We start from the raw sequence: 56417 nt of genomic DNA, 5'->3' as shown, positions 1-56417 counted from the left end.
CGCCACCTGCACGAACTTGGCCGAAGCGCGGGCATGGAGCCCACGCTGGTTGACGATTGTCATTTCACGGCTGACGGCGCCGGCATCGGGAGGCAGGTCGGTCATTTGGTGCTCAACAGCTGGCTGGCCACATTGATGTATTTGCGACCGGCGGCCTGCGCCTCGTCAAGCGCCAGCATCATGTTGTCGCTCTTGCGCACGCTGGTGAGCTTGATCAGCATCGGCAGGTTGACGCCCGCGATCACCTCCACCCGGCCCGCTTCCATCACCGAAATGGCCAGGTTGGACGGGGTGCCGCCGAACATGTCGGTCAGCACCACCACGCCGGAGCCGGTATCGGTGCGGGCCACGGCGGCGATGATGTCGCGGCGACGCTGTTCCATGTCGTCGTCCGCGCCGATGGCGATGGTGGCGAAGTTTTCCTGGGGTCCGACGACGTGCTCCACGGCGTTGCGGAACTCCTCGGCCAGCCGACCGTGCGTAACGAGCACGAGTCCGATCATTCTGCTTTGGCTCCCGTCATGACTTGTTCACGAGCGCAATGAATTTTGGCCACATCAATCGCCTTGGCCGGGCAGCGAAGCGCTATCTTGTCGAGGCGGGTGGCGTTTACAAGCCCTAAAACACTTTGGCGAGGACCATTTTGCCGCACAGTGTCACGTGTTTTCGACACTTCTCATGCCAAGGGCGATGGCAGGATCCGGGCGGCGATTGCCAGCAGCGCGGGTCCGGCATCGCGCTCGCGAACCGCCATAAGCGGCAGCCGGCAGCCGGAGATCTCTTCGAATGCCTCGTCGGGAAGCCGCTCCAGGCGATCCGCCGGCACCAGCCGCACCGCAAGGTCGATCACGGCGGCCGGTTCGACCTCCAACGGTGTCGGGCCGACGCCGTAGACCTCGACCAGCCCGCGGATGGTGGCGGGCGCCCGGCACAGCAGCCGGCCGCCATGCGCCGACGCCAGAACCTGGTCGTCGGCGACCAGCCGCGCCAGCCGGCCGCTTTCGCGAAAACGCGAGATGAGCGCCAGCGCCAGCGTGCTCTTGCCCGAGCCGGAGGGCCCGAGGATCAGTATCCCGCGCTCGCCCAGCACCAGCGCGGTGCCGTGCAGGTTCGTTGCGGCCGCCACGGGCTCAGGCCTCGGCCGGCAGGGTCAGGGTGAAGCGCGCGCCCCTGATGTCGCCCGGCTTGGCGCCGGGGATGTTTTCCGCCGTCAGGGTTCCGCCATGTGCCTCCACGATCTGGCGGCTGATGGACAGGCCCAGCCCCGAATTCTGGCCGAAGGCCTCGCCGGAGGGGCGGTCGGTGTAGAAACGCTCGAAGATGCGGTCGATGTTGTCGGCGCGGATGCCGGGCCCGTTGTCGTCGACGGTGACGATGTTGAACTTGCCGGCGCGCTCGAGCGTGATGGTGATGCGTCCTGTGCCCTCCGGCACGAAGGAGCGGGCGTTCTCGATCAGATTGGTGATCACCTGGCCGATGCGCAGGTCATGGCCGAGGGTGAAATAGCCCTTCGCGCCCTGGGGCAGTTTTTCGGCCTTGAAATCGATATCGACCTTGCGCTTGTGTCGCCCAACATCCTGCGACACCGCCACCAGGTCGCCGATCAGCTTCTTCAGGTCGACCTTGCCGGAATCCTCGCGCACCAGCTCGGCATCGAGCCGGGACGCGTCGGAGATGTCGGTGATCAGCCGGTCGAGCCGCCTCACATCGTGCTGGATGATTTCCATGAGGCGGTTGCGCGAGGCCTCGTTGCGGGCGAGCGGCAGGGTCTCCACGGCACTGCGCAGCGAGGTGAGCGGGTTCTTCAGCTCGTGCGACACGTCGGCGGCGAAGCTTTCGATGGCCTCGATGCGGGCGTAGAGCGCATTGGTCATGTCGCGCACCGCAATGGAAAGGTTGCCGATCTCGTCCTGGCGGTCGGAGAAGTCCGGTATCTCCTCGCGGCTCTTGACGCCGCGCCGCACGCGCACCGCCGCCGCCGACAGCCGGCGCAGCGGATTGGCGATCGTGGACGCCATCAGGATCGACAGTATGGCATTGACCAGCGCCGCCACGCCGAAGACGCGCAGGATGGCCTTGCGCTCGGCAGCGACGATCTTGTCTATGTCGCCGCCTTCCGTCGACAGCATCAGCACGCCGAGCACGGCGCGGAAGCGCTGGATCGGAACCGCGACGGAAACGATCTGCTCGCCCTGCTCGCTGACCCGCACCACCGTGGACGGGCTGCCGGTCAGCGCGCTCATGACCTCGGGAAAGGCCGCGCCATTGCCGCCGGGCTGTTCCTTGTAGACGGGCAGGTCGGCATTGCGGAACAGGTCGAATACAAACTTCTCGATCCGCTCGGTCAGGCCGGGGGCCTCTTCCTGAACCGAGGGCAGATCGTAGCGCAGGATCTGGCCGCGCGAGTAGAGATGGCGCGAATCCAGAAGCAGGTTCGCGTCGCGGTCATAGATGCGGGCGCGCGTGCGCGTGGGCGAGATCAGGCGGCGCAGGACCGGCGCGACGCGCTCGGGATTGATCGGAAAGTCGAGGCTGTCGAGCTGGTCGGAGCTGGGGCCGAGGGCCTCGCCGGCCTGGAGCTCCAGAAGCTTCTCCGGATCGATGCTGATGGAGTCCGTCTCGACCGTGGCGGAAGAGGCGATGGCGCCGGCGATGATCTCACCCTGCGTCATCAGGCTTTCCACGCGCGCATCGATCAGCCCGTCGCGAAACGTGTTCAGATAGAGGATGCCTACCACCAGCACCCCGAGCGCCACCAGGTTGAGGAACAGGATGCGGCGGGTGAGGCTGGAGAAGATGTGGTGGCCGAGGAAGCGCCGCATGGGCACGGTGATCCGCGACAGCAGGCGCGGCAAGGGGCCGCGCGACCTTCGCGGGGCCGTCACCGGTTTCTGCAGCTCGATCTCCATGGCCATTCAGGCATTACCTCAGGCGCGCGGCTCCGCCAACCCGGGCCCGTTCAATTGCCGCTTCCCTACACCTCGCGGAAGCGGTAGCCGACGCCGTACAGGGTTTCGATCATCTCGAAATCCTCGTCAACGGCCTTGAACTTCTTGCGCAAGCGCTTGATGTGGCTATCGATGGTGCGGTCGTCAACATAGACCTGCTCATCATAGGCCGAATCCATCAGCGCATCACGGCTTTTCACGACGCCGGGGCGCTGGGCCAGCGCATGCAGGATGAGGAACTCGGTGACCGTCAGGGTCACCGGCTCGCCCTTCCAGGTACAGGTGTGCCGCTCCTGGTCCATCACCAGCTGGCCGCGTTCGAGCGAGCGGGCCTGCTGGTTGGGCGCCTTGGCCGCGGCATCTCGCGCGCTCGCCCTTCGCAGCACCGCCTTGACGCGCTCGACCAGCAGGCGCTGCGAGAACGGTTTGCGGATGAAGTCGTCGGCGCCCATCTTCAGGCCGAACAGCTCGTCGATCTCGTCGTCCTTGGAGGTCAGGAAGATCACCGGAAGGTCGGTCTTCTGGCGCAGGCGGCGCAGCAGCTCCATGCCGTCCATGCGTGGCATCTTAATGTCGAGGATGGCCAGGTTTGGCGGACGGGCCGACAGCCCCTCCAGGGCCGAGGCGCCGTCAGTGTAGGTTTCGACACGATAGCCTTCCGATTCCAGCGCGATCGAGACCGAAGTCAGAATGTTGCGGTCGTCGTCGACAAGCGCGATTGTTGCCATTTCAAGCGGCTCCCTCATGGGCTTGTGTCCCTAGTCCTGTAGCGGAGAGCGCTTTTGCAGGACAAATTAGGTACAAAATGTGGCACAGAAACCGGCGCTTGTCACAGAAAGCCTGCGCTTTTCCATATCTAACAACGGTTTGGCGGCCGCATCTGTCGATGCGATGGGCATCCCTCTGCCAAGATAGGAAGCCGCAACCCCGCTGTGCAACCCTTCCGGACAAAAGAGTTTTAAACGATTTAAAATATTTTCAAAATCTTTAAATCGATTAATTGTTTGATATCAATAATCTTTTCTGGTTCAGGCAGGGTTCGTCCTGCATAATGCGGGCGATTGAGGTTCGGCGAACTGTCCGGCCATTGGCAGCAACGCGTATTTAGAGGATCGCCGAATGACCGAAATCGGCAAACGTAACCCGTCGCACGGCATCGACAAGCACGGCCTGAAAACCTCGGGCAAGGTGCACTACAATTTCGGCGCCGCCGCGCTTTACGAAGAGGCATTGCGCCGCGGCGAGGCCAAGCTGACCGCGCATGGCGCGCTGGTGGCCGAGACCGGCCAGCACACCGGCCGCTCCGCCAAGGACAAGTTCGTGGTGCGCGATGCGGCCACCGAGCCGCATGTCTGGTGGGACAACAACAAGCCGCTATCGGTCGAGAATTTCGACGTGCTGCTGGCCGATTTCATCGCGCATGCGGCCGACAAGGACCTGTTCGTGCAGGATCTGGTCGGAGGCGCCGACGCGGCGCAGCAACTGCCGGCGCGCGTCATCACCGAATACGCCTGGCACTCGCTGTTCATCCGCAACCTGCTGATCCGCCCGGAAGCGAACGAGCTGGCCGATTTCGTGCCGAAGATGACGATCATCGACCTGCCGTCCTTCCGCGCCGACCCGGTGCGCCACGGCTGCCGCACGGAAACCGTCATCGCCGTCGACCTGACGCGCATGATCGTGCTGATCGGCGGCACCTCCTATGCCGGCGAGATGAAGAAGTCGGTGTTCACAGCCCTCAACTACCTGCTGCCGGCAAGGGGCGTGATGCCGATGCACTGCTCGGCCAATGAAGGGCCCAATGGCGACGCCGCCGTCTTCTTCGGCCTTTCGGGCACCGGCAAGACCACTCTCTCGGCCGACCCGTCACGCACGCTGATCGGCGACGACGAACACGGCTGGGGCCCTGAGGGCATCTTCAACTTCGAGGGCGGCTGCTACGCCAAGACCATCCGTCTTTCGGCCGAAGCCGAGCCGGAAATCTTTGCCACCACGCAGCGCTTCGGCACCGTGCTGGAGAACGTGATCCTCGACGAACACCGCGTGCCGGATTTCGATGACGGAAGGCTGACCGAGAACACGCGCTGCGCCTATCCGCTGCACTACATCCCAAATGCCAGCGCCAGCGGCCGCGCCAGCCACCCCAAGAACATCATCATGCTGACGGCCGATGCCTTCGGCGTGCTGCCGCCCATCGCCAAGCTGACCCCGGCGCAGGCCATGTACCACTTCCTTTCGGGCTACACCGCCAAGGTGGCCGGCACCGAAAAGGGCGTGACCGAGCCGGAGGCCACCTTCTCGACCTGCTTCGGCGCGCCCTTCATGCCGCGGCATCCGTCGGAATACGGCAACCTGCTGCGCGAGTTGATCGCCGAGCACGGCGTGGACTGCTGGCTGGTCAACACCGGCTGGACCGGCGGCGCCTACGGCATCGGCAAGCGCATGCCCATCAAGGCCACCCGCGCCCTGCTTTCGGCCGCGCTCGACGGCTCGCTGAACAATGCCGAGTTCCGCACGGACGCCAATTTCGGCTTTGCCGTTCCGGTCACCGTGCCGGGCGTCGACAGCGCGATCCTCGACCCGCGCTCGACCTGGGCCGACCGCGCAGCCTATGACCGCCAGGCGGAAAAGTTGGTCGGCATGTTCGTCGACAATTTCGGCAAGTTCGAATCCCATGTCGATTCCACCGTGCTGGGCGCTGCCCCGCGCGTGCAGGAAGCGGCCGAATAAGCGTTTCGCACCGCCTTCGAACGGGCCCGGCCAGCGCCGGGCCTTTTCTTTTTGCGCGTGCCGCGCCATCACTGATCCATGAACGCCGACGAAAACATCATCATCGCGCAAGGCGTCGTCATCCGGCCCGACGACATCGAGGAGAGTTTCATCCGCTCCTCCGGCCCTGGCGGCCAGAACGTCAACAAGGTTGCGACGGCGGTGCAATTGCGCTTCGACGCGCGCAACGCGCCCGGCCTGCCCGAGCGCGTGCGCGAACGCACCATAGCGCTTGCCGGCCAGCGTGCCACCAAGGACGGCGTGATCGTTATCGAGGCCGGCCGCTTCCGCACCCAGGAGCAAAACCGCGCCGACGCCCGCGCCCGGCTGGCGGCGCTGGTGGCCAAGGCCGCCGAGCCGCCACCCAAGCCGCGCAAGAAGACAAAGCCGACCAAAGGCTCGGTCGAGCGCCGGCTGAAGAGCAAGGCCGGCCGCTCGACGGTGAAGAAGCTGCGCGGCAAGGTGGAAAGCGACTGATCGCCGCCGGGCGTCAACCTGTTTCGGGTGGCGGTGACGGCCCTTTCTTGTCACGCCGGCCATTCGATTGATCGGAAAGGCGCGGGAAGGCCGCCGAATTCGTTTCAGTGCGCAGGATCGCGGCCTATCATCCTCGGAAAGCGGATCGGAAAGACCATGCAGGTTCTGCCGAAAGGCGTCAGGCACATTCCGGGCTATCTCGACCGCGCCGCGCAAGGCGCGCTGGTGGAAGACATTCGCGCCGTGGTGCAGGCCGCCCCGCTCTATGTGCCGACCATGCCCGGCACCGGCAAGGAAATGAGCGTGCGCATGACCAATTGCGGCGCGCTTGGTTGGGTGACGGACCGCGAGCGCGGCTACCGCTACCAGCCGACACACCCGCAAACCGGTCTCCCTTGGCCGCCGATCCCCGAGGCGCTGCTAACAATCTGGCGCGAGCTTTCGGGCTATCCGCATCCGCCGGAAGCCTGCCTGGTCAATTTCTATGCCGAGACCGCGAAGATGGGCCTGCACCAGGATCGCGACGAGGCCGCGCTCGACGCGCCCGTGGTTTCGGTCTCGCTCGGCGACAGCTGCCTCTTCCGCGTCGGCGAAACGGCGCGCAGCGGCCCCACCGTCTCGATAAGGCTGGATAGCGGCGATGTCGTCATCCTCGGCGGTGAAGGCCGGCTGTGCTTCCACGGCGTCGACCGCATCTATCCCACCACTTCGACGCTGTTGAAGAACGGCGGCCGGATCAATCTGACGCTGCGGCGGGTGACGAAGCCGTGTTGACGATCAAGTCTCGCTCGACCGATGCCCCGGAAGTCCAGGCCAGACCTGCGCGACGCAGTGCGAGGACAAAAATCCCCAGAATGACGATCGGAGCGATCGACAGACCGAGGTGGCCTAGCGGTATCATGACAACCGGAAGCAGCATCGCAACCGCCAAAAGTACTGGCTCGCCTCTTGAGGTTGCTTCACCATCCCTTTTGCCTCCTGCGAGAAGGGCAAGCGCGGCTGCAAACAGACCCAGATCGTAGCTGAGCGCATAAGGTGGGATCAGGAACGTGGCGACTAGCAGGAGAATGGCCCGGTCCTGCGCTTCCCTGGCCTTGAAGAAAGCCCATATCGTCAGGACAGCGACGGGGACTGCGACCACCAGATGGGACAAGAGCGCCATGTCTGCTCCGACCGCCCAGTTCCTGAACATTCCATAGACCGACGGCAGCATGGCCGTGAACGTGCCCTCCAGCTCCCGCATCACGAACGTCTGGTAGGGCATGACCTCGCCCAGATAGCCCTTCCACGTATCGATCCCGAAAAGGCCGGCTGACAGTCCGACCAGCGCCACGGCGGTCATGCCGGCGCTTGCGATCATCGACCACCGGCGCTCCGCCAGGAGCAGGAACGGGAACAACAATCCAAGCTGCGGTTTGATGGTGAGGAAGCCGAGCAGGATTCCCGCAACCACAGGCTTCCTCTCGCGCAGCGCCAGTGCTCCCAGCCCCAGGCCGGCGCACAGATAGCCGTTCTGGGCGACCCAGAAATTGTGGGCAACGAAGGGGCCGACGGCCACCCAGGCCATGACGTTGCCGCGCCCGACAAAGGCGCGCAGCGCCCACACAAAGAAGGCTGCGGTCGAGCCAAGAAACAGCATCATGGCGGCTTCGTAGCCAAAGAAGCCGAGCGGCCACACAAGCAGCAGGTAGTGCGGCGGATAGCTCCAGTTGTGCCAGGGATAGCCTGTCCCGAAAGCAGCCTGGAGGTGCTGGAAATAGTCGGGCTGGGGGCCAAACAAGTCCATCACCTGACCGTTCAGGATCAGTTTGCCCGCCGTCCAGTAATTGGCGAAATCCTTGTCCGCAAATCCCGAAAGAGTTTCCGGCGAAAGAAAAGCTTTGATGACGAACGCCGCGTGTATGGAAACCAATACGGCTGCAGAAATTGCAACGAGGCGATAGATCGGGTCGAGTTTTCGTAGGTCATGCATTGGCATAGCGTCTCCAAGGCATGAGCACGCTTGCCGAAATTCTTTAAGGAAGCGCAAACAGAAGTGGTTTCGACCCGGTCACAGCTTCCTCAGCGCCACTTCCACCACCCGATGGTCCGCTCCCTTGCGCAGGATCAGGTCGGCGCGCGGGCGCGTGGGCAGGATGTTCTCGCGCAAGTTCTTCAGGTTGATGTTGCCCCACAGCCCCTCGGCGATGGCGCGGGCGGCGTCTTCCGAGAGCTGCGAGTAGCGGTGGAAGAAGGACTCCGGATTTCGGAAGGCGGTCTGCCGCAGCTTCATGAAGCGCTTGATGTACCAGGCGTGGATCAGCTCTTCCTCGGCGTCGATATAGATCGAGAAGTCGAAGAAATCTGACAGGAAGGGCACGAACTTGCCGTCCCTCGGCAGGTCGCGCGGCTGCAGCACGTTGAGCCCCTCGAAGATCAGGATGTCGGGCCGGTCGACGGTGATGTATTTCCCCGGCATCACATCGTAGGTCAGGTGCGAATAGAGCGGCGCGCGCACATTGGGCTCGCCCGACTTGATCGCCGACAGGAAGCGCAACAGCGCGCCGACGTCGTAGCTGTCGGGAAAGCCCTTGCGCTCCATCAGGTTCTCGCGCCGCAGCACCTCATTGGGGAGCAAAAATCCGTCGGTGGTGACCAGATCGACCTTGGGGGTGGAGGGCCAGCGCGCCAGCAGTTCCTTCAGCACGCGCGCGGTGGTCGACTTGCCCACCGCAACCGAGCCCGCCATGCCGATGATATAGGGGGTCTTGGCGACTTCATCGGAGCCGAAGAAGGCCTTGCGCTGGCGATAGAGAAGCTGGCTCGCCTCGACATGGGCCGACAGCAGTCGCGACAGCGACAGATAGATGCGGCGCACCTCGTCGAGGTCGATCGGGTCGTAAAGCGAACTCAGCCGCTGGACTTCGTCTTCCGTCAGCGTCAGCGGCGTGTCGGCGCGGAATTCCGCCCATCGCTCCGCCGTGAAGAACCGATAGGGCGAGTATTTTACGGTCGGAGCGAGCTGATCCATCGCTTGGCCCTAATCCTGGCTGCGGGATGCCTTCTCGGCGACGCCGGATTGGGTCGTCCGCCGCTGCAATTCCTCCAGCACGTCCGACAGCGGCACGCCCGCGATCGTCAGCACGACGAGCCAATGATAGAGGAGATCGGCGCTTTCAGAAACGAGCTCGCCGGTATCGCCCTTGACCGCGGCGATGACGGTTTCGACAGCTTCCTCGCCAAGCTTCTGGGCGGCTTTCTCCATGCCGCGCGCAAAAAGCTTCGCGGTCCAGGAATTGGCATCGCCGGAGCGGGCCCGCTCGGCAACGATGCGTTCGAGATCGTCGAGGGAAAAACCGGCCATTCGCGCATCCGCGTCTCGGTTGGAAGGATCAGGCGGCATTGTCGAGCCGCACGGGCAGCCCCGCTTTTGCCATGTGCGCCTTGGCCTGCGCAATGGTGTAGGTGCCGAAATGGAAGATCGACGCGGCAAGCACGGCGGTTGCGTGCCCGTCGCGAATGCCCTCGACCAGATGGTCAAGCGTGCCGACGCCGCCCGAGGCGATGACGGGCGCACGCACGGCATCGGCAACCGCGCGGGTCAGCGCAATGTCGTAGCCGGCCTTGGTGCCGTCGCGGTCCATCGAGGTGAGCAGGATCTCGCCGGCGCCGAGGTCGACCACCTTGCGGGCGAACTCGATCGCGTCGATGCCTGTCTTCTCGCGGCCGCCATGGGTGAAAATCTCCCAGCGGTCGGCCTCGCCCGGCGCGGACACCTTTTTCGCGTCGATGGCAACCACGATACACTGATTGCCGAACTTGTCGGCGGCCTCGGCGATGAAATCGGGGTTCTTCACCGCCGCCGTGTTGATCGACACCTTGTCGGCCCCGGCCAGCAGAAGCTTGCGGATGTCGGAAACCTGGCGCACGCCGCCGCCCACAGTCAGCGGCATGAAGCACTGCTCGGCCGTGCGCGCGACGACGTCGAAAATGGTCTCGCGATTGTCGGACGAGGCGGTGATGTCGAGGAAGCACAGCTCGTCGGCGCCGGCGGCGTCATAGGCCTTGGCCGCTTCGACCGGGTCGCCGGCATCGATCAGGTCGACGAAGTTGACGCCCTTGACGACGCGGCCGTCCTTCACATCCAGACAGGGAATTACGCGGGCTTTGAGGGTCATGGACGTTCCTCGAACAATGCGGGTTCGGGCTTCAGTTCGCCGCGCAAAATGGCCAGCGCCTCGGCGGGGTCGATACGCCCATCATATAGTGCACGGCCGGAGATCGCGCCTTCGAGCTTTTGCGCATCGGGCATGGTCATGCGCACGATGTCGGCTATGGAGGCCAGGCCGCCCGAGGCGATGACCGGAATGGACACTGCCTCGGCAAGATCGATGGTGGAGTTCCAGTTGATGCCGGCCAGCACGCCGTCGCGGTCGATGTCGGTGTAGATGATGGCGGCGACGCCGGCGCCCTCGAATTTCTTCGCCAGCTCGATGACGCCCAGGCTCGACGCTTCCGCCCAGCCCTCGACCGCAACCTTGCCGCCCTTGGCATCGATGCCGACGGCGACCTTGCCGGGGAAGAGCCGGCAGGCTTCCTTCACCAGTTCGGGATCGCGCACCGCGACCGTGCCGAGGATGACGCGGGCCAGCCCTTTTTCCAGCCAGCTTTCGATATGGGCGAGCGTGCGGATGCCGCCGCCGAGCTGCACCGGATTCTTCGTCGCCTTCAGGATCGCCTCGACCGCCGCGCCGTTGACGCTCTCGCCGGCGAAGGCGCCGTTGAGGTCGACCACGTGCAGCCATTCAAAGCCCTGCTCCTCGAAGGCGCGCGCTTGGTCGGCGGGATCGGTGTTGTAGACGGTGGCCTGCTGCATGTCGCCGAGCTTGAGGCGCACGCATTCGCCGTCCTTGAGGTCGATGGCCGGGAAAAGAATCATGGGCTCAAACCCCTTCGACGATGGAAAAATGCGCGGTCGAGGCGGCAAGCCGGTGCTTCAGCGCTTCCTGGTATTCGGGTGAATTGTAGCAGGCCAGCGCCTGCTCGTAGCTTTCGAACTCGATGATGACGTGGCGCTGGCCGGTCGGCCCTTCGGGATCGTCATGCCGGCCGCCGCGAACGAGGAAGCGCGCGCCATATTTTTCGAAGGCTGCCGCGTTGGCCGCGACATAGCGCGAATAGACCTCCGGGTCGGTGATATCGACCATCGCGATCCAGTAGCCCTTCCTGCTCATGGCTTCCACCTCAGGAAGTTGGCGATAAGAGCGAGGCCGAGAGCCTGGCTCTTTTCGGGGTGGAACTGCGTGCCGGCAAGATTGCCCTTGGCCACGGCCGCGGTGATGGGGCCGCCATAGTCGGCCTCGGCCAGGACGTCCTGCGGATTGGTCGCAGCAAGATGATAGGAGTGCACGAAATAGGCGTGCAGACCGCCCTCGCCCGTGTGGATTCCTTCGAACAGCGGGTGCGAATGTTTCACGTGAATCGTGTTCCAGCCGATCTGCGGGATTTTCAGCGCGGGGTCGGCCGGCTGCATCTCCTTCACGTCGCCGGCAATCCAGCCGAGGCCTCGCGTGACCGTTTTTTCCAGCCCGCGTTCGGACATCAGCTGCATGCCGACGCAGATGCCGAGGAACGGACGGCCGCGCCCGATTGCAACCTCCTCGATCGCCTCGACCATGCCCGGCACCGCGTCGAGCCCGGCGCGGCAATCGGCATAGGCGCCCACGCCCGGCAGCACGATGCGGTCGGCGCTGCGCACTCGCTCGGCATCGGCGGTCAGCTCGATCTCGGCGCCCGCGCCGCTTTCGCGCGAGGCACGTTCGAACGCCTTGGTGGCCGAGCGCAGATTGCCCGAGCCGTAGTCGATGATGGCAACCCGCATATCAGGCCCTTCCCGGATAGTTCAGCAGACCGAGCGCAGGGCCCGTCGGCCCGGGCCGCGCCGGAGCCCGCGGCGGCGTGTCGGCCAAGGGCGCAGCCGCTTCGCCATTGCCGTTTCCGACCTCGCCCAGATAACGCATTTCCGCGTCCTGGGCACTGTTGGCTTCCACGACACCCCACTCGCGCCAGCCGCGCCGGCGCAGCGCGGCGATGCGCAGTGCCGCGCCTTCGAGGCCGAAATAGATGGAGACGAGCAGCGACAGAAGCGAGCCGGCCACCTCATGGCCGGTGAACTTGCCCAGCGCCGCCAGCGCCAGCGCAACGGCGAAGTAGAGCAGCGTTTCCACCCAGAGGCGGTGCCACAGCAGCCAGAGCGGCGCCACGAGGAACGCGAGCAGCGAAAAGCCGTCGCGCACCAGCACGGCGCGCTCCGAAGCGGCGGAGGCGCTTCGCGTCGGCGGTTCAAGCACGACAAAGGCGGCCATAGCGTCAGCCTTTCAGCGAACCCTTGGTGGAAGGCACGGCGTTTGGCTGGCGCGGGTCGGTTTCCAGCGCCATGCGCAGCGCCCGCGCCACCGCCTTGAAGCAGGTCTCGGCAATGTGGTGGTTGTTGGCACCGTAATGGTTGGTCACATGCAGCGTTATGCCGGCATTCTGCGCGAAAGCCTGGAAGAACTCGCGCACCAACTCGGTGTCGAACGTGCCGATCTTGGGCGCGGAGAAGGCCACGTTCCAGACCAGGAACGGCCGGCCGGACACGTCGATCGCCGCGCGGGTCAGCGTCTCGTCCATGGCCAGGTCGATCGAGGCATAGCGCACGATGCCGCGCCGCTCGCCCAGCGCCTTGGCCAAGGCCTGGCCCAGCACAATGCCGGTGTCTTCCACCGTGTGGTGGTCGTCGATGTGCAGGTCGCCCTTGGTGCGCACGGTCATGTCGATCAGCGAATGGCGCGACAGCTGGTCGAGCATATGGTCGAAGAAGCCCACACCGGTCGAAATGTCGGACCGGCCGGTGCCATCGACGTCGATGGACACGGTGATCTCGGTTTCCTTGGTCTTGCGGCTGACTTCGGCGGCACGAGCGCTCATGGAGCTGTTCCCTTGCGGTTCCTTACGTAAATCGCGAGCCTTCTAACAGCATGGCGGTGCGATTGCCAGTTGCATCGGCGCCTTAGGTCGGCCGCTTTTGCAGACCCTTTGCAATCGCCCGACCGGCGCATACATATGTTGCCAATATTCCTCGTACCGCGCCAATCGCCTTTCAGGGATAGTGCGAAATCGGAGCCATTTATGTCCAATGAATTGACCATGCACGCCACCACAATCGTGACCGTGCGCAAGGGCGGCAAGGTGGTGATCGCCGGCGACGGCCAGGTGAGCCTCGGCCAGACCATCATGAAGGGCAATGCCAAGAAAGTGCGCCGCCTGGGCAAGGGCAATGTGATCGCAGGCTTTGCCGGCGCCACGGCCGACGCCTTCACCCTGCTCGAACGCCTGGAAACCAAGCTCGAGCAATATCCCGACCAGTTGACGCGCGCCTGCGTCGAGCTCGCCAAGGACTGGCGCACCGACCGCTACCTGCGCCGGCTGGAAGCGATGATGCTGGTGGCCGACAAGAACGTGTCTCTGGCGCTGACCGGGACCGGCGACGTGGTGGAGCCCGAACACGGCGTCATGGCCATCGGCTCCGGCGGCAACTATGCGCTGGCCGCGGCGCGCGCGCTGATGGACACAGACAAGGATGCCGAGGAAATCGCCCGCAAGGCGATGGAGATCGCCGCCGACATCTGCGTCTACACCAACCACAACTTCGTCGTCGAAACGCTGGACGCGGTCTGAGGTGCCGGCCGAATACAGCTTCCGCCCGCTGACGGGCAAGGATATGCCTCTCCTTGCCCGCTGGCTCGCCGAGCCGCATATGGCGGCGTGGTGGGGCGATGCGGCCGCCGCACTGGAAGAGATCCGCGAGCATATGGACAGCATTTCGGTGGAGCCGTTCATCGTCGAGCTCGACGGAAAGCCGATCGGCTACATCCAGAGCTACGACCCGCATCTGGAGGACGACCACCCCTATGCAGACCAGCCTTTCGGCACGCTGGGCATCGATGTTTCCATCGGCGTGCCCGAATTTTTGGGCAAGGGGCACGGCGCGGCGATCGTCAGGCAGTTTGCGGAGATGCTTTTCGAGGAGGGCGCGCCGCGCGTCATCATCGATCCGCACCCGGACAATCTTCGCGCCATCCGCGCCTATGAGAAGGCAGGCTTCCGCCAGCTTGGCCGCCGCACCTCCGTCTATGGCGAAGCCATGCTAATGGTGCTGGACGACGAAGGGGGCGATTGATGAGCACGACGGCCGCCGGCAAGGCCTCGCATCGGCGGATTTCCTGGCCGGCAGGTATGGCTATCGTGGCCGTGCTGATCGCCGCGCAGGCGCTGATCCTCTACCTGATGGGCCGTCTGCCAGTCTGCGAATGCGGCTATGTGAAGCTCTGGCACGGCGTCGTCCAGAGCTCGGAGAACTCGCAGCACATCGCCGACTGGTACACCTTCTCGCACATCATCCACGGCTTCCTGTTTTACATGCTTGCCTGGCTGGTGCTGCCCGGCCGGTCGATCTGGCTCAGGCTGGGGCTGGCGCTTTTTGTCGAAGGTGCCTGGGAGATCATCGAGAACAGCGACTTCATCATCAACCGCTATCGCGAAGAGACGATCTCGCTCGACTATTTCGGCGACAGCATCGTCAATTCGGTGTCCGACACGCTGGCCATGGTGCTGGGCTTTGTGATGGCCGCACGGCTACCTATATGGATCGTCGTGACCCTCGCCCTCGTCTTCGAAATTGGCGTCGGCTACCTTATCCGGGACAATCTGACACTCAACGTGATCATGCTGCTGCATCCGTTCGAGTTCATCAAGCAGTGGCAAAACGGGTTGTAGTAAGATCATGAGCACTTTTTCCCCGCGCGAAATCGTTTCGGAACTCGACCGCTACATCATCGGCCAGAAGGAGGCGAAGCGCGCCGTTGCGATTGCGCTGCGCAACCGTTGGCGCCGCCAGCAGCTCGACGGGCAGATGCGCGAAGAGGTGATGCCCAAGAACATTCTCATGATCGGGCCCACCGGCGTCGGCAAGACCGAAATCTCGCGGCGGCTGGCCAGGCTTGCCGGCGCGCCCTTCATCAAGGTCGAGGCCACCAAATTTACCGAGGTCGGCTATGTCGGCCGCGACGTGGAGCAGATCGTGCGCGATCTGGTCGAGGCGGCTATCGGGCTGGTGCGCGAGAAGATGCGCGAAGACGTCAAGGCCCGCGCCCATCTGAACGCCGAGGAGCGTGTGCTGGAAGCGCTGGTGGGCAAGACCGCCAGCCCGGCCACGCGCGATTCCTTCCGCAAGAAGCTGCGCGATGGTGAACTGGACGACAAGGAGATCGAGATCGAGGTGGCCGACACGAGCACCCCGATCGGCGGCTTCGAGATCCCCGGCATGCCCGGCGCCAGCGTGATGAACATCGGCGACATGCTGTCGAAGGCGATGGGCGGCGCCCGCACCAAGACGCGCAAGACCACGGTGAAGGACTCCTACGCCCTGCTGATCAACGACGAATCCGACAAGCTGCTCGACCAGGAAGAGGTGGTGCAGCGGGCGCTGACTGCGACCCAGGACGACGGCATCGTCTTCCTTGACGAGATCGACAAGATCGCGGCGCGCGAGGGCGGCGTGGGCGCCGGCGTCTCGCGCGAGGGCGTGCAGCGCGACCTGCTGCCGCTGGTCGAGGGGACGACGGTGGCGACCAAATACGGGCCGGTGAAGACGGACCACATCCTGTTCATCGCTTCCGGCGCGTTCCACGTGGCCAAGCCGTCCGACCTGCTGCCCGAGCTGCAGGGCCGCCTGCCGATCCGCGTCGAGCTGCGGGCCCTGGACAAGGACGATTTCAAGCGCATCCTGACCGAGACGGAAGCCAGCCTCATCAAGCAATATATCGCCCTGATGCAGACCGAGGGCGTGACGCTCGAATTCAGCGACGACGCCATCGACGCGCTGGCCGGCATTGCAGTGGAACTGAACGCCAGCGTGGAAAACATCGGCGCGCGCCGGCTGCAGACAGTGATGGAACGGGTGCTCGACGAGATCTCCTATGACGCGCCGGACCGCTTCGGCACCACGATCAAGATCGACGCGGCCTATGTCGAAAAGCAGGTCGGCGACCTTTCGCGCAACACCGACCTGTCGCGCTTCATCCTCTGAGGCCCGCCCCGCCGCCTGTCACGGGCGGCGCGGCCAACCGCCAAGAAAAGCGCTCGACACCCTCGGGCGCTTTTCCTAATTTGCGCGCCTCGTGCCTTTCAGAAACGTCCCGGCGACTGATGAATAAATCTCCCTTCGTGGCCTTGGTGCTTGCTCTGGCATGCGGTGTCCCGCCCGCATCCGCCCAGATCGTCGTGCCGACTGGAAACCGCAATGTCGAACAGCCGCCGGTGCCGGGGGCTTCGTCAAAGCGCACCCAGGCCGGCAAGACCAGCTTCGACGCCAAATATCGCAAAATCTACGCGCTTCTGAAGAACGACGCCGGCTTGCGGGGCAAGATCCGTGAGGTCGCGGCGGAGTACCGGCTTGATCCCATTCACATCGTCGGCGCCCTGGTGGGCGAGCATACCTACAATGTCGATGCCTATGACCGGCTGCAGACTTATTATGTGAAGGCGGCGTCCTATCTGCTGAGCGGCCTCAGCTTCCGCCACAATGGCGAGGACATTTCCGATTTCGTGCAGCGGCCCGAGTTTTCGACCTGCGCCGACAAGTCCGACAGCAATGACCTGTGGACCTGCCGCGAAACCGTGTGGGACCGGCAGTTCCGCGGCAAGACCGTCGGCGGCACCAGCTTTCCCGACAATCGCTTCAGCGCCACCTTCTTCCAGCCGCTCTATGCCGGCCAGACCTTCGGCATCGGCCAGCTCAACCCGCTGACCGCGCTCAAGGCGAGCGACCTGGTGCATCGCGTGTCCGGCCTGCCCAAGCTCGATGCCAGCCGGCCCAACCAGGTTTATGAGACGATCATGGATCCGGACCTGACCGTCCCCTATGTCGCGGCGACCATCAGGATGTCGATCGATGCCTATCGCGACATCGCCGGCTTCGACATTTCCAAAAATCCCGGCCTGACGGCGACGCTCTACAATGTCGGCAACCCCGAGGCCCGCGCCCATGCGCTGAAGGCCGAGAACCAGCAGCGGCAAAGCGAGGGCCTCGAGGAAAAGCTGCCGCAGGAAAACTATTACGGCTGGCTGGTCAACGACAGGCTGGCCGAACTGCAGGCGCTGTTTTAGCGCCCTTGCCCTGCCTCTGATGGAGAGTTCGGCCTCAGGATACCCAGGAGACCAAGAGAAGTCGCTTGATTAAGTCAAACGGGTGGCTTGGTTATGGTGCCTTGATGAAACACCATCTGCCATCGAGCTCCTGTGTGCTTCCAAATGGAACTCCGCAAAGCATGCCACTCTCGCCCCTGACGTTCTGTCCGCCTGGTGCGGTAGGTGAGAAGAACCGCGCCGTCTGAGATAAAGGTCAAGGAATAGTCGAACGCGTTCAGTTCGCTATCATCATTGCTGTCCTGCTCTTGCGCCAGCAGATCGATGACTTCATCTCGTTCATACACCGCACCTGAACTTCCGAACTCCACAAACCCTTCGGCAAGAAGCTCCTGGACCGCCTGTCTTGAGCGACGCACCTCTGGGCGGTGCAGCGCCTCTTCGAGCGAGCGAATTTCGTCAATCTCAACGGTGAAGCGGGTCATTGCTACGGTCCTACCTAAGCCTGGACTACGACGCCCAACAAAGCGTACGGCGCGACTTGTCAGAATGCAAACTAACCTCGCCACACTCCGCCGGTGGTATAGTTCGGCAGGACAAAACCGCCCAGCTCAGCGCCGGCGCGCCTTTTCCACCAGCGAGATCAGGCTGCCGAGATCGTCCTCGTCGAGCCTGCCGATGTTCTCGGCCAGCAGGTTGGCGAGCTGCGTGGCCGCCGGCGACAGCTCGGAAGTGTCGATCACCACGCGCGGATGCGAGCTTTCGGCCAGCCGCTGCAGTTCCTCCGCATCGTCCCAGATCACGTTGAAATAGCCGATGATCTTCTGCAGCAATGCCCATGTCGGCGCCCCGCGCTTGCCGTGCTCCAGCGCCGACAGATAGGCCGGGCTGACGCCGATCGCGGCGGCCATTTCCTTCTGGCTGACGCGCCTTTCGCGCCGCAACTGCTGCAGCTTCTGGCCGAACGGGGTCATGGCCTGGCCACCGGATGGCGGCGCAGCCTGATATAGAGCGCGCCGGCGCCGCCGTGCTTGCGGGCGGCATGGTCGTGGCTGCTGACCAGGACGCGGAACGGCGGCGTGGCCAACCACCCAGGCACCGCGCGCCGCAGCACCCCCTCGCCGCCCGAGGACGAGCCCTTGCCGGTGATGACCAGCACATAACGCACGCCGCCGGCATAGGCGCGGCCGAGGAAGGACAAGAGCAGCGAATAGGCCTCTTCCTGCGTCATGCCGTGCAGGTCGACGCGGCCCTCGATGGGCAGCCGGCCCTTGGCGAGCTTGCCATGCGTCTGGCTGTCGAAGGAATGGGTGACCGTCAGGCGCGGCTTGGCGGGGGCAGCAGGCGCCGGTTTTGCGACGGGTTTTTCGGCCGCCATGGCCTGTTCCATGGTCATTGCCGGCTCAGGCGGCAGCTCCACCGCCATGCGGCCCTTCAGTGGCGTGGTCGACCGCGCAACCAGGCTCCACAGCACGCGGTCCTCGTCGCTCAGCGGATTGCCGCGCCCGCCGCTCACGACACGGCTCCACTGGCCAGCCCGCGCGGCAGCAGCGCGAAGAAGTCGGCCGCGTTGCGAACCACCCCGGCAATCTCGCCCGCGGCAAAGCCGGAGCCGGCAAACAGGTCGCCTCGCGCCGGTCCGGTGATGGCCGAGCCGGTGTCCTGCGCGATCATCAGGCGCCGGAACGGCGCGCCGTCGAAGGCCGTAAGGGTCGGCGCATCGATGAAGAAGGGCGTGCCGAAAGTGTGCAGCAGCCGGTCGACGGCAATGGAGCGGCCGGGCGTCAGCGGCACCTTGGCGGCGGCAATCGGCCCGAGTTCCGCTTCCTCGACGGCCGCCTCGCGGAAGAAGATGTAGGACCTGTTGCGCCACAGGATCTCGTTCACCCGGTGCGCGTTGGCCTTGAACCAGGCGCGGATCGACTGCATCGTGACCTTTTCCAGCGGGATTTCGCCCAGTTCGGCCAGAACCCCGCCCGGGCCAGTGAAACGCTGGCCGGTTTTCGCGGCATAGGTGACGCGCCGCAGCGATCCGTCGGTCATGAGTAGGCGGGCAGCCCCCTGCACATGGACGAAAAACGCGTCGACCGGATCTGCCAGCCAAGCAATCTCCAGCCCCTGCCCCGCCAGCGCCCCCTGCTCTATCGCCCGCCGGTCGAAATATTCGACCAGGCCTTGCGGCGCCTGCCGCGCGAAGGCGAGATAGGGGTCCATGCCGGCCGGGCGGTTGGCGTCGTCCACGTCTACCAAGTCGGCGGGGCGCGCCAGCAGCGGCACGGAAAAGCGGTCCGTTCTTACGGGGGACGCTTCCACCTCCGGCTCATAGAAGCCGGTGACGAAACCGGAGGGCCTGTCGTCGGGAATTATGCGCGCCGGGACAAAATGCCGTTGGAAGAACGCCTTGGCATCCCCGCCTTCGCAGGCGCGTGCATCGGCATAGGCATCGGCAAAGGCTGAAAATTCAACGCCAAGCGCGCCGGTGCGATAAGGCTTGCTCAGGACATGAAAGGCCGAGCGCCGGAAGGCCGCATAGGCGGCGGCATGGTGGTCCCGGCTCCAGCCGGGCACCTCATCGAACGAAACAATTTGGAAAACAGGCGATAGCGCCACCGGCCCGGCCCCCGCCCGGCGATCATTCTTCTTCTTCGGTCGCCACGAGCTTCCAATTGGGATCGCGCGACCGGGTGTCGCGGGCGAAAGTCCACACATCCTTCACCTCGGCCACGGTCTCGGGATCGCCATCGATCACCTCGCCGGCCTTGTCGCGCGTGGCCGAGATCAGTTCGCTGACGATCCGCAGCGTCAGGTGCGCCTCGCTGCCCTTCATCTCCGCGCTGACGATGTCGGCCTTGTCGATGCCGACGAAGGAAGACTGGATCCGTTCGGAACGGGCCTCGCGATCCGAGATCGCCGCGACGAAGCCATCATAGACCTCGCGCGAAAGCAGGTTCTTGAGCGTCTTGCGGTCGCCGTCGGCATAGGCCATCACGATCATCTCGTAGGCCATCTTGGCGCCTTCGACGAAGCCTCTCGGGTCGAATGAAGGGTCGGCGTCCTTGATGGCGCGCAGGCCCTTGTTGAGATCGGTGTCGGGCTGGGCCACGGCATCGATCGCTGCATAGGCCTCGTCATTATCGGCCGACACGCGCTTGCGCGGCAGCGAAACGACGTTTTCCGATTTCGCCGCGGCATCCTTGTCGCCGGTGCGGCCGGCCGTGTAGGGATCGAAGGGCGGGCGTTCGTTTCCAGTGCGGCGCCCTAGCACGTTGCGCAGCTGGAAGAAGATCACGACGGCCGCGATCAGAAAGAACAGTGTGCCGAAGTCGAAAAATTCCATATCTTCCGCCATACAATCCCGTGTCTTGCGCCCGACTTTTAGGCCGCCGGGAGCCGACATCGTGCCCGCCCGCCGTAATATTGCGCCTTAGCCATGCATATAGAACGCGGGCAGCCCGCATTCAAATTAAAGGCATGCATACCTATCTATCGTATAATGTGCCAGCATGAGTGCAGGCATTTTGCGGGCAATCTAACACAGGCTGGTCAGTGCGCGTCTCCTCCCTCCCCTTCTTCCTGCTTTTGCTTCCGTTGATCGAGATCGCCGGTTTCGTCATCGTAGGCCGTCAAATCGGCGTGTTTCCCACCCTCGCACTCACCGTTGCCACCAGCGTGGCCGGCGGAATGCTGCTGCGCCATCAAGGCTTCGGCGTCATGGCGCGCATCCGCAACGAGGTGGCGGCGGGCCGGGACCCCAGCCGCGAGCTGGCGCATGGCGTGATGATCATGCTGGCCGGCTTGCTGCTGCTTATCCCGGGTTTTTTCACCGACATCATCGGCATCCTGCTTTTCCTGCCGCCGGTGCGCGACCTGGGCTGGAATTTCCTGCGCCGGCGCATCGATTTCACCGTGGACTATGGCTTCATGGGCGGTTTTTCGCGCCGGCCGGGCGACGGCAAGACCATCGATCTCGACGAGGACGACTATTCCCGCGGGACCGATCCGCGCTCGCCCTGGCGGCAGATCCGCGACGAGTGAGGCTGTTTGCGCGCTTCTGCGCAAAACCTTGTCTTGACATAAAGGCCATGCTAGCCAACGCTCGATTTCAATCCGGGCCGCCGGGCGGCTGAATGGAAGAGGAAATGGCTGATGGCCAACAATGAGAACCAGCCGGTGGGCAACGGAAACGGCACCAGCGTGCAGCCCACACTCAACGTACTCGCGCAGTATGTGAAAGACCTGTCCTTCGAGAGCCCGGGCGCGCCCAACTCGCTGCGCGGCCGCGACAAGGCCCCAGGCATCAACATCAATGTGAACGTCAACGCCAATCCGCTGTCGGAAACGGAATTCGACGTCAACCTGACGCTCTCGGCCAAGGCTGCCTTCGACAGTGACGTGCTGTTCAACGTCGAGCTGGTCTATGGCGGCGTGTTCAAGATCGAGGGCTTCCCGCAGGAGCACATGCTGCCGCTGCTCTTCATTGAGTGCCCGCGCCTGCTGTTCCCGTTTGCGCGCCACATCATCGCCGACGCCACCCGCAATGGCGGCTTCCCGCCGCTGATGCTCGACCCGATCGACTTCGCGCAGATGTTCCAGCAGAAGATCGCCGAAGACCAGGCTGCCGCCAAGGTGCAGGTCAGCTAAAGCATGATCCCGAAAAGTTGCAGACTTTTCGGACAAGATCATGCTTCAAAACCGGTCTAAGACACGGTCTCATCGCTTTCGTAAAAAAAACCCGGCCTCGCGCCGGGTTTCTTTTGGCGGTCTGTTTAAGCCGGCCTTCGGCTCGAAACCTATGCCAGCGCTGCTTCCTGGCCTTCGGCCGGATTGTCGAGCTTGCGCCAGATCGCCTTTTCGCCAAGCCCTTCCACCAGCCGTGCATGGGCGGCAAGTTCGGCCTCGCTCAGGCGCGAGGGCAGCGGCTCCGGGCGCGGCGCGATCACGAAGTCTATCTGCGCGCCGCCGCTATCGACCGGCCCCAGATCGGTACTCGCCTCGAGTACCAGCGCGGCCTGCTTGCCGCCGATCAGCTCGATATAGACCTCGGCCAGTAGCTGGGAGTCCAGCAGCGCGCCGTGGAATGTGCGGTGGCTGTTGTTGATGCCATAGCGCCGGCACAGCGCGTCGAGCGAGTTCGGCCCCATCGGGTGCTTGCGCCGGGCGAGCACCAGCGAGTCGATCACCCTTTCGTCGTCGATCGCCGGATGGCCGAGCCGCGCCAGCTCAGCATTGATGAAACCCATGTCGAAGCTGGCATTGTGAGCGATCAGCTTGGCGCCTTCGAAGAAGGCCAGGAATTGTTCGACGATCTCCGGAAAGGTTGGCTCGTTGGCCAGGCGCTCGTTGCTGATGCCGTGCACGGCCAGCGCGTCGGGATGCACCTGCTTGCCCTGCGGATTGATGTAGACATGAAAAGTCTGGCCGGTCGGGAAGCGGTTGACCAGTTCGATCGCGCCGATCTCGATGATGCGGTCCTCGCGGGAATCCAGGCCTGTCGTTTCCGTATCGAAAATGATTTCGCGCAACGAATCACTCCATGCAGCGGCAGTGTGGCGGATCATATCCACATCCCGCCGCGTTTTTCTCATTTCGCAGCCGCTACCGTCGAAAAGAGCACGGCCTCATCGAGCCGTGCGGCGGCAGCGGCGGCGCCGGTATTACGATTTTTCGTCCGCGAGCGCAGCGGCGACGACCTGCCGCACGACATCTCTCGTGTGATCCAGCTCGTGTCCGGTGTCGATCACGAAATCCGCGCGGGCGCGTTTCTCGGCGTCGGGAACCTGCCGCGCGAGGATGCTGGCGAATTTCTCTTCGGTCATGCCCGGACGGCGCAGAACCCGTACGCGCTGCACGTCGGCCGGCGCGCTCACCACCACCACCTTGTCGACGCGGTCGCGGCCGCCGGTTTCGAACAGCAACGGAATGTCGAGCACCGCCAGCGGCGCCCCGGCAGCGCGATGCCGCGCCAGGAAGGCGTCGGCATCGGCGCGCACCAGCGGATGGATGATGGATTCCAGTTTCTTCATCGCCTCGGAATTGCCGAGCACCTTGCCGGCAAGCGCCGTGCGGTCGACCACGCCATCGCGCACCGTGCCGGGGAACGCAGCCTCCACCAGGGGGGCGGCCGCCCCGGCATAGAGGCGATGCACCGCTTCGTCGGAATCGTGCACGGGAATGCCGGCTTCGGCGAACATCTTCGCCGCGGTCGATTTGCCCATGCCGATCGATCCGGTCAGGCCGAGCACGATCATCTGGCGGCACCCAGGTCGGCCACGACCAGATCGCGCAGTTCGGCCGTCACCGCCGGGCGGATGCCGAACCAGTGCTCGAAGCCGGGAGCCGCCTGGTGAAGCAGCATGCCGAGGCCATCCACCGTCTTCAGCCCCCGCGCTTTGGCCGCGGCCAGAAGCGGCGTTTCCAGCGGCACATAGACGATGTCGGTGACCACGGCGCTGTCGGGCAAGGCCGACGGATCGACCGGCAGCTCTTCGTTGCCATGCATGCCGAGCGAGGTGGTGTTGATGAGAAGCCCCGTCTCGGGCAGGAACTCGCTTGCCGCCGCCAGCGGATGCGCCGAAACGCCAGCGGCGAAGCTGTCGGCCAGTTCCTGGGCCCGCGCGACCGTGCGGTTGACGATGCGGATGTTGCGGATGCCGCGAAGCTTCAGCGCATGAACGATGGCGCGCGCGGCGCCGCCCGCGCCCAGCACCAGTGCCGCATCGGTCTGGTCCCAACTGGGTGCATTTTCGTCGAGATTTTCGGCAAAGCCATAGGCGTCGGTGTTCCCGCCCCAAAGCTGACCATCTTCGAACCAGACCGTGTTCACCGCGCCGATGGCTTCGGCGGCCTCGTCGCGGCGGTCGACCAGGCGAAAGGCGGCCTCCTTGTGCGGAATGGTAACATTGCCGCCGGCAAAGCCTTGCGCCGCCAGCCCCGTCAGGAAGTCGCCGAACTTCTCGGGCGCGACGTCAATGGCGGTGTAGGTGCCGGCGAGGCCGTTGGCCTTCAGCCAGAAGCCGTGGATCTTGGGCGAACGCGAATGAGCGATGGGGTGGCCGCAGACGAAAGCCTTCGTTTCAGTCTCAGCCATCTATCGCTCCAAGCTTGCGCAGTTCCTCGAGCAGCGGCAGCAGCGGCAGCCCGACAATGGTGAAATAATCGCCCTCGATCTTCTCGAAAAGCTGGATGCCCTGGCCCTCGATCTGATAGGCGCCGACGCTCGACAGCGCCTTGGCGCCCACCTTGGCGAGGTGCCGGCCGATGAAGGCGGGTTCGAGCTTGCGCATGGTCAGCCGCGCCACCGGCACCGCGCTCCACAACAGCTTGCCGTCGCGCACCAGAACAACAGCGCTGTTGAGCTGATGCGTCTGGCCGGAAAGGTCCAAAAGATGCCGCCGCGCAGCTTCCATGTCGGCGGGCTTGTGGAAGATGCGGTCTTCCAGCGACAGCGTCTGGTCGCAGCCGATGACCAGCGCGCCGGGATGCTTTTCGCTGACATGCAGCGCCTTGGCCTCGGCCAATATCAGCGCCACCTCTTCCGGCGTCACGCCACTTTTTTCCAGCGGCGCCTCCAGCGCCCGCTCGTCCAAATCGGCCGGAACGGCCGAAAACTCCACGCCAGCATTTGCCAGGAGCGCCTTCCTGAAGGGGCTGCCCGACGCCAAGATGATCTTTTCCGCCATGCGGCTTCTCCTGTTGGCCGACCGATCGCCCCGCCCGAAGCACGATCCTTGGCAGCGTTTCACCCGCCGAAAAGATCATGCAGCAAAACAAAAGTTTAGGGCACGAGGCCGGTTCAAGCGAGAGGCGCCCCGCTCTAACGCGTCCTGCTGCGCAGGGCAACGATCGCGGCGGCCGTTTCCTCGATGGAGCGACGGCTGACATCGATCATCGGCCAGTTGTGGCGAGTGCAGATCTGCCTGGCATAGGCGAGTTCTTCGGCAATGGTGGCCCGATCGATATAAGTCTGCGAGTCGAAGCCTGCGCTGGTGCCCAGAAGCCGGTTCTGGCGCACCTGCGATATGCGCTCGGCGGTGGCGATCAGGCCGACGATGAGCGGCTTCCTGGCATGGATGAGGCTTGGCGGCAGCGGCACGCCCAGCACGATCGGCACATTGGCGGTCTTGATGCCGCGATTTGCCAGATAGATGCTGGTCGGCGTCTTGGAGGTGCGCGATATGCCGATCAGCACGATATCGGCTTCCTCGATGTCACTCGGAAGCTGGCCGTCGTCATGCTCCATGGTGAAGTTCAGCGCATCGATGCGCCTAAAATATTCGGCGTCCAGCACATGCTGCGCGCCCACGCGCCGCCCGGCCGGCGTGCCGAGATAGGACTGGAACACCGACAGCACCGGCTCCAGCACCGAAACATAGGGCAGGCCCATGGCCGCGCAGCGGCTGTCGATCATGCGGGCAAGCTTCTGGTCCACCACCGTGTAGAGCACGATGCCCGGCTCTTCCTCGATATCGTCGAACACCTTCATCAACTGCTTCTCGGTGCGGATCAGCGGATAGATGTGCTCGATGGCCCTGGCATCCTTGTATTGCGCGGAAGCCGCGCGCCCCGCGGCCAGCAGCGTCTCGCCGGTGGCGTCCGAGATCAGGTGGAGATGGAAGAAGCTCTGGGGTTTGTTCACAAGAGTCGCCCGGGTCTGTGGTCAAATGTGGATAAAGGGGGACCTTTGGGCCCCCCTGTGGGTTGAGACTGTATCAGATAGCCACTTGTCCACAATTCGCCCCGCTGTCAGTTCGGAATCCGCGCCGGGGATGAGAATGGGGATAAGTCTGACCACCATCGCCCGATCACCAATCGGCCCCAAATCGTCGACTCCGCAAGCCCTTGTAATCTTGGGCTCAATTCGGATAATCCCCAGACTTGTCCAATCCACACCGCCGAAAGCGCGACATTATGCTTTCTGGCGCTCGGGCCGCTCGGGTGGATAAGTGGCAATTCTCGATTCCAACAGAGTCTAATAATCAGAAGACTCTTCTCTCTTAGAAATTATATTTTTTAGAAGAACCGGGAGAACGAAGCTTCATGACGACAAGACGCGCCATGCTGGATGTCCTGAAAGGCGAACCGGTTTTCCCGCCGCCGCTCTGGATGATGCGCCAGGCGGGCCGCTATCTGCCGGAATACCGCGAGGCCAGGAAGAAGGCCGGCGGCTTCCTCGACCTGTGCTACAACCCCGACTTCGCGGTCGAAGTGACCTTGCAGCCGATCCGGCGCTTCGGCTTCGACGCATCGATCCTGTTCTCCGACATTCTGGTTGTTCCGCATGCGCTCGGGCGCGACCTCCGCTTCGAAGAGGGGCGCGGCCCGCTGATGACGCCGATGAGCGCTGCCGACGTCGACAGGCTCGACGGCTCGAGCTTCCACCAGCGGCTGGCGCCGGTCTACGAGACGGTAAGGCGGCTGCGCGCGGAACTGCCCCAGGAAACCACCCTGATCGGCTTCTGCGGCGCCCCCTGGACGCTGGCGACCTATATGATCGCCGGCCACGGCACGCCCGACCAGGCGCCCGCGCGGCTGTTCGCCTTCCGCCATCCGGAAGCGATGGAACGCCTGCTAGCGGTGCTGGTGGATTATTCCGCGCAATATCTGATCCGCCAGATCGAGGCGGGCGCCGACGTGGTCCAGATCTTTGACTCCTGGGCGGGCATTCTCGACGAGGCCACCTTCGAGGCGTTGTGCGTGAAGCCGGTGGCCGAGATCGTGCGCAGGGTTCATGCGGTTCACCCCGACGTGCCCGTAATCGCCTTCCCGCGGGGCGCCGGCACCCGCTATGACAGCTACAGGCAGAAGACGCAGGTTGCGGGGCTTGGCCTCGACTGGACCGTGCCGCTGTCGCAGGCGCGCCAGCTGCAGGCGGGCGGCGCCGTGCAGGGCAATCTCGATCCGCTGCGCCTGGTTGCCGGCGGCCGGGCACTGTCCGAGGGCGTCAGCGCCATTCTCGACGCGCTGGGCAAGGGCCCGCTTATCTTCAACCTCGGCCACGGCATCACGCCGGATACGCCGATCGAGCATGTCGAGGCGATGGTCCGCCAGGTGAGGAGCTTTTCCGGACGATGAGCGCGACGAACACGCCCGAGACCAGCGGAGCCAAGGCGATGCAGCGGGCGGCCGCGGCAATTGCGATCTTCGTGGTTCTGACCGCGCTGCTGTTCTACTTTGCGCCCGATAATCTCTATCTCTGGGCCAAGGCCATTCACGTGATCGCGGTGATCTCCTGGATGGCGGGCATGCTCTATCTGCCGCGGCTGTTCGTCTATCACGCCGACGCCGAGCCGGGCTCGGTGCAGTCGGAAACCTTCAAGGTGATGGAGCGCCGCCTGCTGCGGGCCATCATCAATCCGGCCATGATCGTCACCTGGGTTTTCGGCCTCTGGCTTGCCTGGAAGGGTTTTGCTTTCCACGGCGGCTGGCTGCACGCCAAGATCGCGCTGGTTGTGCTGATGTCGGGCGTGCACGGCTACCTCTCCGCCTCGGTGCGCCGTTTTGCCCAGGACAGGAACACCAGGGCTGCCCGGCACTGGCGGATGATCAACGAGATTCCCACCGTGCTGATGATCCTCATCGTCATTCTGGTGGTTGTAAAACCGTTCTGACGCCTTAAATCCTTATCAAAAGGTGCCTTGCCCTTTGTCACGGGGGCAGATAAAAGACGATTCTTCCTTCCCGCCTGCGCCTTCCTTGCTGACATAACGGTCGCGCCCGGCACTCCATCGCATTCGTCGATATCTTTCTCCCCGATCCCCCTTTCAGAGTCCGTCCATGCAGGAAATGAAACTCCAGGAGTTCAAGAACAAGAAACCGACCGATCTCGTTGCCTTCGCCGAGTCGCTGGAGGTCGAGAACGCCAGCGTCATGCGCAAGCAGGAGCTGATGTTCGCCATCCTCAAGAAGCTGGCGGCCCAGGATGTCGAGATCATCGGTGACGGCGTGGTCGAAGTGCTGCAGGACGGTTTCGGCTTCCTGCGCTCGGCCAATGCCAACTATCTGCCGGGCCCGGACGACATCTACATCTCGCCCTCGCAGATCCGTCGCTTTTCGCTGAAGACCGGCGACACCGTCGAAGGCCCGATCCGCAGCCCGAAGGAGGGCGAGCGCTATTTCGCCCTTCTCAAGGTCAACACCATCAATTTCGACGATCCGGAGAAGATCCGGCACAAGATCCACTTCGACAACCTGACCCCGCTCTATCCGAATGAGCGGATCAAGATGGAAGTCGACAACCCGACCACCAAGGACATCTCGCCGCGCGTCATCGACCTGGTGGCGCCGCTCGGCAAGGGCCAGCGCGGCCTGATCGTGGCGCCGCCGCGCACCGGTAAGACCGTTCTGCTGCAGAACATCGCGCATTCGATCACCACCAACCATCCGGAATGCTACCTGATCGTTCTCCTGATCGACGAGCGTCCGGAAGAAGTGACCGACATGCAGCGCTCGGTGAAGGGCGAGGTCGTGTCCTCGACCTTCGACGAGCCGGCCGCCCGCCACGTGCAGGTGGCCGAAATGGTCATCGAGAAAGCCAAGCGCCTGGTAGAGCACGGCCGCGACGTGGTCATCCTGCTGGATTCCATCACGCGCCTCGGCCGCGCCTACAACACTGTCGTGCCGTCCTCCGGCAAGGTGCTGACCGGCGGTGTCGATGCCAACGCGCTGCAGCGCCCCAAGCGCTTCTTCGGCGCGGCGCGCAACATCGAGGAAGGCGGTTCGCTGACCATCATCGCCACCGCGCTGATCGACACCGGCAGCCGCATGGACGAAGTGATCTTCGAAGAGTTCAAGGGTACCGGCAACTCGGAAATCGTGCTCGACCGCAAGGTGGCCGACAAGCGCATCTTCCCGGCCATCGATATCCTCAAGTCCGGAACGCGCAAGGAAGACCTGCTGGTGCCGCGTCAGGACCTGCAAAAGATCTTCGTTCTGCGCCGCATCCTGGCGCCGATGGGAACCACCGACGCGATCGAGTTCCTCATCGACAAGCTCAAGCAGACCAAAACCAACGGCGATTTCTTCGATTCGATGAACACCTGACCGGGTGCTCGCCAGGCGCGGTTCCAGCATGGCCGAGGCAGCGACGCTTCGGCCCCACTGGGATGGGCATCGGCGGAAGCCTTCGGGTTTATACTTCCCCGCGCAGACGGCGTTCGAGTTCCGCAGGATCGGAAATGACAGGTAGACAGAGCGGGCCGGTGCAAATATATGCGCCGGCCTGTTTCGTTGACGGATAGGTGCCGCCGGGCAGGTTGGGCAGGTCGTCGGCCTCGCCCACCGGGATTGAGATATCCACTCGCCTTGGGTCCGGGTATCGATTCGCTTCCGGAACGAATCTCGGCGCGGCTGGATCGTCCACCATGACCAGCTTCATTGGTGCCAGCACCAGCGCGCAGGCATTGACGATCCCAGCCTGTCCGAATTGCTGGCGGCTCGCCCTGCCGGCGGCATGCTCGGCGACACGCCAAAGCTTGTCCTGAAGTTCGACCGAACCGGTTACGCTTGCCAGCCTCGTCATTGCCTCGATGATCTGGCTGGTTGCGGAAGGGATGGCTTCGTCCACGTCGCCGCGAATGCGGATCGGCACGTCGGTGGCATCGGAGGCGGTGAGAAAATGGCCGTTGCCCTCGCCATCCAGATACCAGCGGTCGAGTTCCGCCACGAAGCGTTTTGCCTGCGCGACATAGGCCAGCTTGCCCGTCGCCTCGTAAAGGGCGATCGCGGCATTGGCCATCGCGGCATAATCGCTGGAGAGTGCCGGATAGAGTGCGCGGCTGCCAAGGATGGAATGCGGCAGGCGCCCGTCTGCATCCGCATGGGAGATCACGAGATCGAAGGCAGCCTCCCCCGCCGCGATCCATTCCTGGCGCGACAGCGCGCGACCGCATTCGGCAAGTGCAGTGATGAGCAGCCCGTTCCAGTCGGCCAGAACCTTGTCGTCGCGGCCGGGTCTCACGCGTTTCTCGCGAGCGGCAAGCAGCTGCTGTTTCAGGTGGGCGACTTCCTGCCGATGCTGCAGCTCATGCCGGTTCTGGTCCGGCGTCTGGTGGATGATCGGCTTGCCTTCCCAATTTGGTGGCTGGGCGAGGCTGAAGCTTTCGAAGAAGGCGGGCGCGTCACTGCCGAGAGTGGCTTCGATCTCGGCCTTGTTCCAGGTGTAAAACAGACCTTCTTCGCCCTCGCTGTCCGCATCGAGGCTTGAAGCAAAGCCCCCGCCTTCCACGCGCATTTCGCGCAAAAGCCAATTCGCCGTCTGTTCGATTCGTACCCGGAACAATTCATTTCCGGTTGCGGCGAAGACCCAGTTGGCCTGCCGCAGCAGCTGCGCATTGTCGTAGAGCATCTTTTCGAAATGGGGCACCAGCCATTCGGCGTCCGTGGAGTAGCGCGCGAGCCCGCCGCCGACATGGTCGTAGATGCCGCCGCGCAGCATGTGCTCGAAACTTCCGGCCACGGCATCGCGATGCTCGGTTGCGCCGTTCTTCAGCCAGCTCAGCCACAGCGTTTGCATAAATGGCGCGTTGGGGAATTTCGGTGCGCCGCGCAATCCGCCGGCCTCGCGGTCGATCATCCCGTTGATGCCGTCTGCAAGCGCGGCAAGTTGGGTATCGGAGAGTTGCGCCGGCGCATGGCTGGCTGCCAGACGCCCCGCGATGTGCGATTTCAACTGCTCGCCGCTTGCGGTCAGGCTTTCCTTCTTCTCCTGCCACGCCTTGTTCACTGCCTCGAGCACCTGGATGAAACCAGGGCGGCCGTAGCGCGTCTCTTTCGGAAAATAGGTGCCGCCCCAGAACGGCTTGGCATCGGGGGTCAGGAACATGGTCAGTGGCCAGCCGCCCTGCTCACCCATCGCGGTCAGGGCGGCCATGTAGATCTGGTCGATGTCGGGCCGTTCCTCGCGATCGACCTTGATATTGACGAACAGACGGTTCATGACGGCGGCGATATCTTCGCTCTCGAAGCTCTCATGCGCCATTACGTGGCACCAGTGGCAGGCTGCATAGCCGACCGACAGCAGGATCGGCTTCTGGGTTTCAATGGCCTCAGCCAGCGACTCTGGCGACCAGGCTCGCCAGTGCACGGGATTGTGGCTGTGCTGGCGCAGATAGGGGCTGGTTTCTTCGGACAGAAGATTTTCGGCCGGCAGCGGCAAGATGTGCACCTCACGCAAACAGTTGCAATTGGAAGATTAGGGCGCAAGGGAAACGCGAGCAAATGATATTCCAGGATACCATCGTAGCCCTGTCCAGCGGTCGACTGCCTTCCGGCATCGCGGTCATCCGTATTTCTGGTCCGCAGACTCGATTCGCTCTCGAAACGATGCTTGGGAAAGTACCCTCCCCGCGCAGCGCCCGCTTCACTGCTTTCCACGCCCCCGACGGCAGACTTTTGGATCAAGGTATTGCGCTGTTCTTCCCCGGCCCGGCCAGTTTTACCGGAGAGGATTCCGCGGAGTTTCATGCCCATGGCGGACGCGCCGTTGTCCAGGCCGTGACCGAAGCCCTCACATCGCTGGAGGGGCTTCGCCTGGCCGAGCCCGGCGAATTCACGCGGCGAGCGTTTCTCAACGGCAAGGTCGATCTATTGGAGGCCGAGTCCCTCGCTGATCTGGTTTCCGCTGAGACCGAGGCACAGCGGCGCTTTGCGGTGCTGAACGCCGAAGGCCGGCAAAGCGGGGTCTATCTCGATTGGCGCCATCGGCTGATTCATGCTCGGGCCATGATCGAGGCCGAAATGGATTTTGCCGACGAGGCCGACATTCCCGGTTCGGTCTCCTCGACCGTGTGGGCAGATGTGCGGGCCATGATCGACGAGATTCGCCGCCATGTGCAGGGCTTTCATCGCGCCGAGATTATCCGCGACGGCTTTGATGTCGTCATCATCGGCGCGCCCAACGCTGGTAAGTCGAGTCTTTTGAACATGCTTGCGCGTCGTGACGTGGCGATCGTCACCGACGAGCCGGGCACCACGCGCGACCTGGTGGAAGTGGTCCTCGATCTCGACGGCGTGAAAGTGCGGCTCACCGACACTGCCGGCATTCGCGAGGCCCCGGGCAAGGTGGAAGCGATCGGCATCGGCAGGGCATTGGAGCGGGCGCGAACTGCCGACCTCATCCTCCACCTGGAAGATGTCACCACTCCCGACCGGATACCCGATACGGAAAGCACCGCCCCAACCCTGCGGATTGGCACCAAGACTGATCTTCTGCCAGCGGCGGCTAAGCCGGATGGTTTCGACTGCCTGGTTTCCAGCACTTCCGGTGCCGGCGTCGATTCGCTGCTGGACATGATCACCGCGCGCGCCGTGACGGCAGTGGGCGACGTGGCCGACGTGCTGCCGTCACGCCAGCGCCATATCGACCTGCTCACGAAGACAACAGACTACCTCGAAGCAGCCCTCGCCCTGCCCGTGGACCAGCTCGAGCTCCGTTCGGAAAACTTGCGCCTTGCCTCCGATCGCCTCGGCCGTATCTCCGGTGCGGTCGACACCGAAGACCTTCTGGACGTCATCTTTTCGCAATTCTGCATCGGCAAATGACTCACGTGAAACACAACCGGCCGGGGTGACTCACGTGAAACATTTCTCCACATGAAATGACTCACGTGAAACACCGGCTTCGCTTCACTCTGTGTTTCACGTGAAACAAAATTACGCCCAGTTGCCTTGACTCCTGAGGCGAACACCAACATTGAGAGGTCGTGTTCCGGAGAGATATATGAACGGCAGCTACGATGTGATTGTTGTCGGCGGTGGCCATGCGGGCTGCGAAGCAGCCAGCGCAGCCGCCCGCGCGGGCGCCCGCACGGCGCTGGTCACGCTGAGCGCGGACACCATCGGCGTGATGTCCTGCAACCCGGCCATTGGCGGCTTGGGCAAGGGGCACCTCGTGCGGGAGATCGACGCGCTGGATGGCCTGATGGGCCGCGTGGCCGACGCCGCAGGCATCCAGTTCCGCCTCCTCAACCGCAAGAAGGGCCCTGCCGTGCGCGGTCCGCGTACCCAGGCCGACCGCAAGCTCTACCGCCTCGCCATGCAGGCGGCGATGGCCAAACAAGAAAATCTGGAGGTCGTCGAGGGCGAGGTCTTCGACCTGGACATCGCCGAAGGCCGGGTTACAGCCGTCATCCTGGCCGACGGCCGGCGCCTGAACTGCGGGGCGGTGGTGCTCACCACCGGAACATTCCTGCGCGGCCTGATCCATATCGGCGAGCGTAATTTCCCCGCCGGCCGCATGAACGAGCAGGCTTCCGTCGGCCTGTCGGTCACCATGACCCGTGCGGGTTTCAAGCTCGGCCGCCTCAAGACCGGCACGCCGCCGCGGCTGGACGGCCGCACCATCGACTGGGCGTCCCTGGACTGTCAGGCGGCAGACGAAGTGCCGGTCCCCTTCTCGCTGATGACCGACAAGATCGCCAACCCGCAGATCGACTGCGGCATCACCCGCACCACGTCGGCGAGCCATGATCTGATACGCCAGAACCTTGGCCGCTCGGCGATGTATTCCGGCAATATCGAAGGCATTGGTCCGCGCTATTGTCCATCTATCGAGGACAAGATCGTCAAGTTTGGAGACCGTGAAGGGCATCAGATATTTCTGGAGCCGGAAGGGCTGGACGACGATACGGTCTACCCCAATGGTATATCAACCTCGCTGCCCGAAGACGTGCAGCTTGATCTCCTGAAGACCATACCCGGTCTCGAGCAGGCGAAGATGCTGCAGCCGGGTTATGCGATTGAATACGACCACGTCGATCCGCGCGAGCTCGAGCTCACGTTAGAAACCCGTCGCGTCAGCAGCCTGTTCCTCGCCGGCCAGATCAACGGCACGACGGGCTATGAGGAGGCTGGCGCGCAAGGGCTTCTGGCCGGGTTGAACGCGGCGCGGAAAGCTTCGGGCGGTGAGGGTGTCGTGTTCAGCCGCACGGAAGCCTATATCGGCGTGATGATCGACGATCTGACCAGCCGCGGTATCACCGAACCCTATCGCATGTTCACCTCGCGCGCGGAGTTCCGCCTCTCGCTGCGCGCCGACAACGCCGACGAGCGGTTGACGCCGAAGGCGATGGCACTGGGGATTGCCGGGGAAGCCCGTTCGGCACGCTTCCACGAGATTGCCCAGCGGCTGGATCACGCGAGAGAAACGGCCAAGTCGATCAGCGTGACGCCTAATGAGGCACGCCGCCACGGTTTCGAAGTCAACATGGATGGCGTGCGGCGATCGGCTTACGACCTTCTCTCCTACCCCGATGTCACTCTGGAGCGGTTGGCGCAGGTCTGGCCGCAGTTTGGCGCCCTTGATGCGCGTTCTGCCGAGGCGCTGGAGATCGAGGCTCGTTACGCCGTTTATCTCGACCGGCAGAGTGCGGACGCCGTGCAGATCCGCAGGGAAGAAGAGCGTCTGATTCCGGCTGGCCTGGAGTTCGATTCGGTTCCGGGCCTGTCCAACGAACTGAAGCAGAAGCTGCGCGAGCGCCGGCCGCGCTCGGTGGCGGACGCTCAGCGTATAGATGGCATGACGCCGGCGGCGCTGGCGATCATCGTGGCGCATGTGCGTCACGCGGAAAGTGTGCAGCAGCGGAAGGGTGCGGCGTGACTTTGGCTGCCTTTGATGAGCTTTGCCAGGTGGCCGGGCCTGTTTCACGTGAAACGTTCGAGCGGTTGCAGGCTTTCGAAACCCTGTTCCGGAAATGGGCAGCGCGCATAAATCTGTCCGCGCCCTCCACTCTGGACGACACGTGGCAGCGCCATATCCTCGACAGCGCGCAGCTTGCCCGCCTTGCCCCCGATGCCAAACGCTGGGTCGATATCGGATCGGGCGGGGGCTTTCCGGGTCTGGTGCTCGGCTTTCTGTTGATGGAGCGGGAGGGCGCCAGTATCGATCTGGTCGAAAGCAACCGCAAGAAGGCCTCCTTCCTGCAGATGGTTTGCGGCGAATTCGGCCTGCCTGCGCGCGTTCACGCCAAGCGAATCGAAGACACCTATGCGGTGATTCGCCAGCCTGAAGTGGTCACGGCGCGTGCCCTGGCACCGCTGCCACTGCTTTTGCAGCTTTCCGCACCCTGGCTGATGGCTGGCGCGAAGGCGTTGTTCCATAAAGGCCGGGATTACCGGGCCGAGCTCGAAGAAAGCGCTCAACTGTGGTCTTTCGACCTGATAGAACACAAGAGCGTGATCGATCCGCAGAGTATCGTCCTAGAGATTTCCAGTCTGCGTCGAGTGTGAATTGCGTTCATCGAACAAGGATCACAAAAGAAGCATGATCATGATGACCGGTCCCCGTATCATTACCGTGGCAAACCAGAAGGGCGGCGTGGGCAAGACCACGACTGCCATCAATCTTGCCACCGCGCTTGCGGCAATCGGCGAGCAGGTGCTCATCGTCGACCTCGACCCGCAGGGCAATGCCAGCACCGGGCTCGGCATCGACCGCCGCGATCGTTCGGTTTCGTCTTATGACGTGCTCACCGGCGGAATGACGCTCGAGGACGCCGCAGTGGCCACGGCTGTGCCCGGCCTATCGATCGTGCCATCGACGCTCGATCTGCTGGGCGTCGAGATGGAGATTGCCGGGGCGCCCGATCGGGTGCTGCGCCTGCGCAATGCGGTGCGCGCGTCTTCGCAGCGGGCGGCACATTACTCCTATGTGCTGATCGACTGCCCCCCTTCCCTCAACCTCCTGACGCTGAACTCGATGGCGGCGGCCCACTCGGTGCTGGTGCCGCTGCAGTGCGAATTCTTCGCGCTGGAAGGCCTCAGCCAGCTTCTGGAGACGGTCAACCAGGTTCGGAACTCGATCAATCCCGACCTGGTCATCCAGGGGATCGTCATGACCATGTATGACGGCCGCAACAACCTGGCCAACCAGGTGGTGGAGGATGTGCGCGCTCACATGGGAGAGAAGGTCTACGAAACCATCATCCCGCGCAATGTCCGCGTTTCGGAAGCGCCGTCGCATGGGAAGCCCGCCATCCTCTACGATCTCAAATGCTCTGGCAGCCAGGCCTATTTGCAGCTTGCCTCCGAAGTCATTCGGCAGGAACGCAAGCTCAAGGCGGCATAGATTCGGTTGCGAAACAGTCTGGATAGGTCATGAACGAAGACATCTCGAAGAAGCGGCTCGGGCGTGGTCTCGCCGCACTGATTGGCGAAATCGACAAGCCGGCGGCTCCTGCGCAGCCCGTCGTGTCCTCGGATGGGCACGTGCCGATCGAATTCGTGGCGCCGAACCCGCGCAACCCGCGCCGCCATTTCGGTGATGCGGAACTCACCGATCTCGCGCAGTCCATCCGCGAGCACGGCGTCGTCCAGCCGGTGGTTGTTCGTCCCTCCCCCGCCGAGGCCGGGCGCTATGAGATCATCGCAGGTGAGCGACGCTGGCGCGCGGCGCAGCGCGCCGGTCTGGCCGAGATCCCGGTCATCGTCCGCGACGTCAATGACCGTACGGCGCTGGAGCTGGCGATCATCGAAAACGTGCAGCGCACCGATCTCAACCCGATTGAAGAAGCACTCGGCTATCAGCAACTGATCGACGACCACAATTATACGCAGGCCGACCTCGGCCAGGTGATCGGCAAGAGCCGCAGCCACGTGGCCAACACGCTGCGCCTGTTGAAACTGCCGGACGTGATCCGCGACATGCTGGTCGACGGCCAGCTGTCGGCGGGCCATGCTCGCGCGCTGGTCACTGCGGCCGATCCGGTCGGGCTGGCCAAGCGCATCGTCGAGGAAGGCCTTTCGGTCCGCCAGGCCGAAATGCTGGCGCAGCTGCCGCCGGAAGTCGTGCAGGAAGCGAAGGTTTCGGCCCCGGTCGAAAAGGATGCCGACACGCTGGCGCTCGAAAAGCTGCTGTCCGACGTTACCGGAATGCGCGTTGCCATCGCCCATAAGGCCAAGGGCGGCGAGCTCCGCATCGGCTACAAGACCCTCGAGCAGCTCGATGAGCTGTGCCGGCGGCTCAAAGCCTGATATTCAGGCTTTGTTATCCATCTAAGTTATTGATTCTTATACAATTCCGTCAGGCGGACGAGCAGTCGTCCGCCTGAAGTCGTTTTGAGGCAAGTAGCTATATAGTCAGCGCCGCTGGCGCAGGCGCGCACTTTCGACTGCAATGCCAAGCAGCGCCTGGCGGGCGATCGCGTCGGCAAGGTCGGGCCTGCGGCGGGTTTGCAGCACCGCGTCCTGCAATCGCACCAGCGCCCGGGCGAGCGCCGGGCCGTTCCAGCGCTCGACCGCGCCCTCCACGATCTTGCGGCGGGAGAAGAAGACGGGCGGGCGCGCCGCCGCCACGATCGCGGCGGCATTGCGGGCGCCGCTATTGTCCATCGCAGCGCGCATGAGCTGGATCGACTGCAACTGCCGCATTGCGGCTGCCAGCATCAGGAAAGGTTGCGCACCGGTCTGCGTGTGGCGGGTGAAGACGGTGTCGAAGGCCTCGACCCTGCCCTCCAGCACCGCGTCGATGGCGTCGTCGAAGGAGATGCCGGACACATCGCCGATCATCGCCTTCACGTCGTCGAGGTCGACCTGGCTCTTGCCCATGGCGTAGAGCGCGAGCTTCTGGATCTCGCCGCGCGAGGCGAGCCGGTCGCCGCCGAGGTTTTTTCTCAGGGCCTGCCGTGCTTCCATCGTCAGCGACATGCCCGCCTTCTGCATCTCGTCGTCGATTACCTGGTCGATGCTGCGCGCCTCGTCGGCATAGCAGGGCAGCGCCATGCCCCAGGCACAGCCCTCGACCACCGTGCGCAACGCCGCCCCCTTCTTCAGGTCGCCGGCCTCGATCAACACGATGGCGTCGCGCGGCGGCTCCTTGGAAAGCACCTTCACGTCGTCGGCCAGCCCCTTCTGACCGGCGGCGTTGCGCACCCACAGCAGGCGGCGCGAGGAAAACATCGGTACGGTGTGCGCCTCGTCGAGCAGGCGGCCGCTTTCTTTTTCCACCTCCGAACCTTCAAGGCGAACCACGGTGAAGGGGTCGTCCAGCGGCAGCTCGGTCTTTTCGGCGAAAGCGCGGGCGCGCTCGGCCACCAGGCCACGGTCCGGCCCGTAGATCAGGACGATGACGGCCTTCGGGTCGGGCCGCGCCAGCCAGGAATCGACTTCATGCGCTTTCTTTTGTGCCATGGCTTCCGGTTAGCACGACCGCGAGTGCAGGCAAAATGCAAAGGTTTGTCAGGCGCGATGCCTGAGCTTCGGCGCAGCCGCCACCAGCGCCTGCGCGGTGAGCGATTGTGGGTCGGCGATCACCTCGGCGGCCCTCCCCGTCTCCACGATCCGGCCCTTGTCCATGATGGCGACGCGATGGGCGATGGCCCGCACCACGCCGAGATCGTGCGAGATGAACAGATAGGCGATGTTTTGTGAGCGCTGCAGGTCGAGCAGCAGTTGAAGAATTTGCCCGCGCACGGAAACGTCGAGCGCTGACACCGCTTCGTCCAGCACGATCAGCTGCGGGCGCGTGGCAATGGCGCGGGCAATCGCGACGCGCTGGCGCTGCCCGCCGGAAATCTCATGAATCGCGCGGTTGGCAAGATCGGGTGACAGGGCGACGCGCTGGAGAAGCTGTGCAATTGCCTCCGGCCTCTCCCTGCGCGGCGCGATGCCGTGGATGCGCAGCGGGTCGTCTAGCACCCGCGCCACGGTGGCGCGCGGGTTGAAGGCGGCGCGCGGGTCCTGGAACACCATCTGCAGCCGGGCGCGGGTGGCCCGCAGCCGCCCTCCCCCGAGTGCCAGCAGATCCTCGCCGTCGAAGCGGATTTCCCCGCCGTCGAGCTCGGTCAGCCGCATCAGGGCTCGCGCGGCTGTGGTCTTGCCACTGCCCGAGGGGCCGACCAGCGCCAGCGTTTCGCCCGGCGCGACCTCGAAGCTGACATCGTCCAGCGCGGCGACCGCGCGGCCACGGCTGTCGAAGCGTTTTTGGAGGTTGGTGGCTGTGAGAAGCGGCGCGGTCATGCGACAGCCTCCGGCGCGAGCAGCGACGGCGTGTCGAGCCCCATATGCGCGGCGAGCAGGGTTTGGGTGTAGGCCTCGCGCGGCGCATCGACGATCTGCCCCGCTTCCCCGATCTCGACCAGCCGCCCGTGCCGGAACACCGCGATGCGGTCGGCGATCTGGCTGGCCAGCGCAATGTCGTGGCTGATGAACATCAGCGACATGCCGTCCTCGGCCACCAGCTCCTCGATCAGCCGCACGATCTCGGCCTGCACGATGGTGTCGAGCGCACTGGTCGCCTCGTCGGCGATGAGCAGGCTCGGCCGGGCCGCGATCGCCTCGGCAATCGCCACACGCTGGCGCTGGCCACCGGAAAGCTGGTGCGGGAATGCTCTCAGCGCCGAAGGCGGATCGGGCAGGCGCACGCGGCCGAGCAGCATTTCGGCATGCGCATATGCCTCTCGCCAGCCCATGCCGAGATGCGCGCGCGCCACCTCGGCGATCTGCTCGCCGACGGTCAGCACCGGGTTGAGGCTGGAGGATGGGTCCTGGAAGACAAAACCGAGGTCGCGGCCATTGGCCGGCGGCCGCCCGAGTTGGGGCCAGCGAATGTTTCCGTCAACGCGCGAATCTTGCGGCAGCAGGGCGGCAATGGCCAGCGCCAGCGTGCTCTTGCCCGAGCCGCTTTCGCCGATGACCGCCAGCCGCTCGCCGGAGCGGAGCTCGAAGGAGACGTCCTTCAGAACTTCGGTCGCGCGACCGCCGCTGCGATAGCTCACGCCGAGTTTTTCGACTGCGAGACGAACGCTCATGACTGGCGCTTCCTGGCGGCGGAGGCTTCGACAAAACCCTCGCCGGCGAGGTAGACGCCGAGCACTGTGAGCACCAGCGCGATGCCGGGGATGATCGACAGGAAGGGTGCCGAGCGCAGCACGGCGCGGCCTTCGGCGATCATGCCGCCCCAGGTCACGCGGTTGGGGTCGCCGAGGCCGAGGAAGGAGAGTGCTGCTTCGACGAGTATGGCGCCCGCGACGATGATGGACGACAGCGCCAGCACCGGCGGCAGCGCATTGGGCAGTACCTCGCGAAAGGCGATTTCCAGCGGATGCATGCCGATCACGCGGGCGCTGGCGACATAGTCGCGCTCGCGGATGGAGAGCACCTCTGCGCGGGCAACGCGCGCGGGGCCGGTCCAGGCACCGAGCGCGATGGCGATCACCACCACGGTAAGTGACGGCCCAACGACGCTGACGAAGGCCAGCGCCAGCAGAAAGCCGGGCACCGTCTGGAAGGCGTCGGTGATGCGCATCAGCACCTCGTCGGTCAGGCCGCCGGCGAAGCCAGCCAGCGTCCCGACGGTCGCGCCGATGGCGATGGAGGTTGCGGCTGCCGCAAGCCCGACGGCAATCGAGGTGCGCGCGCCGTGAAAGAGTTCGGCTAGCACGTCGCGGCCGAGCCGGTCGGTGCCGAGCGGCAGCGACCAGTCCTGGAAGGGCGGCAAAAGCGCCGGCCCGGCGATCGACAGCGGATCGCGCGGAAACAGCAATGGTGCGGCCAGCGCCATGGCGACAAGTGCTGCAAGGATCAGCGCGCCAGCCACCGCCTCGGGCGTGCGCAGGAAGCGGTGCCCAAAACTCATGCGCTCTCCTCGCTCGCGCCGACGCGCGGATCGAGCACGGCATAGAGCATGTCGACCACGAGATTAATGAGGATGACCAGCACGGCGCTGACCAGGATGATGCCGAGCAGCAGCGGCGTGTCGCGCGAGCTCACTGCCTCCTGCGCCAGCCGGCCGAGGCCGGGAATGGAGAACACGCTTTCGATGACCACGCTGCCGCCCAGCATGGCGGCCGACTGCAGGCCGAGCATCGTGACGAGCGGCAGAAGCGCATTGCGCGCCACATGCCGCCAGACGATGCGGCGGCGGGAAAGGCCCTTGGCGCGGGCGGCCAGCACAAAATCCATCCGCCAGATTTCGGCCATGCCGGCGCGCATGACGCGCAGATAGAGCGCCAGATAGATGATGCCGAGCGCGGTCACCGGCAGCACGAGGTGCTGGGCAATGTCGAGCGCGCGCGAAAAGCCGGTCTTGCCCGAGGCGATTGTCTCGATGCCGCTCGAAGGAAACCAGCGCAGCTGCACCGAAAACAGAACCGTCAGCACCAGCCCGAGCCAAAAACCCGGCACGGCGTAAAGCGCCAGCGAACCGACGGACAAAAAACGGTCGCGGAAGCTACCCGGCCGCGCGCCGGCAGCGATGCCGAGCAACGAGCCGACGCCGAAGGAGAGCGCGGTGGCGCTGCCCATGAGGAGCAGCGTGTTGGGCAGCCGTTCTAGGATCACGTCGCGGATCGGCCGCGAGAAGGTGACCGAATGGCCGAGGTCGAGATGCGCGAGCGACCAGAAATAGGCCGCGAGCCGCGCCAGCGCCGGCTGGTCGAGGCCCCATGTCTGGCGGAGTTCGGCGATCAGCCCGGCGTCGCCGCCGGTCATGCCGACATAGGCGTCCACCGCGTCGCCCGGCGCCGCCTCAAGCAGCAGGAATGTGCCGATGACGACGATCAGCAGCACCGGAATGGCGCCGACCAGCCGCCGGCGCAGGAGGCGAAGCGCGCGGGTCATGGGCGGGCAGGCTCCGCCCGGGTTGCGGGCGTCGTTGTACCCCCACCCCTGACCCCTCCGCACAAGGGGGAGCGGAACTCTTCTACACCACCGTCCAGTTCCGGTCGCCGCTGAATGAAGTGGCCTTCACGGTCAAACAATCCCCCTCCCCCTTGTGGGGAGGGGTTAGGGGTGGGGGTCATTTCTACAGTAGTTGTCCGGGCAGAGTTGGATGGAAGTGCCGAGCCCAAAGGGCGAGACGGAGTGGGGGTGCCAGGTCGTGCCGGAAATAACTCAACGACCCGCGAATTCGCAGGCGATGTCGGCCGCTTCAGCCGCCGGGACAAGCAAAGACGATACGAGCTTTTCACGACGCGACTTCAGCACCCGCGGCAAGGCGTTGCAAGCGTCTCAGCTCTCCAGCCAGGTGTCCGCCCAGTTCGACACCGCCCAGCGCGGATTGTTGGAGACGTTCTTCACCGTGTCGCGGGCGACGGTGATAAAGCTCCATTCGGCCACGTTGATCAGCGGCAGGTCTTCCACCACCTTCTTCTGGAACTCGCGGTAGAGCTCGGTGCGGGCGTCCGCTTCGATGGTCTGCGAGGCCTTTTCGATCAGCGCGTCGATCTCGGCGTTCTTGTAGCCGCCCTGGTTGGAGAAGGGCACGCCATCGGGAATGCCGCTCTGCACCAGTATGGTGGTGGAGATGGCCGGGTCGCCGCGGAATACCGGCGGCGCGACCGCGAGGTCGAAGTCGTGGTCGGTATAGACCGCCTTCTGGTGTGCTGCCGCATCGTTGTTGACGATCTGGGCGTCGATGCCGATGACGGCCAGCGCCTGGCGCAGATAGTCGCCGAACTGTTTTGTCTCGTTGAAATAGGGCGCGGGCAGCAGCTTCAGCTTGAAGCGCGTGCCGTCGGCGTCGCGCTTGTAACCGGCCTCGTCGAGAAGCGCATTGGCCTTGGCCGGGTCCAATTCATAGGCCGGCACGTCCTTGGTATAGAACTGCTTGTCGTTCTGCGGCACCGGCCCCGTCGCGGGCGCGGCATAGCCGAGGAAGATCGTCTTGACGACGAAATCCTTGTCGATGGCGTGCGCAATGGCCTGGCGCACCTTGAGATCGGCCAGCTCCTTGCGGCGGTGGTTGATCTCGACCACGAGCTGGTAGGTGAGGCCCTCATAGCCCTTGGTCACCACCTCGATGCCCGGCACCTTGGAGATGCGGGCCAGGTCGGCCAGCGGCACGGCCGAGAAGGCGGCAAGGTGGATTTCCTCGGCCTCCAATGCGCCGGCGGCCGCCGCGCGGTCGGGCAGCACGCGATAGACGATCTCGTCGAGATGCGGCTCGCCCTCGCTCCAGTATTTGTCGTTGCGCTCGAGCCGGTAATATTCGCCGGCCTTGTGTTCGGCGAGCTTGAACGGCCCGGTGCCGACGAGTGCGGTGTTGGCCGGGTTTTCGGCGATGTCGCTGCCTTCATAGATGTGCTTGGCGACAACGCTGGTCAGCGCCGGCAGCGCGTTGCGGATGAGCTGGAAGGGCGTCGGCTTGGAGAAGCGGAACACGGCGGTGTGCTCATCCGGCGTGTCGATCGCCTCGAGGTCCTTGAACACGACGCGGCCGAGATTCTGCAGCGGCTTCCACACCTGCAGCGCCGAGAAGGCGACGTCGGCTGAGGTGAACGGCTTGCCGTCATGCCAGGTCACGTTGTCGCGCAGTTTGAAGGTGACGCTCAGGCCATCTTCCGAGCCTTCCCAACTGAGCGCCAGGCGCGGCTCCAGCCCGTCCTTGCCGTCAAAGGAAGCCTCGGCCAGCGGCTCGATGACCTTGCTGGCAACGAAGAACACGCCGTTTGAAGCAACGATCGCCGGGTTGAGGTTGCGCGGCTCGGAATCGGCCGCCACGATCAACCGCCCTCCCCGCTTCGGCGCCTGCGCCCACAGCGTGCCCGGCAGTGCGGTTGAAGCGAGCAGGAAGGCCGAACCGGCCAGAACGCCGCGCCGGGAAATCCTGAAATCTGACATGACGTTCTCCTTGCGTTTTGCCATCCGCCCTCTATCGCAAGGGCTGGCTCGAAAAATCCTGACGACCGCGCTCGCTTGGCGAGATTAGTCGAATGTCGTGATCATCGATACGGCAACGCATTAAGCCAGCGATGGAATTGCCGTGGCCACGTCGTGGCGGGGAAAATCCATCCGAAGTAGGATGGCCGGCGGCCGGCTTTTTGCCGATGGCAAACAGTTACGGCCCGGCAATAAGTGCCGGGCCGTCGCAAGCTGCTTACGCTGCAGGCGTGTCAGAACGACATCTTGAGGCCCGCCGAAACGGTCGTCGCGCGGAAGCTCATGCCCGCTCCGCCCGTCATGGTCGGCCCCCGTTCGCCATCAACGATCCTGTACATCGAGGTGTCGCCGGTCTTGCGGAAGTAATTGTCGAAATTGCCGGCGACGAAGATGCCCGCCCGATCGTTCAGCGCATAGTCGGCCTTGGCAGCGAGCGACACGAAGGGGATTGCACCGTATTTCTCTTCAAAGCGGATGTTGCGCAGCCAGTGGTAATCGGTGTCGGACGCATCGATGGTCAGGCCGCCGCGCACGAGGCCGGTAAAGGTCCACGCGCCGCTCTTCGCCGTTGCCTCGGCGCCGACGAACACCCCCGGCAGGCGCTGTTCGAAGGTGATGCCGGGCCTGTCGGGGAAATTGCCGGTCCGGTTGCGGAAGCCATTTTTGCTGTAAATGAAGGAGCCGCCATAGGAGGTCCATTTCACATTGGTGTATTTGAAGCCGCCATGCAGGTTCACCACGGTGCTGTCGTTGACGGTGAAATCGCGGCCCAGCGCGATGTCGAGGTTGACGTAGCGGTCGAGACGGGTGTCGGGATGGATCGACTGATGCGACCAGTCGTCAAATTTGTAGCTCGGAGCATCCTCGAGCCAGTCATAGTCTTCCATGTGGCTGTTGCCGGAAAAGCTGACCGCCCCATTGGCCGAAACCACCCAGTCCTTCATCACCTCGGCCTTCAGGGCGCCCGTCACGACCGGGGCCTGTGATTCCCAGATGAGATGGCTGATACGGTTGCCGGACCTGTCGTAGACAAGCTCGTTGCCCTCCAGCCAAGTGTAGCCGACGCCGCCGATGAAAACGACCTCGTTGCCTGGGGTTGCGTACTGGATCTGGTCTAGGGAATCCGCAGCCAGGGCCGACTGTGAAATTACAAACAGGGAACCGAGAGCGAAAATTGTTTTAAGCGAATTGCGAATCAAGATGTCATGTCCTTGCGATTAAATGCTCCGCGGCGCCTCTGCTAACGTAGGGGCAGCGCATGCCGCTAGTGCCTGCCGGGCATTGACGTTGAAAAAATCTTGCGCCGGGCCGGCTGCTATGGGCGCGGCAGGCAAGCTAAACGGCTTAGGTGGTGGACGCGGGCCGTGCCAGGCGTTCGGCAACTTGCTCGTCGTCGTTTGGAGCACATCGAGGGGAGATTTTCTGCGCAATGTCGCGCTGACGGTCGTGATTTCAACCGCCCAAAAACGAAAAAGCCGCGGAAAACCGCGGCCTTTCGATGCTTAACTTCCCGAAGGAAACTGGAGCGGGTGAAGCGATTCGAACGCTCGACCCCAACCTTGGCAACCCCTTGATTCGACGACATATTCTGTCACGCCCGGTAAACTATTTGGCCAAAAATTGATTGCCGTAGCTCCGGGGAGCGGACACGATTCGTTCCGTGGGGTTCCACCGGAAACCGATTTCTTCGGCTCCCCGTGGAAACCCTCGAACTAACAACACGACCGATTCCACAACCCCGGGGGAGCAACGGCGATGACAACCAAGAAGCGCCTGACCAGCCAAATGCTGGAACGTATGACGCCACCCAAGTCGGGGCGACTGGAGATTGGCGACGAGCTTTGCCCTGGGCTCGTACTGCGAGTGACCGAGCAAGGAGCCAAATCGTTCTCCGTGATCTATCGAGTGCTGGGCGAAGGTGGGGAGACAGCAGCCGGTCGGCCTCTTGCTGGCAAGCAGCACCGCATCACCCTTGGCAAATGGCCGATCATTAGTCTTACCCATGCAAGAGAGAGGGCGCGGGCAATCCTTGCCAAAGCAAGCGAGGGGGGCGACCCAAGAGCCGAACTGGTCGCGGCCGTCAAAGAGCGGCGGGCAAATACCTTCTCCGCCGTGCTCGAACGCCACGTGAAGCAGGACGCGATGCGAACAATATCGAGTTGGCAGAACGTCGAGCGCGTACTCCGCTTGCATGTCGTGCCGCGTCTTGGCGACACGTCGATAGCCGACATACGACGATCCGACGTTCATGAAATCATGGATGACCTCGTCGCCAGCGGCCGCATTGGCACCGCTCGTGAGGTGCGCAAGCAGATGTCACGCATTTTCAACTGGGCGGCGGACAGGGAGATCATCGAGACCAACCCGCTGAGCGGCATGAAGCGCACCGACCTCGCCCGCAACACCGAGGCGGGTCGCGCGCTCTCCGACGTCGAGCTGCGGGCGATCTGGGCAGCGGCCGAGGCGCTGCGCTACCCCTTCGGCAGCCTCTATCAGTTTCTCATGCTCACCGGCCAGCGCCGGGCGGAGTGGGCCTTCTGCAAGCGCTCGGAGATCGACGGCGAGAATCGCTGGCTCGACCTTGGCAAGGAGCGCTTCAAGAGCCGCCGCGAGCATATCGTGCCGATGTCGGACGCCCTCTGGGCTCTGTTCGAGCGACTTCCGGTCTGGACGGACGCCAACGACTACTTCGTGTTCTCGTCCCGGCACGGCCGGGTACCCGTCGCGGGGTTCTCGCAGGGCAAGCGGTCGCTCGACGAGCTGGCGCAGGAGCATCTGCGGAAGGAGATGGGCAAGCCCGCGGCGGTGCTCCAGCACTTTCGCGTGCACGACTTCCGGGTGACCTGCGAGACCCGCCTTGCTCACCTAGGATTCAACCAGGAAATTCGTGACGCTGTGCTCGGCCACGCCAAGCCAGGCCTGCAGAAGACCTATAACAAGCATGACTACTTAGAGGAAAAGCGCCGGGCGCTGCAGGCATATGCTGAGCACCTGCTGACGATTGTACTCATGGACAAGCCTCGCCAGCCCGTCGCTGCCTAGGGTTGGAAGGCGGTGGCGACACCTCGACCGTGGACTTGAACTTCCGGGACTGAGTCCGTCCAGGTAGCAAGCCACTCGCTGTAGCTGCATGCTGCAAAGGCCACGGCAGACCCCGCTACTTCGGTGCCAAATCTGGTTATCTCGTCGCGATGACGGCGGAACAACTCTCCCGCGTTCGTCGCCACTGACGACGGCTCGGCAAAAAGGTAAAGCAATATCGGACGTTTTCGCCGTCGCTTTGACTCAGTGATGAGGCCGAAGGCGTGTTTCACCAGCTGAGTAGCATCGAGCTGAGCGAAACCTATGTCGCAGCTGCGCAGTTGGTCTCGCATGCGCTCGTACTTGCATATCGTCGCCCCACACGGGGCGGTGCGTAAGCACTGGACGCTTGACTGGCTTCCGGTCTCGATAAGGCTCGTATCGCTGATTCGACGCCTATGATTGCTGTGGCGGTTCGACCATCGCGTCTAGCCAGGGGTGTTACCACCTCGCCATGGAAAGCGGGCACAGTACTCGACCTCGACGCGGATTGGTGGTCAATCGAGATGCAAACCCAGAAATTCCGGCAACAATTCCGAATGCTCGATGAACCAGCCGAGGTGTTTACAGCCAAGGCCGCAGAACTGTTTGGGCTCCCAGCTTACCGCTGCCGACCTCGTTTCCTCCGGCTCTGTTCAAGCGCGTCAGGACATGGTGAACTGGCACTCCGGGCAGAAATATTGAGCCGGGCACAGACTCTATCTTGATCAAGCCATCCCCGCCGACACCGGTGACGATCTCTTATGACAGAAAGCAATCCTCCGAAAAAGCCCATCGCAAGTTCCAAGCGCCCCGCAACATCACGCAGAAATCCTCGTCCCAAGGTGACTCAGGATGTAATGCGCGATATCGAGGAAGAGGTCCTTCGCGATCCAGACCTGAGCCAGCAATCCGCTGCCGTCGGCCAAATTCTGGAAGATACGCGTGTTGCGCTCGATGAGATTAATCAAAGGCTCGTTTTGACGCACGGAATATCTGCTGTCAGAGAACACAGGGACCTCTTGCTCGAACTCAAGCGTATAACGCTTCAGGTGTCCATAGTGAGCCTATCGCCTAACGACTGGGAAATACCTAAAGATGCTATGGGTTGGAAGGAAACCAAGGAGCAACAGATCAAGCCAGCGTTTTGGCAGACGTCCGATCTTATCGACCGGATCGATGGCGATCTGCAGAACGAAACGTTTTTCGAAGCGCTTCGAGTAGCCGACCCGGATATGCGCTTCCCAGATGCCTTTTCCGCCCTCTACATTCTGCAAGAAATCTTTGCCGCAGCCATGAGCATCCGGAGTTCCCCGGACGTGGGGCAGCCGCCGCGCGGCGGAAATCGGCCGAACCCAAAATGGATGCGCGACTTCGGCGCGGCGGCGCAGCGATTTTGGTACACCCATGTAAGCAAGAAAGGTACACGACCGCGCTTCGTACCGGGGGGCACTGCAGACGAAGGCGACAACGATATCACGAGATGGATAATAGACGTCTACAACGCCCTCGTGCCCATGTCGCGCAGGAATTATGCGATGTTGCGTACCGAGCTTCTGGCCCTTCGCGCTTATGAGGGCAATGGGGTTAAATCCGACCCTAGTTAAGCTGGACAGCCAAGACCGAAAGAGCCTGCCAAGTTGCGTCCATCGAAACGAACTGGAGGCGCGATGGTGCCAAGTTGCCGGTCTGGGGTGATTCTCCTACCCCCGGCCGGCAACATTCGTGTCCACTGTCGCTAACGTGTCCTGGCTTCTCGCGCGTGTCGAGGAAAGGCTCGGGCATCGGGGGTCTGCTAGCCCCCCAATAAGCAAATATTTTGGATCCTGCCGTTGAGGCAAGTTCCGCTCCGTCACCCGAACGGAGTAGAAGTAAATGGCAGAACGCTTCATAAGCATGGACGAGGTGGTTCGCCGCGTCTGCTTCTCCAGAACCCACATCTACCGCAAAATCGCCGACGGCAGTTTTCCTCGCCAGGTGCCGCTTGGCGACCACAAGGTCGCCTTCCTGGAGCGAGAGATCGAGGAATGGATCTCTAGCCGGCTACAGGCGCGCGATCATGATGGTGAAAGGTCAGCGCGCGCCGAACGTGGCCGGATTCTCGCGCTTGGCAAAGGGAGCGGCCGATGAACGCCCCCGTCGATATTTCGCCAACGGAATTTGTCCAGACCGAGCACGTAATCCGATTTCTGCAACTTTACCAACCACAGGGACCGTGGGTCCTCTGGGCTAAGGAGGCAGATGGGACAGGCCTATGGTGCAGCGAAGCCTTCTATCCCGGCGACGAGGAAAAGATAGAAGCGTGGGTCATCCATCATGCGTTTCACAACCAATACTACCATGTGAATCCATATCCCGCCGTTAGGCGAAGCCCTCGCGGCGCGTTGGTCAAGGCCAACAAGACAGACATTCCGAAGGTGCGCTATCTCCACGTGGACGTTGATCCTGCAACGCCGCCTGTCAGCGCGTCGGACGAAGAGAAGAAGGGCCATACCGAGGCCGAGAGAGGTCGCATCTATGCGCTGTTGGCCGAGGCCGATCCGACGTTCCTCGTCGACAGCGGTGGTGGATTCCAGGCGCTATTTGGCCTGGCCCATCCGATTGAGCTGGATGGCACTGAGGAGATGGCGAACGAAGTCGCTCGCCTAAATCATGAACTGGCGATGCGATTTGGCGGTGATGTTGCGGCGAAGGACGTGAGCCGAGTTCTTCGCCTGCCCGGCACAACGAACTGGCCGGACAAGAAGAAACGCGAGAAGGGGCGCAAGCTGGCGCCTACTGCGTTGATCCGCCATTGCGAGAAGGCATTCCCGCTGTCTGACTTTCCGTTGACCGAGGCTGGTCGCCCAACGAGCAAATCCATCGTGCTTTCACCGGAGCCGGTCGCCGCCGGCTTGGACAAACCAAACGAACACACGATCAGTAAGCCAATGTCGCCTACCGGTCCGGACGGGTTGCTCGCGCGGCTAACCAACGACCTCGCTGCAATCATAAGGACAGGGGGCGATCCACATGACTCGACACGCTGGCCGTCACGATCCGAAGCCGTCTATTTCGTTGCCTGTTCTCTGGTCCGCCTCGGTTGCTCCGACGAGGAGATTGTTGGTGTCCTGACGAATAGCGACTACAGGATTAGCGAACATGTCCGCGATCAGAAGAACAGCCCGCGTGAATACGCACTAAGGCAGGCACGCAGCGCTCGCGCAGACGTCAGCTCTGGGCCACTGGTGCTAAGTCGCGCAAATCCGCCTCACAGCGCGGCGGAATTCGTCCGCGGTTGCAGACCGAACCTGATGCACACGAACGGCGAGTGGCTGGATTACAATGGCTCCAGCTATCAAGAGGTCGAGGAAGCTACGATCAAGGCCGAGACGTACCGGCTCGTCGCCAACGCCGTCGAGCGTAATTCCCAAGGCGAAGACAAGCCATTTCAAGCGAACAAGAAGTCGATCGCCGATATTCTCGACGCACTGCAGGCTCAGACACACAGGCCGCGCGACAGCTATTTTCCGCCATGCTGGCTGCATGGCGAGGGGCCGCCCCCCGGTGAGATATTGGCCTGCGCAAACGGTCTCGTGCACCTGCCCACGGGAGAGCTGCTTGCCCCCACGCCAGCCTTCTACACGCGAAACGCGTTGGCGTTTCCATACGATCGCGACGCGCCGCCGCCGGAGCGCTGGCTGGAAATCCTAGGGAATTATTGGCCAAACAGCAGCGCGGCGATCGCGACGCTGCAGGAAATCATGGGCTACCTCTTGGTGCCGGACACCTCCCTCCATAAGATTTTTATGTTCATCGGCCCGCCGCGTTGCGGCAAGAGCACGATCGCACAGGTGATCACCCATCTGGTAGGGCAGCAAAACTCGTCTGGTCCGAGCGTGAACAGCCTCGCTACTCCGTTCGGCATGGAGCCGCTGATCGGGAAGCAACTCGCCATTATCGGAGATATGCGCATCGGTAGGCGGACAGATGAAGCCGCCATCGCCGAGAACCTGCTGCGGGTCAGTGGCGGCGACATGGTCACGATCCACAGAAAGTACAAGTCGGCGTGGGATGGACGCCTTCCGACGCGGTTTCTGATTCTTAGCAACGAACTGCCGCAGCTAACCGACGCGTCGACCGCGTTGGCGAATCGATACCTGCCGCTTGTCTTCACGGAGAGCTTCCTCGGCCGGGAAGATCCCGAGTTGCTGGGCAAGCTGCTTGCGGAGCGGCCCGGAATACTCAAATGGGCCATCGAAGGGTGGCGACGGCTAAAACAGCGCGGTCGCTTCGAGTTGCCGGCCGAGTCACGGGAGGCGCTTGGCTCGCTGGTGGATATGGGATCGCCAATCATCAGCTTCGTCGACGAGCATTGCGAACTCGACGTCCATGCATTGATCGCGAAGGACGAGCTTTTCCAGGTTTGGCGCGCCTACTGCGAGGCGCGCGGCCTACATGCCGGCACGATCAGTAGATTCAGCAGCAATCTCATGGCGGCCTTCCCTGGCAAGGTGAAGCCCAGCAAAGAGCGCCGTGGCGGCAAGACGAGGATTCCAGTGTACCAAGGTGTTCGGCTTCTGCAAGCTAATCCGGATATCCCGTTCTAGGCCGAGCGGTCCGGTCGGTCCGAGGTTAAAGCGATTGTGGTATCATATGGTAGTTTAACCCACCTTTGTCGCGCTTAGAATTGTAGTCTGCCCAGACCGGTCGGACCGCTGGCCCGTCTCTCTTTAATGGGCGCTATTGCTCCATGCTGCGGCCCATGAACCTAGCCTGGATGGCATCTGCAGCCAGTGCTGCTGTTTCAGCGCAGGCCTAGGCCGATAGTCCTCTCCGTTCCGCGCGCCAACCACCTGCTCGCTGCTACCTTCCGATGTCGCAGCCGCTACCTATGCCTGCGCATCGGTCAGTCCGAGGTCCGAGCAACTCCCTACGAGCCTGATTCCTGGCGGATGCCGGTCAGGAGGCCCGGTCCGGTCGGTCCGGTGTTTGCCTTCAGGAAGCCGGCTGATGCCTCGCCCGCGCGTGCGACTAGAACGACGGATCTGTCTGAACCGATCGGACCGCACGGACTGGACGACGGGTGGGCGGACCGGCCGCTAGAACCTCGCGATTTGCCGAGGAGGGGGCCCTCAGGCTTGCCGAAGGCGTTCTCTTTTTGGCCTGGGGAGGGGGAGGTTATCGTGCGCGGAGCGACAGACCGCCTGCACCGGATGGCTCTCCTGGCGTCTGGACTATGACCGCTTTTTGCCTAGGTAATGATCGTGAAACGAACATGGGAACCGGAAATGAATGCCAAGCAGATGGCAGAAATTGTGGAACGGGTGCTGACCCCAAGACCACAGCGCGTACCGCACATCGCGCATCTAACGAATTTAAGCGAGGATCAGGTCCGAGACGGCATAGACTTCCTTCGCGAACGGTCTGCTGTGTGGCGCGCCAAAGGCGGTTTTTGGATGGACGGTAGCCCTCCGCCCGCCGTGGGAGCCGGCAATGGTGGCGGTTCGAAGCGGTGGATAAAAGAGCCGCCTCGCGCTTAGCGTAAGGGCCGCACTGGCCCAGATCATCAGCGGGACTGTCCTCTTACAACTCAGTTTCCTTCGCCGGGCATTAACCAGCCTCCGCCTTAGTTTTTGCTACCGGGAGGGGCCCAGGAACCGGGTTGGGTTGTGTGCACCGGCCGATCGGGCCGCGCGGACCCGGACGACAGGAGGCGGACTGGCCCCCAGTTCGTCGCGGTTGCCGAGGAGGGGACCCGCTGACAGCCGGAAGAAGCGCTTTTTTTGACCGGGGAAGGGGTGGCATCATAACTAGGCGCCGAGCGTTCCCGACCCCGGCAACGCTGCCTCCCTTCCGGAGTTGATCTGGCGTATGCAGAACTCCCCCAACACCCTCCCCTTGGGGCAGAGCTCCAGCGGTGCCCTGTCGCCGGTGGAGACGGAACAGCAGACCGGACGCGCTAAACCGCTGTGCCACGACAGCAGGAACAATGCAGGCTGCCGGCGACGACACAGCCACCGGTGAGGCAAGTCGCACTTCAGCACCGGTCGCGTTGGCCATCGGTAGGTCGCGCTTTGTGCCGTCCAGCCGTACGCCCCTTCACGCCGCAGCGGCTCTCGGGCCTGCGAGGCACTCTCACGGCCCCGATGCCGCCCGGGCCCGAGGGCGGCCAAGCGCCCGGCAGGGGCGCTGCGAAGCTGCAGAACGGCGCAACGCTCCCCCTGCGCTCCCCGTGACGTGAGGAACGCAAGATCCGCCCCAGCCTTCGCGCGGGTTTGCAAGGGGGCACCCTAACCTTGGCTGGAGTATGGTGGACCGGTAATCCTTTCACGCCGACCTTCTCGGTAAACCAGCGATATGTAAGCTCCGCCCGCCGTAGCTTCGGCGGTCGAGACGACCAGAAGACTATCCCGATCGCTGCATCGAATGCCGGGGCAATGAACCCAGGTTTTCAGACAATCGTGGCTTGCATGCCAAAGGTTGGCTAGGCGCCGCGGCGCTATTCTGCGATGATGCCCGCCGGCAAGCCGCGTCACTTAGGCTACCCCCCTAACGCTTACTCACCCCCGCTTCAGGTCGCTGGTCCATTGGGGGTGACCGACAACGGCCAGGGACTCGCCATCGAAACCTACAGCGCACGTTCCCTATGGGATGCCTGGAGGGGCCACCCAATGCAGACCAACCGGACGGGAGCCGAAGCCGCGACTATGTAGGGATGGGCCGCATCGTGGAAGATATCCGCACAGAAAAAGACCTCGTTTTTCCCGCATTCGCCAACGAGAAAACGTCCGCGGCTCTTCTTGGTGCCGTTGACCAGCTACGTGGATGTCTGATCGGCTCGCATCTGGGTTGTTAGACCTAGCCGTTTCCGGAGCGCCGCCGCCAGCTTCGGCCCGTCGCTGATCTTGGCGATGTCCGGCCCCAGGTCCAGACCGTGATACTGGCCGTATTCCTTGCGCACGGGTTCCATGACGAACAGCTTCCAAGTGCTGGGCTCCAGCATGATGACGCCGGCGTCGAACAGCCGGTGCAGGTCGGCGCGCAGCGGGATGCCGTTCCATCCTTCGTCGCGGCCGCCGCTGGACACGGGCAGAATGTGTGCGGCCTCCAAGGCCATCAGCGTCTCGCATCCGGTCACCAGACAGCGCGCGCCGAACAATTCGAAGACCGCGCGGCGAAACTTGGCTTGGCCCGGGCGCTCCCAAACTTCCGCCAGACGGCGCTGACGCTTGGCCGCGCTCTCCGCCTCGTCCTCCGGGCTGTCTATCAGTTGGAACTGCAAGTTCTCGAAATATCTCCGGAATACGTTGGTAATCGGGTTGCTTGTCATGGGACTCCCAGCGATCTCGTTCGCCAGACGCCCCAGCGGTTTAACGGGGGATGAGGCACGCCCTCGTGCATCAGGAATCCCGTGCTGGATCTACGCATCTGCCCGTTCGGTTTGGGATAGCTCTCATACAGCCATTCCCGCCCGTTGGCTTTTGCCAAGCGGATCGCCTCCAAGGCGTGCTTCCGTTCGAAAATCAGGTCAGTCACCAGTCGGCTGCGCTCCCGTCGCTCTCGGATGCCTGTCTACGCTATCGCGAGATTCCTGCGGCATGCAAGCCGTCGGCGTACTCAGCCGAGGCGCGGCGAGGACACCGTTGCCAAGCGACGCGAGCTACTTCTTCTTTTGACCGGGAAGGAGCCAGGCCGATGAAAGAAGCGCTGCCGCCCCCACGCTCCCAGGTGACCGTCCAGCGCTGGCAAGATGCCCGGATCAATCTTCGTGCCCTCCGCCAAGTACAAGGAGAGACGAGGGACAGTTCACCCTTAGTGAAAGCTCGAACACCTTTGGCAGTTTCAGCGTCCAGGCCATTAAGGTTAAGTGAATGCAAACAAGAATATGGTTTTCAACCGGTAAAGATTAGTATAGCAATCACGTGGGGAGTGCCTGCCCAGTGATCTGGTGGCAGGGCAACATGTGGGAGTGTGAGCGCGCAAGCGCTGCGGGAGAGGGCAAAAGTCTTCACGATCGGTCAGAGCAGCTCGGTCCTGACGAACGGTCGCAGGCGAAAGCAAACGCTTGTGGCTACGATAGGACGCGCGTTCGATCAACAGTACCCGTTGAAAGCGAACACTTCCGACGTTCGCAAAGGCATCACCGAGAGGAACTGGAAATGGCGACCACGACAATCTCAGGCTCGACCGTCACGTTTTCGAATTCGGGCGCGGCAGCCAATATAACTAAAACAGGCAACGAGGATGAAACCCTCGCATTCACCTTCGATGTTCTGGCGGCGAGCGGCGGCGGCAAAAACACCACGATCTACTCGGTCGACGATGGGATCAAGAACGACGATGGCGGGGCTGCGATCAACGTCACCAACAAGGCGTTCGCCGAATACAACAAAGATCTTCTGATCCAGGATGGGGTTGGTATTGAATCTGCAGAAACCAGCGCCAAAGGTGCCAAGTTCTGGATAGGGGCCGACAACAAGATTCACTACGACGCGGCCGCCCTGAGTGTGGAGATCAACGCGCTCGGTGCCGGAGAGAAGTTCACGGACACGATCCAATATACGATCAAAATGTCGAACGGCACGCTCTCCGTCGGCACACTGACGGTGGTGATCAGTGGCACGAACGACGCGCCGGTGATCGATCTCGTTGGTTCCGACAGCGCCGCGGCGACCCTCACCGAGACCGACGCGGGGCTGAAGACCTGCGGCACGCTGACCGTCACCGACGCCGACACCAGCGACAGCATAACCGCCTCCGTGACCGGCGTTACGCTGAGCGGCTCCTCCGGCAAGCTCTCGGCGGCCGACGTCCAAGCCATGCTGACGGTCACCTCCGGTGCAATCGCCGCCGATGCGGGCGATACCCACAACCTCGCCTGGCAATTCAACTCCGGCTCCGAGGCATTTGACTTCCTGGCCGCCGGGGAGCACCTCACGCTCACCTACACGGTGAAGGTCGATGATGGCCATCGTGGCGCCGCGACCCGGGAGGTCGTGATCACCATCCACGGCAGCAACGACGCGGCTGTGATCACCGGCACGAGCACGGCCGAGCTGACCGAGACGGACCAGGCGCAGAGCACCGGCGGCAAGCTGAAAGCCACCGACGTCGACAGTTCCGCCGACTTCGTGGTGCAGACCGACGTGGCCGGCAGCAACGGCTACGGCAAGTTCTCGATCGCGGCCGACGGCACCTGGACCTATGTCATGGACGACGCCCATGACGAGTTCGTCGAGGGGCTGGACTACACCGACAGCATCACCGTGCACACCGCCGACGGCACCGCGCAGCTCATCACCGTCACCATCCACGGCAGCAACGACGCGGCTGTGATCACCGGCACGAGCACGGCCGAGCTGACCGAGACGGACCAGGCGCAGAGCACCGGCGGCAAGCTGAAAGCCACCGACGTCGACAGTTCCG

At 63.4% G+C, this 56417-nt stretch carries 56 protein-coding genes (1 of these 56 running past the window's edge); 23 read left to right on the top strand and 33 right to left on the bottom strand.

From position 1 onward, the window contains the following. The 5 genes from ABLE86_RS09935 to ABLE86_RS09915 all read right to left on the bottom strand — a co-directional run. Nucleotides 1-105, bottom strand: partial view of an HPr family phosphocarrier protein gene (locus ABLE86_RS09935; protein ID WP_348778791.1) — the 5' end (the start) only. It extends 192 nt beyond the left edge of the window; the window shows 105 of its 297 coding nt (coding positions 1-105); it begins with the start codon at nt 103-105; the stop codon falls past the left edge of the window. Next, nucleotides 102-503: a PTS sugar transporter subunit IIA gene (locus tag ABLE86_RS09930; protein WP_348778790.1), complete on the bottom strand. Its 402-nt coding sequence runs from the start codon at nt 501-503 to the stop codon at nt 102-104. The genes ABLE86_RS09935 and ABLE86_RS09930 overlap by 4 nt, the downstream gene beginning before the upstream one ends. Nucleotides 504-676: 173 nt before the next feature. Further along, on the bottom strand, nt 677-1126 hold the full coding sequence (locus ABLE86_RS09925; protein WP_348778789.1) for an HPr kinase/phosphorylase: 450 nt from the start codon (nt 1124-1126) through the stop codon (nt 677-679). Between the two features lie 4 nt (nt 1127-1130). Beyond that, the gene (locus ABLE86_RS09920) at nt 1131-2915 is read right to left on the bottom strand and encodes a sensor histidine kinase (RefSeq protein ID WP_348778788.1); all 1785 of its coding nucleotides are present in this window, start codon (nt 2913-2915) and stop codon (nt 1131-1133) included. A gap of 59 nt (nt 2916-2974) precedes the next feature. Next, the gene (locus tag ABLE86_RS09915) at nt 2975-3676 is read right to left on the bottom strand and encodes a response regulator transcription factor (RefSeq protein ID WP_348778787.1); all 702 of its coding nucleotides are present in this window, start codon (nt 3674-3676) and stop codon (nt 2975-2977) included. Between the two features lie 391 nt (nt 3677-4067). Between ABLE86_RS09915 and ABLE86_RS09910 the strand changes: the two genes are divergently transcribed. The 3 genes from ABLE86_RS09910 to ABLE86_RS09900 all read left to right on the top strand — a co-directional run bounded on the left by ABLE86_RS09910 (nt 4068) and on the right by ABLE86_RS09900 (nt 6968). After that, the gene (locus ABLE86_RS09910; RefSeq protein WP_348778786.1) at nt 4068-5678 is read left to right on the top strand and encodes a phosphoenolpyruvate carboxykinase; all 1611 of its coding nucleotides are present in this window, start codon (nt 4068-4070) and stop codon (nt 5676-5678) included. 78 nt (nt 5679-5756) lie between these two features. Continuing rightward, nucleotides 5757-6194 carry an alternative ribosome rescue aminoacyl-tRNA hydrolase ArfB gene (arfB, locus tag ABLE86_RS09905; RefSeq protein ID WP_348778785.1) on the top strand — a complete coding sequence of 146 codons (438 nt, stop codon included), beginning with the start codon at nt 5757-5759 and terminating at the stop codon, nt 6192-6194. 156 nt (nt 6195-6350) lie between these two features. Continuing rightward, nucleotides 6351-6968 (top strand): alpha-ketoglutarate-dependent dioxygenase AlkB, encoded by a 618-nt coding sequence (locus ABLE86_RS09900; RefSeq protein ID WP_348778784.1) that lies wholly within the window; start codon nt 6351-6353, stop codon nt 6966-6968. Here the strand turns inward: ABLE86_RS09900 and ABLE86_RS09895 are convergent. From ABLE86_RS09895 to hisB, 9 genes are read right to left on the bottom strand one after another with little or no spacing between them, the layout of a single operon-like run. Next, on the bottom strand, nt 6931-8223 hold the full coding sequence (locus ABLE86_RS09895) for a glycosyltransferase family 87 protein (RefSeq protein WP_348778783.1): 1293 nt from the start codon (nt 8221-8223) through the stop codon (nt 6931-6933). The genes ABLE86_RS09900 and ABLE86_RS09895 overlap by 38 nt on opposite strands. A gap of 21 nt (nt 8224-8244) precedes the next feature. Beyond that, the gene (coaA, locus tag ABLE86_RS09890; RefSeq protein ID WP_348778782.1) at nt 8245-9204 is read right to left on the bottom strand and encodes a type I pantothenate kinase; all 960 of its coding nucleotides are present in this window, start codon (nt 9202-9204) and stop codon (nt 8245-8247) included. Between the two features lie 9 nt (nt 9205-9213). Next, nucleotides 9214-9537 carry a phosphoribosyl-ATP diphosphatase gene (locus ABLE86_RS09885; protein WP_348778781.1) on the bottom strand — a complete coding sequence of 108 codons (324 nt, stop codon included), beginning with the start codon at nt 9535-9537 and terminating at the stop codon, nt 9214-9216. 28 nt (nt 9538-9565) lie between these two features. Further along, a complete protein-coding gene (gene hisF, locus ABLE86_RS09880; RefSeq protein ID WP_348778780.1) occupies nt 9566-10351 on the bottom strand; it encodes an imidazole glycerol phosphate synthase subunit HisF in 786 nt (261 codons plus the stop codon). Continuing rightward, the gene (gene hisA / locus ABLE86_RS09875; protein WP_348778779.1) at nt 10348-11112 is read right to left on the bottom strand and encodes a 1-(5-phosphoribosyl)-5-[(5-phosphoribosylamino)methylideneamino]imidazole-4-carboxamide isomerase; all 765 of its coding nucleotides are present in this window, start codon (nt 11110-11112) and stop codon (nt 10348-10350) included. Before hisA ends, hisF begins: the two co-directional genes overlap by 4 nt. A gap of 4 nt (nt 11113-11116) precedes the next feature. Further along, nucleotides 11117-11407 carry a DUF1330 domain-containing protein gene (locus ABLE86_RS09870; protein ID WP_348778778.1) on the bottom strand — a complete coding sequence of 97 codons (291 nt, stop codon included), beginning with the start codon at nt 11405-11407 and terminating at the stop codon, nt 11117-11119. Continuing rightward, a complete protein-coding gene (hisH, locus tag ABLE86_RS09865) occupies nt 11404-12054 on the bottom strand; it encodes an imidazole glycerol phosphate synthase subunit HisH (protein ID WP_348778777.1) in 651 nt (216 codons plus the stop codon). The genes ABLE86_RS09870 and hisH overlap by 4 nt, the downstream gene beginning before the upstream one ends. Before the next feature lies 1 nt (nt 12055). Further along, nucleotides 12056-12538: a DUF2628 domain-containing protein gene (locus tag ABLE86_RS09860; RefSeq protein ID WP_348778776.1), complete on the bottom strand. Its 483-nt coding sequence runs from the start codon at nt 12536-12538 to the stop codon at nt 12056-12058. A gap of 4 nt (nt 12539-12542) precedes the next feature. Further along, nucleotides 12543-13142 (bottom strand): imidazoleglycerol-phosphate dehydratase HisB, encoded by a 600-nt coding sequence (hisB, locus tag ABLE86_RS09855; protein ID WP_348778775.1) that lies wholly within the window; start codon nt 13140-13142, stop codon nt 12543-12545. Between the two features lie 201 nt (nt 13143-13343). Here hisB and hslV point away from each other — a divergent pair, with 201 nt between their 5' ends. The 5 genes from hslV (at nt 13344) to ABLE86_RS09830 (ending at nt 17381) form a co-directional block, all read left to right on the top strand. Beyond that, entirely contained in the window at nt 13344-13892 is a 549-nt protein-coding gene (gene hslV, locus ABLE86_RS09850) for an ATP-dependent protease subunit HslV (protein WP_348778774.1), read from the top strand. A gap of 1 nt (nt 13893) precedes the next feature. Beyond that, nucleotides 13894-14394: a GNAT family N-acetyltransferase gene (locus tag ABLE86_RS09845; protein WP_348778773.1), complete on the top strand. Its 501-nt coding sequence runs from the start codon at nt 13894-13896 to the stop codon at nt 14392-14394. After that, complete coding sequence (locus ABLE86_RS09840; RefSeq protein ID WP_348778772.1) at nt 14394-14990, top strand: DUF2585 domain-containing protein; 597 nt, start codon at nt 14394-14396, stop codon at nt 14988-14990. Before ABLE86_RS09845 ends, ABLE86_RS09840 begins: the two co-directional genes overlap by 1 nt. Nucleotides 14991-14997: 7 nt before the next feature. Beyond that, nucleotides 14998-16302, top strand: a complete 1305-nt coding sequence (gene hslU, locus ABLE86_RS09835; RefSeq protein WP_348778771.1) for an ATP-dependent protease ATPase subunit HslU — start codon at nt 14998-15000, stop codon at nt 16300-16302. A 119-nt stretch (nt 16303-16421) separates the two neighbouring features. Further along, a complete protein-coding gene (locus ABLE86_RS09830; protein ID WP_348778770.1) occupies nt 16422-17381 on the top strand; it encodes a DUF1402 family protein in 960 nt (319 codons plus the stop codon). A 74-nt stretch (nt 17382-17455) separates the two neighbouring features. Here the strand turns inward: ABLE86_RS09830 and ABLE86_RS09825 are convergent, their stop codons facing one another. The 5 genes from ABLE86_RS09825 to ABLE86_RS09805 form a co-directional block, all read right to left on the bottom strand. After that, on the bottom strand, nt 17456-17845 hold the full coding sequence (locus ABLE86_RS09825; RefSeq protein ID WP_348778769.1) for a DUF4440 domain-containing protein: 390 nt from the start codon (nt 17843-17845) through the stop codon (nt 17456-17458). Nucleotides 17846-17971: 126 nt separating this feature from the next. Beyond that, on the bottom strand, nt 17972-18334 hold the full coding sequence (locus tag ABLE86_RS09820; RefSeq protein WP_348778768.1) for a helix-turn-helix transcriptional regulator: 363 nt from the start codon (nt 18332-18334) through the stop codon (nt 17972-17974). Further along, nucleotides 18331-18876: a Smr/MutS family protein gene (locus tag ABLE86_RS09815; protein ID WP_348778767.1), complete on the bottom strand. Its 546-nt coding sequence runs from the start codon at nt 18874-18876 to the stop codon at nt 18331-18333. The genes ABLE86_RS09820 and ABLE86_RS09815 overlap by 4 nt, the downstream gene beginning before the upstream one ends. Further along, entirely contained in the window at nt 18873-19970 is a 1098-nt protein-coding gene (locus ABLE86_RS09810) for a murein transglycosylase A (RefSeq protein ID WP_348778766.1), read from the bottom strand. Before ABLE86_RS09810 ends, ABLE86_RS09815 begins: the two co-directional genes overlap by 4 nt. A gap of 22 nt (nt 19971-19992) precedes the next feature. Then, nucleotides 19993-20697, bottom strand: coding sequence for a Tim44/TimA family putative adaptor protein (locus ABLE86_RS09805; protein WP_348778765.1), 705 nt, complete (start codon nt 20695-20697; stop codon nt 19993-19995). 209 nt (nt 20698-20906) lie between these two features. Between ABLE86_RS09805 and ABLE86_RS09800 the strand changes: the two genes are divergently transcribed. Next, nucleotides 20907-21395, top strand: a complete 489-nt coding sequence (locus ABLE86_RS09800) for an FxsA family protein (protein ID WP_348778764.1) — start codon at nt 20907-20909, stop codon at nt 21393-21395. A 111-nt stretch (nt 21396-21506) separates the two neighbouring features. After that, complete coding sequence (gene secB, locus ABLE86_RS09795; RefSeq protein ID WP_348778763.1) at nt 21507-22001, top strand: protein-export chaperone SecB; 495 nt, start codon at nt 21507-21509, stop codon at nt 21999-22001. A gap of 149 nt (nt 22002-22150) precedes the next feature. Here secB and dnaQ read toward each other — a convergent pair whose 3' ends face one another. From dnaQ to ABLE86_RS09770, 5 genes are all read right to left on the bottom strand, one after another. Beyond that, nucleotides 22151-22882 (bottom strand): DNA polymerase III subunit epsilon, encoded by a 732-nt coding sequence (gene dnaQ / locus ABLE86_RS09790; protein WP_348778762.1) that lies wholly within the window; start codon nt 22880-22882, stop codon nt 22151-22153. A gap of 132 nt (nt 22883-23014) precedes the next feature. Beyond that, nucleotides 23015-23608, bottom strand: a complete 594-nt coding sequence (coaE, locus tag ABLE86_RS09785; protein WP_348778761.1) for a dephospho-CoA kinase — start codon at nt 23606-23608, stop codon at nt 23015-23017. Beyond that, nucleotides 23605-24447 carry a shikimate dehydrogenase gene (locus tag ABLE86_RS09780; RefSeq protein WP_348778760.1) on the bottom strand — a complete coding sequence of 281 codons (843 nt, stop codon included), beginning with the start codon at nt 24445-24447 and terminating at the stop codon, nt 23605-23607. The genes coaE and ABLE86_RS09780 overlap by 4 nt, the downstream gene beginning before the upstream one ends. Then, nucleotides 24440-25039, bottom strand: a complete 600-nt coding sequence (locus ABLE86_RS09775) for a Maf-like protein (protein WP_348778759.1) — start codon at nt 25037-25039, stop codon at nt 24440-24442. The genes ABLE86_RS09780 and ABLE86_RS09775 overlap by 8 nt, the downstream gene beginning before the upstream one ends. Nucleotides 25040-25173: 134 nt before the next feature. Beyond that, nucleotides 25174-25995 (bottom strand): pyruvate, water dikinase regulatory protein, encoded by an 822-nt coding sequence (locus ABLE86_RS09770; RefSeq protein WP_348778758.1) that lies wholly within the window; start codon nt 25993-25995, stop codon nt 25174-25176. Nucleotides 25996-26396: 401 nt separating this feature from the next. On the opposite strand from ABLE86_RS09770, the gene hemE reads away from it, so the two are divergent. The 3 genes from hemE (at nt 26397) to rho (ending at nt 29399) form a co-directional block, all read left to right on the top strand. Continuing rightward, entirely contained in the window at nt 26397-27431 is a 1035-nt protein-coding gene (gene hemE, locus ABLE86_RS09765; RefSeq protein ID WP_348778757.1) for a uroporphyrinogen decarboxylase, read from the top strand. Then, nucleotides 27428-27967: a protoporphyrinogen oxidase HemJ gene (gene hemJ, locus ABLE86_RS09760; RefSeq protein WP_348778756.1), complete on the top strand. Its 540-nt coding sequence runs from the start codon at nt 27428-27430 to the stop codon at nt 27965-27967. The genes hemE and hemJ overlap by 4 nt, the downstream gene beginning before the upstream one ends. Nucleotides 27968-28133: 166 nt before the next feature. After that, the gene (gene rho, locus ABLE86_RS09755) at nt 28134-29399 is read left to right on the top strand and encodes a transcription termination factor Rho (RefSeq protein ID WP_348778755.1); all 1266 of its coding nucleotides are present in this window, start codon (nt 28134-28136) and stop codon (nt 29397-29399) included. 88 nt (nt 29400-29487) lie between these two features. On the opposite strand, the gene ABLE86_RS09750 is transcribed toward rho, so the two are convergent. Beyond that, on the bottom strand, nt 29488-31512 hold the full coding sequence (locus tag ABLE86_RS09750; RefSeq protein ID WP_348778754.1) for a thioredoxin domain-containing protein: 2025 nt from the start codon (nt 31510-31512) through the stop codon (nt 29488-29490). A gap of 62 nt (nt 31513-31574) precedes the next feature. Between ABLE86_RS09750 and mnmE the strand changes: the two genes are divergently transcribed. From mnmE to ABLE86_RS09725, 5 genes are all read left to right on the top strand, one after another. Continuing rightward, nucleotides 31575-32897 carry a tRNA uridine-5-carboxymethylaminomethyl(34) synthesis GTPase MnmE gene (mnmE, locus tag ABLE86_RS09745; protein WP_348778753.1) on the top strand — a complete coding sequence of 441 codons (1323 nt, stop codon included), beginning with the start codon at nt 31575-31577 and terminating at the stop codon, nt 32895-32897. A gap of 178 nt (nt 32898-33075) precedes the next feature. Continuing rightward, entirely contained in the window at nt 33076-34953 is a 1878-nt protein-coding gene (gene mnmG, locus ABLE86_RS09740; RefSeq protein WP_348778752.1) for a tRNA uridine-5-carboxymethylaminomethyl(34) synthesis enzyme MnmG, read from the top strand. Beyond that, entirely contained in the window at nt 34950-35582 is a 633-nt protein-coding gene (rsmG, locus tag ABLE86_RS09735) for a 16S rRNA (guanine(527)-N(7))-methyltransferase RsmG (protein ID WP_348778751.1), read from the top strand. Before mnmG ends, rsmG begins: the two co-directional genes overlap by 4 nt. A gap of 40 nt (nt 35583-35622) precedes the next feature. Then, entirely contained in the window at nt 35623-36420 is a 798-nt protein-coding gene (locus ABLE86_RS09730; RefSeq protein ID WP_348778750.1) for a ParA family protein, read from the top strand. Between the two features lie 29 nt (nt 36421-36449). Next, nucleotides 36450-37325, top strand: coding sequence for a ParB/RepB/Spo0J family partition protein (locus ABLE86_RS09725; protein ID WP_348778749.1), 876 nt, complete (start codon nt 36450-36452; stop codon nt 37323-37325). A gap of 105 nt (nt 37326-37430) precedes the next feature. On the opposite strand, the gene holA is transcribed toward ABLE86_RS09725, so the two are convergent. From holA to ABLE86_RS09690, 7 genes are all read right to left on the bottom strand, one after another. Next, nucleotides 37431-38480, bottom strand: a complete 1050-nt coding sequence (gene holA, locus ABLE86_RS09720) for a DNA polymerase III subunit delta (protein ID WP_348778748.1) — start codon at nt 38478-38480, stop codon at nt 37431-37433. A gap of 48 nt (nt 38481-38528) precedes the next feature. Continuing rightward, on the bottom strand, nt 38529-39308 hold the full coding sequence (locus tag ABLE86_RS09715) for an ATP-binding cassette domain-containing protein (RefSeq protein ID WP_348778747.1): 780 nt from the start codon (nt 39306-39308) through the stop codon (nt 38529-38531). Further along, nucleotides 39305-40099, bottom strand: a complete 795-nt coding sequence (locus ABLE86_RS09710) for an ABC transporter ATP-binding protein (RefSeq protein ID WP_348778746.1) — start codon at nt 40097-40099, stop codon at nt 39305-39307. Before ABLE86_RS09710 ends, ABLE86_RS09715 begins: the two co-directional genes overlap by 4 nt. Further along, on the bottom strand, nt 40096-40926 hold the full coding sequence (locus tag ABLE86_RS09705) for an ABC transporter permease (protein ID WP_348778745.1): 831 nt from the start codon (nt 40924-40926) through the stop codon (nt 40096-40098). The genes ABLE86_RS09710 and ABLE86_RS09705 overlap by 4 nt, the downstream gene beginning before the upstream one ends. Then, nucleotides 40923-41909 carry an ABC transporter permease gene (locus ABLE86_RS09700; protein WP_348778744.1) on the bottom strand — a complete coding sequence of 329 codons (987 nt, stop codon included), beginning with the start codon at nt 41907-41909 and terminating at the stop codon, nt 40923-40925. The genes ABLE86_RS09705 and ABLE86_RS09700 overlap by 4 nt, the downstream gene beginning before the upstream one ends. A 390-nt stretch (nt 41910-42299) precedes the next feature. Beyond that, complete coding sequence (locus ABLE86_RS09695) at nt 42300-43910, bottom strand: ABC transporter substrate-binding protein (protein ID WP_348778743.1); 1611 nt, start codon at nt 43908-43910, stop codon at nt 42300-42302. Between the two features lie 272 nt (nt 43911-44182). Continuing rightward, entirely contained in the window at nt 44183-45148 is a 966-nt protein-coding gene (locus tag ABLE86_RS09690) for an omptin family outer membrane protease (protein WP_348778742.1), read from the bottom strand. A gap of 556 nt (nt 45149-45704) precedes the next feature. Here ABLE86_RS09690 and ABLE86_RS09685 point away from each other — a divergent pair. The 4 genes from ABLE86_RS09685 (at nt 45705) to ABLE86_RS09670 (ending at nt 51598) form a co-directional block, all read left to right on the top strand. After that, nucleotides 45705-46991 carry a tyrosine-type recombinase/integrase gene (locus ABLE86_RS09685; RefSeq protein ID WP_348778741.1) on the top strand — a complete coding sequence of 429 codons (1287 nt, stop codon included), beginning with the start codon at nt 45705-45707 and terminating at the stop codon, nt 46989-46991. An 878-nt stretch (nt 46992-47869) separates the two neighbouring features. Then, nucleotides 47870-48616, top strand: coding sequence for a hypothetical protein (locus ABLE86_RS09680; protein WP_348778740.1), 747 nt, complete (start codon nt 47870-47872; stop codon nt 48614-48616). Between the two features lie 268 nt (nt 48617-48884). Further along, entirely contained in the window at nt 48885-49139 is a 255-nt protein-coding gene (locus ABLE86_RS09675) for an AlpA family phage regulatory protein (RefSeq protein ID WP_348778739.1), read from the top strand. After that, the gene (locus ABLE86_RS09670; protein ID WP_348778738.1) at nt 49136-51598 is read left to right on the top strand and encodes a phage/plasmid primase, P4 family; all 2463 of its coding nucleotides are present in this window, start codon (nt 49136-49138) and stop codon (nt 51596-51598) included. Before ABLE86_RS09675 ends, ABLE86_RS09670 begins: the two co-directional genes overlap by 4 nt. Before the next feature lie 2210 nt (nt 51599-53808). Here ABLE86_RS09670 and ABLE86_RS09665 read toward each other — a convergent pair. Next, nucleotides 53809-54321, bottom strand: a complete 513-nt coding sequence (locus ABLE86_RS09665; RefSeq protein ID WP_348778737.1) for an HNH endonuclease signature motif containing protein — start codon at nt 54319-54321, stop codon at nt 53809-53811. An 829-nt stretch (nt 54322-55150) separates the two neighbouring features. On the opposite strand from ABLE86_RS09665, the gene ABLE86_RS09660 reads away from it, so the two are divergent. Next, nucleotides 55151-56417, top strand: a 1267-nt coding sequence (locus ABLE86_RS09660; protein ID WP_348778736.1) for a VCBS domain-containing protein, incomplete at its 3' end; no start/stop codon positions are given.

The organism is Mesorhizobium sp. KR2-14 (assembly GCF_040049255.1).
In the GTDB taxonomy this organism is placed as follows: domain Bacteria; phylum Pseudomonadota; class Alphaproteobacteria; order Rhizobiales; family Rhizobiaceae; genus Pseudaminobacter.
This window is presented reverse-complemented; position numbering and strand designations above follow the sequence as displayed.

Coding starts and splice junctions, on each gene's coding strand:
- ABLE86_RS09930 (WP_348778790.1), bottom strand. CDS start 503: ATGATCGGACTCGTGCTCGTTACGCACGGTCGGCTGGCCGAGGAGTTC.
- ABLE86_RS09920 (WP_348778788.1), bottom strand. CDS start 2,915: ATGGCCATGGAGATCGAGCTGCAGAAACCGGTGACGGCCCCGCGAAGG.
- ABLE86_RS09915 (WP_348778787.1), bottom strand. CDS start 3,676: ATGGCAACAATCGCGCTTGTCGACGACGACCGCAACATTCTGACTTCG.
- ABLE86_RS09910 (WP_348778786.1), top strand. CDS start 4,068: ATGACCGAAATCGGCAAACGTAACCCGTCGCACGGCATCGACAAGCAC.
- arfB (WP_348778785.1), top strand. CDS start 5,757: ATGAACGCCGACGAAAACATCATCATCGCGCAAGGCGTCGTCATCCGG.
- ABLE86_RS09900 (WP_348778784.1), top strand. CDS start 6,351: ATGCAGGTTCTGCCGAAAGGCGTCAGGCACATTCCGGGCTATCTCGAC.
- coaA (WP_348778782.1), bottom strand. CDS start 9,204: ATGGATCAGCTCGCTCCGACCGTAAAATACTCGCCCTATCGGTTCTTC.
- ABLE86_RS09885 (WP_348778781.1), bottom strand. CDS start 9,537: ATGGCCGGTTTTTCCCTCGACGATCTCGAACGCATCGTTGCCGAGCGG.
- hisF (WP_348778780.1), bottom strand. CDS start 10,351: ATGACCCTCAAAGCCCGCGTAATTCCCTGTCTGGATGTGAAGGACGGC.
- hisA (WP_348778779.1), bottom strand. CDS start 11,112: ATGATTCTTTTCCCGGCCATCGACCTCAAGGACGGCGAATGCGTGCGC.
- ABLE86_RS09870 (WP_348778778.1), bottom strand. CDS start 11,407: ATGAGCAGGAAGGGCTACTGGATCGCGATGGTCGATATCACCGACCCG.
- hisH (WP_348778777.1), bottom strand. CDS start 12,054: ATGCGGGTTGCCATCATCGACTACGGCTCGGGCAATCTGCGCTCGGCC.
- ABLE86_RS09860 (WP_348778776.1), bottom strand. CDS start 12,538: ATGGCCGCCTTTGTCGTGCTTGAACCGCCGACGCGAAGCGCCTCCGCC.
- hisB (WP_348778775.1), bottom strand. CDS start 13,142: ATGAGCGCTCGTGCCGCCGAAGTCAGCCGCAAGACCAAGGAAACCGAG.
- hslV (WP_348778774.1), top strand. CDS start 13,344: ATGTCCAATGAATTGACCATGCACGCCACCACAATCGTGACCGTGCGC.
- ABLE86_RS09840 (WP_348778772.1), top strand. CDS start 14,394: ATGAGCACGACGGCCGCCGGCAAGGCCTCGCATCGGCGGATTTCCTGG.
- hslU (WP_348778771.1), top strand. CDS start 14,998: ATGAGCACTTTTTCCCCGCGCGAAATCGTTTCGGAACTCGACCGCTAC.
- ABLE86_RS09830 (WP_348778770.1), top strand. CDS start 16,422: ATGAATAAATCTCCCTTCGTGGCCTTGGTGCTTGCTCTGGCATGCGGT.
- ABLE86_RS09825 (WP_348778769.1), bottom strand. CDS start 17,845: ATGACCCGCTTCACCGTTGAGATTGACGAAATTCGCTCGCTCGAAGAG.
- ABLE86_RS09820 (WP_348778768.1), bottom strand. CDS start 18,334: ATGACCCCGTTCGGCCAGAAGCTGCAGCAGTTGCGGCGCGAAAGGCGC.
- ABLE86_RS09805 (WP_348778765.1), bottom strand. CDS start 20,697: ATGGAATTTTTCGACTTCGGCACACTGTTCTTTCTGATCGCGGCCGTC.
- secB (WP_348778763.1), top strand. CDS start 21,507: ATGGCCAACAATGAGAACCAGCCGGTGGGCAACGGAAACGGCACCAGC.
- coaE (WP_348778761.1), bottom strand. CDS start 23,608: ATGATCGTGCTCGGCCTGACCGGATCGATCGGCATGGGCAAATCGACC.
- ABLE86_RS09780 (WP_348778760.1), bottom strand. CDS start 24,447: ATGGCTGAGACTGAAACGAAGGCTTTCGTCTGCGGCCACCCCATCGCT.
- ABLE86_RS09775 (WP_348778759.1), bottom strand. CDS start 25,039: ATGGCGGAAAAGATCATCTTGGCGTCGGGCAGCCCCTTCAGGAAGGCG.
- hemE (WP_348778757.1), top strand. CDS start 26,397: ATGACGACAAGACGCGCCATGCTGGATGTCCTGAAAGGCGAACCGGTT.
- hemJ (WP_348778756.1), top strand. CDS start 27,428: ATGAGCGCGACGAACACGCCCGAGACCAGCGGAGCCAAGGCGATGCAG.
- rho (WP_348778755.1), top strand. CDS start 28,134: ATGCAGGAAATGAAACTCCAGGAGTTCAAGAACAAGAAACCGACCGAT.
- mnmE (WP_348778753.1), top strand. CDS start 31,575: ATGATATTCCAGGATACCATCGTAGCCCTGTCCAGCGGTCGACTGCCT.
- mnmG (WP_348778752.1), top strand. CDS start 33,076: ATGAACGGCAGCTACGATGTGATTGTTGTCGGCGGTGGCCATGCGGGC.
- ABLE86_RS09730 (WP_348778750.1), top strand. CDS start 35,623: ATGATGACCGGTCCCCGTATCATTACCGTGGCAAACCAGAAGGGCGGC.
- ABLE86_RS09725 (WP_348778749.1), top strand. CDS start 36,450: ATGAACGAAGACATCTCGAAGAAGCGGCTCGGGCGTGGTCTCGCCGCA.
- holA (WP_348778748.1), bottom strand. CDS start 38,480: ATGGCACAAAAGAAAGCGCATGAAGTCGATTCCTGGCTGGCGCGGCCC.
- ABLE86_RS09715 (WP_348778747.1), bottom strand. CDS start 39,308: ATGACCGCGCCGCTTCTCACAGCCACCAACCTCCAAAAACGCTTCGAC.
- ABLE86_RS09710 (WP_348778746.1), bottom strand. CDS start 40,099: ATGAGCGTTCGTCTCGCAGTCGAAAAACTCGGCGTGAGCTATCGCAGC.
- ABLE86_RS09705 (WP_348778745.1), bottom strand. CDS start 40,926: ATGAGTTTTGGGCACCGCTTCCTGCGCACGCCCGAGGCGGTGGCTGGC.
- ABLE86_RS09700 (WP_348778744.1), bottom strand. CDS start 41,909: ATGACCCGCGCGCTTCGCCTCCTGCGCCGGCGGCTGGTCGGCGCCATT.
- ABLE86_RS09695 (WP_348778743.1), bottom strand. CDS start 43,910: ATGTCAGATTTCAGGATTTCCCGGCGCGGCGTTCTGGCCGGTTCGGCC.
- ABLE86_RS09685 (WP_348778741.1), top strand. CDS start 45,705: ATGACAACCAAGAAGCGCCTGACCAGCCAAATGCTGGAACGTATGACG.
- ABLE86_RS09680 (WP_348778740.1), top strand. CDS start 47,870: ATGCGCGATATCGAGGAAGAGGTCCTTCGCGATCCAGACCTGAGCCAG.
- ABLE86_RS09675 (WP_348778739.1), top strand. CDS start 48,885: ATGGCAGAACGCTTCATAAGCATGGACGAGGTGGTTCGCCGCGTCTGC.
- ABLE86_RS09670 (WP_348778738.1), top strand. CDS start 49,136: ATGAACGCCCCCGTCGATATTTCGCCAACGGAATTTGTCCAGACCGAG.
- ABLE86_RS09665 (WP_348778737.1), bottom strand. CDS start 54,321: ATGACAAGCAACCCGATTACCAACGTATTCCGGAGATATTTCGAGAAC.